The organism is Citrobacter sp. Marseille-Q6884, from assembly GCF_945906775.1.
Taxonomy (GTDB): Bacteria; Pseudomonadota; Gammaproteobacteria; order Enterobacterales; family Enterobacteriaceae; genus Citrobacter.
Genome location: NZ_CAMDRE010000001.1, coordinates 1,441,789 through 1,499,459 on the forward strand (window position 1 = coordinate 1,441,789; position 57,671 = coordinate 1,499,459).

At 54.3% G+C, this 57,671-nt stretch carries 52 protein-coding genes and 2 pseudogenes (2 of these 54 only partly in view); 30 read left to right on the forward strand and 24 right to left on the reverse strand.

All coding sequences use genetic code 11. From position 1 onward, the window contains the following. Positions 1-782, forward strand: the 3' portion of a protein-coding gene (gene ubiA / locus N7268_RS06845; RefSeq protein WP_198907173.1) for a 4-hydroxybenzoate octaprenyltransferase. 91 nt of this gene lie to the left of the window's left edge; only the last 782 of its 873 coding nucleotides appear in the window; the start codon falls outside the window, past its left edge; its stop codon occupies positions 780-782. 60 nt (positions 783-842) lie between these two features. Here the strand turns inward: ubiA and plsB are convergent, their stop codons facing one another. Next, on the reverse strand, positions 843-3,263 hold the full coding sequence (gene plsB / locus N7268_RS06850; protein WP_260862230.1) for a glycerol-3-phosphate 1-O-acyltransferase PlsB: 2,421 nt from the start codon (positions 3,261-3,263) through the stop codon (positions 843-845). Positions 3,264-3,434: 171 nt separating this feature from the next. Here plsB and N7268_RS06855 point away from each other — a divergent pair, with 171 nt between their 5' ends. From N7268_RS06855 to N7268_RS06870, 4 genes are all read left to right on the forward strand, one after another. Further along, the gene (locus N7268_RS06855; RefSeq protein ID WP_045438520.1) at positions 3,435-3,803 is read left to right on the forward strand and encodes a diacylglycerol kinase; all 369 of its coding nucleotides are present in this window, start codon (positions 3,435-3,437) and stop codon (positions 3,801-3,803) included. A 109-nt stretch (positions 3,804-3,912) separates the two neighbouring features. Further along, the gene (gene lexA, locus N7268_RS06860; RefSeq protein ID WP_003031703.1) at positions 3,913-4,521 is read left to right on the forward strand and encodes a transcriptional repressor LexA; all 609 of its coding nucleotides are present in this window, start codon (positions 3,913-3,915) and stop codon (positions 4,519-4,521) included. 164 nt (positions 4,522-4,685) lie between these two features. Then, the gene (gene dinF / locus N7268_RS06865; protein WP_260862233.1) at positions 4,686-6,005 is read left to right on the forward strand and encodes an MATE family efflux transporter DinF; all 1,320 of its coding nucleotides are present in this window, start codon (positions 4,686-4,688) and stop codon (positions 6,003-6,005) included. A gap of 134 nt (positions 6,006-6,139) precedes the next feature. Beyond that, the gene (locus N7268_RS06870; RefSeq protein WP_198907257.1) at positions 6,140-6,349 is read left to right on the forward strand and encodes a CsbD family protein; all 210 of its coding nucleotides are present in this window, start codon (positions 6,140-6,142) and stop codon (positions 6,347-6,349) included. 44 nt (positions 6,350-6,393) lie between these two features. Here N7268_RS06870 and zur read toward each other — a convergent pair whose 3' ends face one another. Continuing rightward, entirely contained in the window at positions 6,394-6,912 is a 519-nt protein-coding gene (zur, locus tag N7268_RS06875; protein WP_198907176.1) for a zinc uptake transcriptional repressor Zur, read from the reverse strand. Positions 6,913-7,027: 115 nt separating this feature from the next. Here zur and N7268_RS06880 point away from each other — a divergent pair. From N7268_RS06880 to pspG, 3 genes and pseudogenes are all read left to right on the forward strand, one after another. Next, positions 7,028-7,515 (forward strand): annotated as a pseudogene (locus tag N7268_RS06880) (cupin domain-containing protein). A 106-nt stretch (positions 7,516-7,621) separates the two neighbouring features. Continuing rightward, a complete protein-coding gene (gene dusA, locus N7268_RS06885; protein ID WP_260862235.1) occupies positions 7,622-8,620 on the forward strand; it encodes a tRNA dihydrouridine(20/20a) synthase DusA in 999 nt (332 codons plus the stop codon). Positions 8,621-8,752: 132 nt separating this feature from the next. Next, positions 8,753-8,995, forward strand: a complete 243-nt coding sequence (gene pspG, locus N7268_RS06890; protein WP_198907179.1) for an envelope stress response protein PspG — start codon at positions 8,753-8,755, stop codon at positions 8,993-8,995. A 236-nt stretch (positions 8,996-9,231) separates the two neighbouring features. Here pspG and N7268_RS06895 read toward each other — a convergent pair whose 3' ends face one another. After that, on the reverse strand, positions 9,232-10,215 hold the full coding sequence (locus tag N7268_RS06895) for a quinone oxidoreductase (RefSeq protein WP_260862236.1): 984 nt from the start codon (positions 10,213-10,215) through the stop codon (positions 9,232-9,234). 81 nt (positions 10,216-10,296) lie between these two features. Here N7268_RS06895 and dnaB point away from each other — a divergent pair, with 81 nt between their 5' ends. From dnaB to N7268_RS06920, 5 genes are all read left to right on the forward strand, one after another. Beyond that, positions 10,297-11,712, forward strand: a complete 1,416-nt coding sequence (dnaB, locus tag N7268_RS06900; protein WP_045438554.1) for a replicative DNA helicase — start codon at positions 10,297-10,299, stop codon at positions 11,710-11,712. A 214-nt stretch (positions 11,713-11,926) separates the two neighbouring features. Next, positions 11,927-13,006, forward strand: coding sequence for an alanine racemase (alr, locus tag N7268_RS06905; protein WP_198907181.1), 1,080 nt, complete (start codon positions 11,927-11,929; stop codon positions 13,004-13,006). A gap of 125 nt (positions 13,007-13,131) precedes the next feature. Continuing rightward, a complete protein-coding gene (tyrB, locus tag N7268_RS06910) occupies positions 13,132-14,325 on the forward strand; it encodes an aromatic amino acid transaminase (RefSeq protein ID WP_260862238.1) in 1,194 nt (397 codons plus the stop codon). A gap of 216 nt (positions 14,326-14,541) precedes the next feature. Next, positions 14,542-15,255 (forward strand): acid phosphatase AphA, encoded by a 714-nt coding sequence (gene aphA / locus N7268_RS06915; RefSeq protein ID WP_260862239.1) that lies wholly within the window; start codon positions 14,542-14,544, stop codon positions 15,253-15,255. A 120-nt stretch (positions 15,256-15,375) separates the two neighbouring features. Next, a complete protein-coding gene (locus N7268_RS06920; protein ID WP_198907184.1) occupies positions 15,376-15,726 on the forward strand; it encodes an MmcQ/YjbR family DNA-binding protein in 351 nt (116 codons plus the stop codon). 44 nt (positions 15,727-15,770) lie between these two features. On the opposite strand, the gene uvrA is transcribed toward N7268_RS06920, so the two are convergent. Then, positions 15,771-18,593, reverse strand: a complete 2,823-nt coding sequence (gene uvrA, locus N7268_RS06925; protein WP_260862241.1) for an excinuclease ABC subunit UvrA — start codon at positions 18,591-18,593, stop codon at positions 15,771-15,773. 251 nt (positions 18,594-18,844) lie between these two features. Between uvrA and ssb1 the strand changes: the two genes are divergently transcribed. Next, entirely contained in the window at positions 18,845-19,378 is a 534-nt protein-coding gene (gene ssb1, locus N7268_RS06930) for a single-stranded DNA-binding protein SSB1 (protein WP_260862242.1), read from the forward strand. 84 nt (positions 19,379-19,462) lie between these two features. On the opposite strand, the gene N7268_RS06935 is transcribed toward ssb1, so the two are convergent. Next, positions 19,463-19,744, reverse strand: coding sequence for a YjcB family protein (locus tag N7268_RS06935; protein ID WP_260862243.1), 282 nt, complete (start codon positions 19,742-19,744; stop codon positions 19,463-19,465). A 547-nt stretch (positions 19,745-20,291) separates the two neighbouring features. Here N7268_RS06935 and N7268_RS06940 point away from each other — a divergent pair. Continuing rightward, positions 20,292-21,878 (forward strand): EAL domain-containing protein, encoded by a 1,587-nt coding sequence (locus N7268_RS06940; RefSeq protein WP_260862244.1) that lies wholly within the window; start codon positions 20,292-20,294, stop codon positions 21,876-21,878. A gap of 1 nt (position 21,879) precedes the next feature. On the opposite strand, the gene soxS is transcribed toward N7268_RS06940, so the two are convergent. Next, complete coding sequence (gene soxS, locus N7268_RS06945; RefSeq protein ID WP_003031731.1) at positions 21,880-22,203, reverse strand: superoxide response transcriptional regulator SoxS; 324 nt, start codon at positions 22,201-22,203, stop codon at positions 21,880-21,882. Between the two features lie 86 nt (positions 22,204-22,289). Here soxS and soxR point away from each other — a divergent pair, with 86 nt between their 5' ends. The 3 genes from soxR to N7268_RS06960 all read left to right on the forward strand — a co-directional run bounded on the left by soxR (position 22,290) and on the right by N7268_RS06960 (position 26,538). Further along, positions 22,290-22,748, forward strand: coding sequence for a redox-sensitive transcriptional activator SoxR (gene soxR, locus N7268_RS06950; protein ID WP_043018085.1), 459 nt, complete (start codon positions 22,290-22,292; stop codon positions 22,746-22,748). A gap of 635 nt (positions 22,749-23,383) precedes the next feature. Further along, complete coding sequence (ghxP, locus tag N7268_RS06955; protein ID WP_198907199.1) at positions 23,384-24,733, forward strand: NCS2 family permease; 1,350 nt, start codon at positions 23,384-23,386, stop codon at positions 24,731-24,733. A 158-nt stretch (positions 24,734-24,891) separates the two neighbouring features. Then, positions 24,892-26,538 carry a Na+/H+ antiporter gene (locus tag N7268_RS06960; protein WP_260862245.1) on the forward strand — a complete coding sequence of 549 codons (1,647 nt, stop codon included), beginning with the start codon at positions 24,892-24,894 and terminating at the stop codon, positions 26,536-26,538. A 55-nt stretch (positions 26,539-26,593) separates the two neighbouring features. Here N7268_RS06960 and N7268_RS06965 read toward each other — a convergent pair whose 3' ends face one another. Beyond that, the gene (locus N7268_RS06965; protein WP_260862246.1) at positions 26,594-27,484 is read right to left on the reverse strand and encodes a LysR family transcriptional regulator; all 891 of its coding nucleotides are present in this window, start codon (positions 27,482-27,484) and stop codon (positions 26,594-26,596) included. 101 nt (positions 27,485-27,585) lie between these two features. Between N7268_RS06965 and N7268_RS06970 the strand changes: the two genes are divergently transcribed. Together N7268_RS06970 and N7268_RS06975 are read left to right on the forward strand one after the other, a co-directional pair. Next, a complete protein-coding gene (locus N7268_RS06970; RefSeq protein WP_045438618.1) occupies positions 27,586-27,996 on the forward strand; it encodes a CidA/LrgA family protein in 411 nt (136 codons plus the stop codon). Next, positions 27,989-28,678 carry an LrgB family protein gene (locus tag N7268_RS06975; RefSeq protein WP_198907202.1) on the forward strand — a complete coding sequence of 230 codons (690 nt, stop codon included), beginning with the start codon at positions 27,989-27,991 and terminating at the stop codon, positions 28,676-28,678. The genes N7268_RS06970 and N7268_RS06975 overlap by 8 nt, the downstream gene beginning before the upstream one ends. 47 nt (positions 28,679-28,725) lie before the next feature. On the opposite strand, the gene actP is transcribed toward N7268_RS06975, so the two are convergent. The 3 genes from actP to acs form a co-directional block, all read right to left on the reverse strand. Then, a complete protein-coding gene (gene actP / locus N7268_RS06980) occupies positions 28,726-30,375 on the reverse strand; it encodes a cation/acetate symporter ActP (protein WP_103015263.1) in 1,650 nt (549 codons plus the stop codon). Further along, positions 30,372-30,686 carry a DUF485 domain-containing protein gene (locus N7268_RS06985; protein WP_260862247.1) on the reverse strand — a complete coding sequence of 105 codons (315 nt, stop codon included), beginning with the start codon at positions 30,684-30,686 and terminating at the stop codon, positions 30,372-30,374. Before N7268_RS06985 ends, actP begins: the two co-directional genes overlap by 4 nt. A gap of 243 nt (positions 30,687-30,929) precedes the next feature. Next, entirely contained in the window at positions 30,930-32,888 is a 1,959-nt protein-coding gene (acs, locus tag N7268_RS06990) for an acetate--CoA ligase (RefSeq protein WP_260862248.1), read from the reverse strand. A gap of 433 nt (positions 32,889-33,321) precedes the next feature. On the opposite strand from acs, the gene nrfA reads away from it, so the two are divergent. The 7 genes and pseudogenes from nrfA (at position 33,322) to gltP (ending at position 41,402) form a co-directional block, all read left to right on the forward strand. After that, positions 33,322-34,758 carry an ammonia-forming nitrite reductase cytochrome c552 subunit gene (gene nrfA, locus N7268_RS06995; RefSeq protein ID WP_260862249.1) on the forward strand — a complete coding sequence of 479 codons (1,437 nt, stop codon included), beginning with the start codon at positions 33,322-33,324 and terminating at the stop codon, positions 34,756-34,758. A 44-nt stretch (positions 34,759-34,802) separates the two neighbouring features. After that, entirely contained in the window at positions 34,803-35,369 is a 567-nt protein-coding gene (gene nrfB, locus N7268_RS07000) for a cytochrome c nitrite reductase pentaheme subunit (RefSeq protein WP_260862250.1), read from the forward strand. Continuing rightward, positions 35,366-36,037, forward strand: coding sequence for a cytochrome c nitrite reductase Fe-S protein (gene nrfC, locus N7268_RS07005; protein ID WP_260862251.1), 672 nt, complete (start codon positions 35,366-35,368; stop codon positions 36,035-36,037). Before nrfB ends, nrfC begins: the two co-directional genes overlap by 4 nt. Beyond that, positions 36,034-36,990 carry a cytochrome c nitrite reductase subunit NrfD gene (gene nrfD, locus N7268_RS07010; protein ID WP_260862252.1) on the forward strand — a complete coding sequence of 319 codons (957 nt, stop codon included), beginning with the start codon at positions 36,034-36,036 and terminating at the stop codon, positions 36,988-36,990. Before nrfC ends, nrfD begins: the two co-directional genes overlap by 4 nt. A gap of 13 nt (positions 36,991-37,003) precedes the next feature. Beyond that, positions 37,004-39,131: pseudogene (gene nrfF / locus N7268_RS07015) on the forward strand (heme lyase NrfEFG subunit NrfF). Beyond that, positions 39,128-39,748 carry a heme lyase NrfEFG subunit NrfG gene (gene nrfG / locus N7268_RS07020; RefSeq protein ID WP_260862253.1) on the forward strand — a complete coding sequence of 207 codons (621 nt, stop codon included), beginning with the start codon at positions 39,128-39,130 and terminating at the stop codon, positions 39,746-39,748. The pseudogene nrfF and the gene nrfG overlap by 4 nt, the downstream one beginning before the upstream one ends. A gap of 343 nt (positions 39,749-40,091) precedes the next feature. Continuing rightward, the gene (gene gltP, locus N7268_RS07025) at positions 40,092-41,402 is read left to right on the forward strand and encodes a glutamate/aspartate:proton symporter GltP (protein ID WP_260862254.1); all 1,311 of its coding nucleotides are present in this window, start codon (positions 40,092-40,094) and stop codon (positions 41,400-41,402) included. A gap of 46 nt (positions 41,403-41,448) precedes the next feature. Here gltP and yjcO read toward each other — a convergent pair whose 3' ends face one another. Both yjcO and fdhF read right to left on the reverse strand, forming a co-directional pair. Beyond that, the gene (gene yjcO / locus N7268_RS07030; protein WP_198907211.1) at positions 41,449-42,132 is read right to left on the reverse strand and encodes a Sel1 family TPR-like repeat protein YjcO; all 684 of its coding nucleotides are present in this window, start codon (positions 42,130-42,132) and stop codon (positions 41,449-41,451) included. Between the two features lie 216 nt (positions 42,133-42,348). Next, entirely contained in the window at positions 42,349-44,496 is a 2,148-nt protein-coding gene (gene fdhF / locus N7268_RS07035; RefSeq protein ID WP_260862257.1) for a formate dehydrogenase subunit alpha, read from the reverse strand. Positions 44,497-44,783: 287 nt separating this feature from the next. Between fdhF and N7268_RS07040 the strand changes: the two genes are divergently transcribed. Then, complete coding sequence (locus tag N7268_RS07040) at positions 44,784-45,515, forward strand: response regulator (RefSeq protein WP_260862259.1); 732 nt, start codon at positions 44,784-44,786, stop codon at positions 45,513-45,515. A 49-nt stretch (positions 45,516-45,564) separates the two neighbouring features. Here N7268_RS07040 and N7268_RS07045 read toward each other — a convergent pair whose 3' ends face one another. From N7268_RS07045 to N7268_RS07070, 6 genes are all read right to left on the reverse strand, one after another. Continuing rightward, positions 45,565-46,569 (reverse strand): carbohydrate kinase family protein, encoded by a 1,005-nt coding sequence (locus N7268_RS07045; protein ID WP_260862260.1) that lies wholly within the window; start codon positions 46,567-46,569, stop codon positions 45,565-45,567. Further along, a complete protein-coding gene (locus N7268_RS07050; RefSeq protein ID WP_260862262.1) occupies positions 46,566-47,426 on the reverse strand; it encodes a ketose 1,6-bisphosphate aldolase in 861 nt (286 codons plus the stop codon). The genes N7268_RS07045 and N7268_RS07050 overlap by 4 nt, the downstream gene beginning before the upstream one ends. Before the next feature lie 14 nt (positions 47,427-47,440). After that, entirely contained in the window at positions 47,441-48,124 is a 684-nt protein-coding gene (locus N7268_RS07055; RefSeq protein ID WP_260862263.1) for a D-lyxose/D-mannose family sugar isomerase, read from the reverse strand. 81 nt (positions 48,125-48,205) lie between these two features. Next, on the reverse strand, positions 48,206-49,147 hold the full coding sequence (locus N7268_RS07060) for an ABC transporter substrate-binding protein (RefSeq protein ID WP_260862264.1): 942 nt from the start codon (positions 49,145-49,147) through the stop codon (positions 48,206-48,208). A 32-nt stretch (positions 49,148-49,179) separates the two neighbouring features. Then, positions 49,180-50,175, reverse strand: coding sequence for an ABC transporter permease subunit (locus N7268_RS07065; protein ID WP_198907218.1), 996 nt, complete (start codon positions 50,173-50,175; stop codon positions 49,180-49,182). After that, positions 50,168-51,691 carry a sugar ABC transporter ATP-binding protein gene (locus tag N7268_RS07070; RefSeq protein WP_260862265.1) on the reverse strand — a complete coding sequence of 508 codons (1,524 nt, stop codon included), beginning with the start codon at positions 51,689-51,691 and terminating at the stop codon, positions 50,168-50,170. Before N7268_RS07070 ends, N7268_RS07065 begins: the two co-directional genes overlap by 8 nt. Positions 51,692-51,805: 114 nt before the next feature. Between N7268_RS07070 and N7268_RS07075 the strand changes: the two genes are divergently transcribed. Next, positions 51,806-54,070 carry a hybrid sensor histidine kinase/response regulator gene (locus tag N7268_RS07075; RefSeq protein ID WP_260862267.1) on the forward strand — a complete coding sequence of 755 codons (2,265 nt, stop codon included), beginning with the start codon at positions 51,806-51,808 and terminating at the stop codon, positions 54,068-54,070. 69 nt (positions 54,071-54,139) lie between these two features. After that, a complete protein-coding gene (gene yjdP, locus N7268_RS07080) occupies positions 54,140-54,469 on the forward strand; it encodes a DDRRRQL repeat protein YjdP (protein ID WP_198907221.1) in 330 nt (109 codons plus the stop codon). Here the strand turns inward: yjdP and N7268_RS07085 are convergent. The 6 genes from N7268_RS07085 to phnM all read right to left on the reverse strand — a co-directional run. Then, positions 54,466-54,753, reverse strand: coding sequence for a type II toxin-antitoxin system RelE family toxin (locus N7268_RS07085; protein ID WP_260862268.1), 288 nt, complete (start codon positions 54,751-54,753; stop codon positions 54,466-54,468). The genes yjdP and N7268_RS07085 overlap by 4 nt on opposite strands. Continuing rightward, positions 54,750-55,001 (reverse strand): type II toxin-antitoxin system Phd/YefM family antitoxin, encoded by a 252-nt coding sequence (locus tag N7268_RS07090; RefSeq protein ID WP_260862269.1) that lies wholly within the window; start codon positions 54,999-55,001, stop codon positions 54,750-54,752. The genes N7268_RS07085 and N7268_RS07090 overlap by 4 nt, the downstream gene beginning before the upstream one ends. Before the next feature lie 82 nt (positions 55,002-55,083). Beyond that, a complete protein-coding gene (phnP, locus tag N7268_RS07095; RefSeq protein ID WP_260862270.1) occupies positions 55,084-55,842 on the reverse strand; it encodes a phosphonate metabolism protein PhnP in 759 nt (252 codons plus the stop codon). Between the two features lie 8 nt (positions 55,843-55,850). Continuing rightward, complete coding sequence (gene phnO / locus N7268_RS07100) at positions 55,851-56,285, reverse strand: aminoalkylphosphonate N-acetyltransferase (RefSeq protein ID WP_260862271.1); 435 nt, start codon at positions 56,283-56,285, stop codon at positions 55,851-55,853. Beyond that, a complete protein-coding gene (gene phnN, locus N7268_RS07105) occupies positions 56,272-56,826 on the reverse strand; it encodes a ribose 1,5-bisphosphokinase (protein ID WP_260862272.1) in 555 nt (184 codons plus the stop codon). Before phnN ends, phnO begins: the two co-directional genes overlap by 14 nt. Positions 56,827-56,828: 2 nt before the next feature. Further along, positions 56,829-57,671, reverse strand: partial view of an alpha-D-ribose 1-methylphosphonate 5-triphosphate diphosphatase gene (gene phnM / locus N7268_RS07110; protein ID WP_260862273.1) — the 3' portion only. 294 nt of this gene lie beyond the right edge of the window; the window shows 843 of its 1,137 coding nt (coding positions 295-1,137); its start codon lies beyond the right edge, outside the window; it ends in the stop codon at positions 56,829-56,831.

Below are 57,671 nucleotides of genomic sequence, written 5' to 3' on the forward strand. Positions count from 1 at the left end.
CGACGCTGTGGGCGCTATGGGTGGCGACCCCTGGCGTGCCACAATTGTGGATCCTGGCTGTATTTGTCGCTGGCGTCTGGTTAATGCGTGCCGCCGGCTGCGTGGTGAATGATTATGCCGATCGCAAATTTGACGGGCATGTCAAACGAACGGCGAACCGCCCGCTGCCCAGCGGTGCGGTCACGGAGAAAGAAGCCCGGACGTTGTTTGTCGTACTGGTGTTGCTGGCTTTCCTGCTGGTGCTGACGCTAAACACGATGACCATTTTGCTGTCGGTTGCTGCTCTGGCGCTGGCGTGGGTATACCCTTTCATGAAGCGCTACACGCATCTGCCGCAGGTGGTGCTGGGCGCGGCGTTTGGTTGGTCTATCCCGATGGCGTTCGCCGCCGTGAGCGAGTCAGTCCCGCTGAGCTGTTGGCTGATGTTCCTCGCCAACATTCTCTGGGCAGTGGCCTATGACACGCAGTATGCGATGGTAGACCGCGATGATGATCTGAAGATTGGTATTAAATCAACCGCGATTCTGTTCGGTCGGTACGACAAACTGATTATCGGTATTCTGCAGGTTGGCGTACTGGCGCTGATGGCGCTGATTGGCTGGCTGAACGGGCTGGGCTTCGGTTATTACTGGTCTCTGCTGGTGGCGGGCGCACTGTTTGTGTATCAGCAGAAATTGATTGTTGACCGTGAACGGGATGCCTGTTTTAAAGCATTTATGAACAATAACTATGTTGGTCTGGTTCTGTTTTTAGGACTGGCGATGAGCTACTGGCACCTTTGACGTAGTGCCCTCTGGCAACTCACCCTGACAAAAAAGCCGGTCTTTCGACCGGCTTTTTGATTACTCGCTCTGCGTTGCGCTCTCAATGGTTAAACGCACATCCGATGTCACCAGATCGGCCAGCATCTGATAGATCTTCATCGTTTCTGCTGGCTCCGCATCACCCGTATCGCTGATGTATCCCTCGTCGCGCAGGGTCAGCACCAGAGAACTGAACACCGCCTTATCGAAGAATTCCGGCGCGTTAATACCGTGCAGGACAGAAAGACGCTGAGCCACAGTGCGGCTCTCTTTCTCCAGCGTGCCACGGTTGATGGACGGGTTCGCACTCAGCAGCCAGAAGGTAATGGCGTAGCGCTGCAGCGTTTCGCGAGCACCAGCCGCCAGCAGTTGCAGCGTACGGGAGTGCGCTGGATTGATATGCAGCTCGTCGTTCTGCAGGGTGATCAGGCCCTGGCGCAGCATTTCATTCGCCAGTTCGTCAATTACCCCTGCAAGCTCATCACGCTCCCAGCGCAGGAACAGCTCTGCTTTCAGCATCGGGTACAGCGCTTCAATATGCTGCTGCAATGCAGCACGTGAAATACGACGGTGCTGCGTCACAATCGCCGCCATCAGTGAAGGCAGCACCAGCATGTGCGCAATATTGTTGCGGTAGTAAGTCATCAGTACCGCTTGTTCACGCGGCAGAATGATGATGTCACCGATGGTGTCTTTCTCGACCTCAAACTTGTTCATCTGCAAAGCGTGGTCGATCAATTCACTGGCGCTCTGTGCAGGAACAGTCGCATCCGCTGCGTAAGGTACGTTGCGCAGCAGGCTCAGGTAGCAATCGAGCTGTTCGGTTAATTGCTCGCGGGTCAGAGAACGCTGACGGGAAGCCAGCAGCGCGGTACAACACAGGTTCATGGCGTTGGCCGCGCCCGCGTTGTTAATACGCACCATCAGATCGGCAGCGATGTTGTTTACCGTCGGCGTCAGCCAGGCCGGGCGAATGGATTCGATCGGATCGATAGATTCGCGCCATTCCGGGACATGTTGATTCAGGTAAGTCATCAATGGCATCGGCTCGCCAAAGTTGACGTAGCCCTGACCCAGATTACGCAGCTTGCTTAAGCCACGCAGCATTTGCGGCAGGCTCTCTTTTTCTTTCGTCGCGCCACGCAGCTCTTTCGCGTACGTACCCACTTCCATCACGTGCTCGTAGCCAATGTAGATGGGCACCAGCGTGATTGGGCGTGTACCGCCGCGCAGCATCGCCTGAATGGTCATCGACAATGTGCCGGTTTTCGGGTCGAGCAGGCGACCGGTACGTGAACGTCCGCCTTCAACAAAGTACTCAACCGAGTAGCCGCGGCTGAACAACTCGCCCAGATATTCGCGGAAGACGGTGGAGTAGAGCTTATTGCCCTTGAAGGTACGGCGAATAAAGAACGCACCCAGACGACGGAAGATGGGACCCGCTGGCCAGAAGTTCAGGTTAATCCCTGCGGCGATGTGCGGCGGAACCAGCCCCTGGTGATACAACACATACGACAGCAGCATATAGTCCATATGGCTGCGGTGGCACGGTACGTAGACGATTTCATGGCCGTCATGCGCCAGCTGGCGAACACGTTCTGCATTGTGAACGTTAATGCCCTGATACAGTCGGTTCCAGGTGAAACCCAGAATACGGTCTGTCAGACGGATCATCTCATAGGAGAAGTTCGCGGCAATTTCTTCCATCAGCGCGATAGCATTTTGCTGCGCTTTATCGTGGGAGATTTTTTTACTGCGCGCTTCATCTTCTACCGCACGCGCGATCGCTTTTGAAGCCAACAGCTTATTAAACAGATCCTGACGGGCAGGAAGACGCGGACCCACAGCGGCTAAACGCTGGCGGGCAAAGTGCATACGCGCCACACGCGCCAGTTTCTGCGCAATAATTTTATCCGTGCCGTGCTCGTCTGCCATGCGGCGCAAGGAGACTGAAGGGGAGAAGCGGACAAAACTGTCGCGACCCAGCCAGGAGACAGCAAAGAATTTTTGGACGCCGTTTAACATGCGCAGTGGCGGATTCACCTCGCCTTTCTCGCGTCCGGGAGCGCGGCCAAACATCACCGATACCGGCACCATCTGCACATCCAGATCAGGATTGCTGCGATGAAGGTCGAGATAGTTGTGGAACAGCTTGATGGACTCTTCTTTTGGCGTGTAATAGGTGAAGACACGCGGGCCGCCGTGGATGAACACGTAGCGCGGCAACAGAGTCCCGTCGATTTCCAACGGTTCCAGGGGATCAGGAAGATCATGCGCCAGGCATTGGGCGCGTAGCGTGAGCAAGTCCGCTTTTGAGTTGTACGGTAAGACGTACATAATGGGACGAGAGGTGTCGAGCCCCAATTCCGGAGCGGGATCCGCCGGAATAGACTTGCTTTTTACCAGTACGCTTAATGGTAAATTCAGTAATTTGTAGTAAATTCTTGGCCAGCCGGACATAAACGATGTAAAGCCTCTGGTTAATAATGCAAATGCGCTGCAAGGATATCAGAAAGTTTAGTGAATTTCTGGTGTATCCCGTCATACTTCGCGCTGCGTTGTATCCACCCTGAAATAAAAAGGCAAACGGTACAACGACATTGACGCTAATAATGTAAAAAGGTTCTTTTGATGGCTAATAATACCACTGGATTCACTCGAATTATCAAAGCAGCGGGCTATTCCTGGAAAGGTTTTCGCGCCGCCTGGATCAATGAAGCCGCGTTTCGCCAGGAAAGCGTTGCCGTCCTGCTGGGCGTTGCAATCGCCTGCTGGCTGGATGTTGACGCCATTACCCGCGTGCTGCTGATTGGTTCGGTGATGCTGGTGATGATCGTTGAAATTCTGAATAGCGCTATCGAAGCGGTGGTTGACCGTATTGGCTCTGAATACCATGAGCTTTCTGGTCGGGCGAAAGATATGGGGTCGGCAGCGGTGCTGCTGTCTATTTTTGTCGCCCTGATCACCTGGGGCATCCTGTTGTGGTCACATTTTCGATAAGGATTCCAAAACTTCACAAATCTCCTGTTTTTTGTGCAGTTTGCGGTTCCAAAATCACCTTTAGCTGTATATACTCACAGCATAACTGTATATACACCCAGGGGGCGGAATGAAAGCGTTAACGGCCAGGCAGCAAGAGGTGTTTGATCTCATTCGGGATCACATCAGCCAGACAGGTATGCCACCGACGCGTGCGGAGATCGCGCAGCGTTTGGGGTTCCGTTCCCCAAATGCGGCTGAAGAACATCTTAAAGCGCTGGCGCGTAAAGGTGTGTTGGAAATCGTTTCTGGTGCATCGCGTGGTATTCGCCTGCTGCAGGAAGAAGAAGAGGGATTACCGCTTGTCGGTCGTGTTGCGGCGGGTGAACCGCTTCTGGCACAGCAGCACATCGAAGGCCATTACCAGGTTGATCCTTCACTGTTCAAACCGAACGCCGATTTTCTGCTGCGCGTCAGTGGGATGTCGATGAAAGATATCGGGATTATGGATGGCGATTTACTGGCTGTGCATAAAACCCAGGATGTGCGTAATGGCCAGGTGGTTGTCGCGCGTATTGACGATGAAGTGACGGTTAAGCGGCTGAAAAAGCAAGGCAATAAAGTTGAATTACTGCCTGAAAATAGCGAGTTCAAACCTATCGTCGTTGACCTGCGCGAGCAAAGCTTCACCATTGAAGGGCTGGCGGTTGGCGTTATTCGTAACGGTGAATGGTTGTAATTTTCTGCAGGCCGGATCGGGCGTTTACGCCGCTATCCGGCAACATGCCCGATGACGCGACGCTTATCGGGCCTGTGAAACATGAAAAACGCCGGGATAGGGCATTTACGCCGTCATCTGGCAATCTCACGTCTTTTTTCTAACTCCTTCTCAGGCTTTCCCGCATGCCTTTCTTTACCTCTTCCGACAAAGCTCTCTGGCGCCTCGCCTTACCGATGATTTTCTCCAACATCACCGTTCCCCTGCTGGGGCTGGTGGACACTGCGGTGATTGGTCATCTGGAGAGTTCTGTCTATCTTGGCGGTGTCGCCGTCGGTGCGACTGCGACCAGTTTTCTCTTTATGCTGCTGCTCTTTTTACGCATGAGTACCACCGGGCTAACCGCCCAGGCGTTCGGCGCGAAAAATCCGCAGGCGCTGGCGCGAGCATTGGTACAACCGCTCATTTTGGCGTTGGGCGCCGGGGCGGCGATCGCGCTGTTTCGTACGCCAATTATCGATCTGGCGCTGCACATCGTTGGTGGTAGCGAGGCCGTTCTGGAACAGGCTCGCCGCTTCCTGGAAATCCGTTGGCTCAGTGCGCCCGCCTCGCTGGCAAATCTGGTGCTACTCGGTTGGTTACTGGGCGTCCAGTACGCACGTGCGCCGGTTATCCTGCTGATTGTCGGTAATATTCTCAACATTGTACTCGATGTATGGCTGGTGATGGGTCTGCACATGAACGTCCAGGGCGCTGCGCTGGCGACGGTGATTGCCGAATATGCCACGTTGCTGATTGGCCTGCTGATGGTGCGTAAGGTACTCCACCTCCGTGGCGTCTCGCTGGCGATGTTGAAGCTTGCCTGGCGCGGCAACTTTCGCCGTCTGCTGGCGCTTAACCGCGACATCATGCTGCGCTCGTTGCTACTGCAACTCTGCTTTGGTGCCATCACGGTGCTGGGCGCGCGTCTTGGTGGCGAGATTATTGCGGTCAATGCCGTGCTGATGACACTGCTGACGTTCACCGCCTATGCGCTGGACGGGTTTGCCTATGCAGTGGAAGCACACTCCGGTCAGGCTTATGGCGCGCGAGATGGCAGTCAGTTACTGGATGTCTGGCGGGCGGCCTGTCGTCAGTCGGGGATTGTGGCAATACTGTTTTCGTTGATGTATGCCCTGTTCGGCGAACACATTATCGCGCTATTGACCTCACTGCCTCAGATTCAGCTACTGGCCGATCGCTATCTTATCTGGCAGGTTATTTTACCGCTGGTGGGCGTCTGGTGTTATCTGCTGGACGGTATGTTTATTGGTGCAACGCGAGCAGCCGAAATGCGTAACAGCATGGCTGTTGCAGCGGCGGGGTTTGCCTTAACGTTACTGGCGTTACCGTTACTGGGAAACCACGGTTTATGGCTTGCACTGGCCGTATTCCTGGCGCTGCGTGGACTTTCACTGGCTTTCATCTGGCGGCGTCACTGGCGTAATGGCACCTGGTTTGCCTGACGGGACGGTTAAAAATTCTGAATAGTAAATAATTCCCGGAATCACCGACTACACTTATTCTCACGCTCAGCAAAACATCATGTGTCTGGGCTTAGCACTCTCGCTATTCACAACCTAACGATGAGGACTTGATGATGAATAAAGACGAAGTCGGTGGTAACTGGAAACAGTTGAAAGGTAAAGTGAAAGAGCAATGGGGCAAACTGACCGATGATGATATGACGGTCATTGAAGGTAAACGCGACCAACTGGTAGGTAAAATCCAGGAACGTTATGGATATGCGAAAGATCAGGCGGAGAAAGAGGTCGATAGCTGGGAAAAACGCAACGATTACCGCTGGTAATTAATCCCTCCCGTCTGAGAGTACAAGGATGTACGCTCCCCCGCTTAACGCCCGACTTTCTTCTTCACCTGAATAGAGTGGTCATGCTGGCATTCGCCCGGGTGGCGACATGATTCTACTTCCACACAAACCGGACAGAGCCCATGTGCTTCAATGACGTTATGACGCAGGGCAAATCCCATTTTGGCTGCCAGCGTATGCATAATGTCTTCCACGCCTTCGGCACACTCTTCTTTTACTACGCCACAACGGTCGCAAATGAACATGGCTGAGCTGTGGGTCGGCTGATCGAACAAATGGCAAAGGACATAACTGTTGGTGGATTCCACCTTGTGCACGAAACCTTGTTCCAGTAAGAAATCGAGCGCACGATAAACCGTAGGCGGTTTGGCCTGCGGCTCGGTTTCCCGCAGCAGATCAAGCAGATCATAAGCGCTGATAGCACCTTCCTGGAGACTCATCAGACGCAGCACTTCGAGGCGTTGCGGTGTGAGCCGCACATTACGTTGCGCACAGAGTTTTTCAGCCTGGGCTAATAGCTCTTGCGTGGTGGTTTTGTCCATTTGACGCCTCGATTTACATGGAAGGGTGATTCATTACTTTATCATATTCTGCTTAAAACGCCGAGATCCCCCGCCGTGTGCTATACCTGACGCATCGCAATACTGGAAAATAAAAATGAAAAGACCTATTGTATTCGCCACTGGCGTGACGTGGAGGGGGCCGATGACTCTACGTATCCCGATAGCAATGAGCTTTTTTCGATTGGCGCGCCGCTTGCCCGCAAGCTGGGGTTAAGACGACTCGGTATTCACCACGAACGATTGCCGCCCGGTCGCCGCACTTCGTATCCGCATGCTGAAAGCGATGAAGAAGAGTTTATCTACGTGCTGGAAGGTTATCCTGAGGCCTGGATTAACGGTTATTTATGGAAGCTGGAGCCCGGAGACAGCGTGGGTTTTCCGGCAGGAACCGGCGTGTGCCACACGTTTATCAACAATACCAGTGAAGAGGTGCGCCTGCTGGTCGTCGGTGAAGCGAACAAAAAAGACAATCGTATCTACTACCCGCTGAATCCGGTCTATGCGGCGACACGTGAGGATCGTTGGGTTGACCATCCGCCGCAGTTTTTTGGCTCGCATGACGGTAAACCGGGGCGGAAGTAGCGTTTTCTGGAGGAGGTAGTGGGTATCCGCGACGAGGTGACGCACTATCGTCACGGTCTGTGCTATAGTAGCGCCCCTTTTTTAACCGGATGCTTGATTATTCGCCATGCTGCCTGAATCTCAGTCTACCGCTTTTCCTGCTCATCGTTTTTCAATCGCGCCGATGCTCGACTGGACGGACAGACATTGCCGCTACTTCTTGCGCTTACTCTCCAGCCAAACGTTGCTCTACACCGAAATGGTGACCACCGGGGCAATTATTCATGGCAAAGGCGATTATCTGGCGTACAGCGAAGAGGAGCATCCGGTCGCACTTCAGTTAGGCGGTAGCGATCCCGCTGCGCTGGCACAATGTGCGAAGCTGGCCGAAGCGCGTGGCTATGATGAGATCAACCTCAATGTGGGCTGCCCTTCGGACCGCGTACAGAATGGTATGTTCGGCGCCTGCCTGATGGGCAATGCGCAACTGGTCGCTGACTGCGTCAAAGCGATGCGTGATGTGGTGTCGATCCCGGTCACCGTCAAAACCCGTATTGGTATCGATGATCAGGACAGCTACGAATTTTTGTGTGATTTCATCAATACGGTCTCCGGAAAAGGGGAGTGTGAGATGTTTATCATCCATGCTCGTAAGGCCTGGCTTTCCGGGCTAAGCCCGAAAGAAAACCGCGAGATCCCGCCGCTGGATTATGCCCGTGTGTATCAGTTGAAACGCGATTTCCCGCATCTGACGATGTCGATCAACGGCGGCATTAAATCGTTGGAAGAAGCGAAAATTCATCTGCAACATATGGATGGCGTAATGGTAGGGCGTGAAGCCTATCAAAACCCCGGCATTCTGGCGTCTGTGGACCGCGAAATTTTTGCGGCAGCGACTGCCGATGCCGATCCTGTTGCCGTGGTGCGTGCCATGTATCCGTATATTGAGCGTGAACTGAGCCAGGGTGCGTATCTGGGGCACATTACCCGCCATATGCTTGGACTGTTTCAGGGGATCCCTGGGGCTCGTCAGTGGCGTCGTTACCTGAGCGAAAATGCGCATAAAGCCGGGGCTGATATTAACGTGCTGGAACATGCACTGAAGCTCGTTGCAGATAAGCGTTAATTTCTCACTAAAAGTTAGTCAATTTCACCACGCTCTGCGCACTGTCGCGGAGCGTTTTGTTTATAAATCAATGAATTAATTTTGGCATGGTTTTTGTAATGATGTGAGCAGCATTCATTATGGGAGAGCATCATGCTGGAACTACTTTTTGTCATTGGTTTTTTTATCATGCTGATGGTCACCGGCGTATCACTGTTGGGGGTACTGGCCGCATTAATGGTGGCCACCGCAGTGATGTTTTTAGGCGGACTGTTTGCGTTAATGATTAAGTTATTACCCTGGCTGCTCCTGGCCGTGGCGGTGGTGTGGGTAATCAAGGCGATAAAATCGCCAAAAGTCCCACAGTATCAGCGCAATAACCGCCGGTTTTACTAAGGTATTGAGCGGTTCGTCACAACATGCAACTTTGCCTTTAGAACCAAATAGGAATTGATTATCAAATCTGTCACTATTGCGCCGTTAACGAATTCATCGAGCTGTACCCTACATACAGCCGAACTAAAAAAAGAAAGGGCTTCCTGCGGGAAGCCCTAATTCTTTCTCCCCCGCCATCATTCACACCGCAGGTGCACTGGCTGCTTGAATGCGTTTGGGGACGTCGGCGCTGTGAATCACGGGATCAGCAAACTCGACCCCTGCGTTGCACGACTCTCCAGTACTTCATGCGCCCGCTGCGCGTCTTTCAGCGCAAACGTCTGTCCTTGCGCCACATCGACTTTAATCACGCCGCTGGCAATCAGTGAGAACAGCTCGTTACTGGCTTCTGCCAATTCGTTGCGATTGGTGATGTAACCCTGAAGAGAAGGACGCGTCACATACAGCGAACCTTTCTGGTTCAGAATACCTAAGTTTACGCCGGCCACGGGCCCGGAAGCGTTGCCGAAACTGACCATCAGCCCCCGGCGTTGCAGACAATCCAGCGAGGCCTCCCAGGTGTCTTTGCCCACGGAGTCATAAACCACCCGCACTTTTTTACCGCCGGTAATCTCTTTCACTCGCTCAACAATGTTCTCTTCCCGGTAGTTAATCACTTGCCAGGCCCCGGCCTGTAAAGCAATTTGCGCCTTTTGTGCATTGCCGACGGTACCAATCAACTTTGCCCCCAGCGCTTTTGCCCACTGGCAGGCAATCAAACCGACACCGCCCGCCGCCGCGTGGAACAAGAACGGTTCACCCGGTTGGATCTCATAGGTTTTGCGTAACAGATAAAATACGGTTAACCCTTTCAGGAAGGAGGCGGCGGCTTGTTCGAACGAAATGGCATTGGGCAGGATGGCCGCTTTTTCGGCAGGAACGTTATGCACTGAACTGTAAGCGCCGAGAGCAGACTGTGCATAGACCACGCGATCGCCGACGTTAATGTGCGTGACGCCGCTGCCGACTTTGCTGACGACGCCAGCCGCTTCGGTGCCCAGACCACTGGGTAAAGCAGGCGGCGGATACAGCCCGCTACGGATGTAGGTGTCGATATAATTGATGCCGATCGCTTTGTTCTCGACCTGGATTTCATGCTCTGCCGGGTCAATCGGCGTAAATTCAACCGTCTTTAGTACGTCAGGGCCGCCGTGCTTGTGAAATTCAATTCGTGTTGCCATGCATCCTCCAGAACGTATCGTAAGGGTCTACTTATATGGTAATCTTTCGACCCATTCTTTATCTCGGTAACTCCATTCACTATGGCAGGAAATAAACCCTTCAACAAACAACAGACTGATGCTCGTGACCGCGATCCGCAGGTTGCCGGGCTGAAAGTGCCGCCGCACTCGATTGAAGCGGAACAGTCGGTGTTGGGCGGTTTAATGCTGGATAACGAACGCTGGGACGATGTGGCTGAGCGCGTTGTGGCGGAAGATTTTTATACCCGCCCGCACCGTCACATTTTTACCGAAATGCACCGTTTGCAGGAGATGGGAAAGCCCATCGACCTGATTACGCTCGCAGAGTCGCTGGAGGTTCAGGGGCAACTGGACAGCGTCGGCGGTTTTGCTTACCTGGCGGAGTTATCTAAAAATACGCCAAGTGCGGCGAACATAAGCGCTTATGCTGATATCGTGCGCGAACGTGCTGTCGTCCGCGATATGATTTCTGTTGCCCATGAAATTGCCGATGCGGGTTTTGATCCGCAGGGACGTTCCAGCGAGGATTTGCTCGATCTGGCAGAATCCCGCGTCTTTAAAATCGCAGAAAGTCGCGCCAATAAGGACGAAGGTCCGAAAAACATCGCCGACGTGCTGGATGCCACCGTCGCGCGTATCGAACAACTGTTCCAGCAGCCGCACGATGGCGTCACCGGAGTTAATACCGGTTATGACGATCTCAATAAGAAGACGGCGGGTTTGCAGCCTTCCGATCTGATTATCGTCGCGGCGCGTCCGTCGATGGGTAAAACGACATTTGCAATGAACCTCGTCGAAAATGCGGCGATGTTGCAGGATAAACCGGTATTGATATTCTCTCTTGAGATGCCCTCAGAGCAGATTATGATGCGTTCTCTGGCCTCGCTTTCGCGTGTTGATCAGACCAAAATTCGTACCGGCCAACTGGATGATGAAGATTGGGCGCGGATCTCCGGCACCATGGGTATTTTGCTTGAGAAGCGCAACATTTATATTGATGACTCCTCCGGCCTGACGCCGACGGAAGTGCGCTCCCGCGCGCGACGTATCGCCCGCGAGCATGGCGGTATCGGACTTATCATGATTGACTACCTCCAACTGATGCGCGTACCGTCGCTTTCCGACAACCGTACGCTGGAGATCGCCGAAATCTCCCGCTCGCTGAAAGCACTGGCGAAAGAGCTTCATGTTCCTGTTGTGGCGCTGTCACAGCTTAACCGTTCACTGGAACAACGTGCTGATAAACGTCCGGTTAACTCCGATTTGCGTGAATCTGGCTCCATCGAGCAGGATGCGGATTTGATCATGTTTATCTATCGTGACGAGGTTTATCACGAGAACAGCGACCTCAAAGGTATCGCAGAAATTATTATTGGTAAGCAGCGTAACGGCCCCATCGGTACGGTACGCCTGACATTTAACGGCCAGTGGTCACGCTTTGATAACTATGCTGGCCCACAATACGACGACGAATAAATCTCCGTCATCCTTCATGCTGCAGATGCGTTGACTACGCCCGTTAACCCCGGTCACTTAGTTTACTAAGCTCCCGGGGATTCTCAGGCTTGTCGCGTAACTCGGACTGCGTCCTCGCCCCTTCGGGGCCAGCGCAGGCGCTGTTCAAAAACGTCAGAGCGTTTTTGTCCTGCAACACGAATGATTTAGGCGATTCTTTTATTAAGGAATACAAATGCAAGCGGCAACAGTAGTCATTAACCGCCGCGCTCTGCGACACAACCTGCAACGTCTGCGTGAACTGGCGCCCGCCAGCAAACTGGTTGCGGTCGTGAAAGCGAACGCTTACGGACACGGTCTGTTAGAGACCGCGCGGACGCTCCCCGATGCCGACGCCTTTGGCGTCGCGCGTCTGGAAGAGGCCCTGCGACTGCGAGCGGGTGGGATCACGCAACCCATACTGCTACTTGAAGGCTTTTTTGATGCCGCCGATCTGCCGACGATCTCCGCGCAGCGCCTGCATACTGCTGTACATAATCAGGAGCAACTTGCGGCTCTGGAATCCGCTGATTTGGCTGAACCTGTCACCGTATGGATGAAGCTCGACACCGGCATGCATCGTCTGGGCGTTCGCCCGGAGCAGGCTGAGGCGTTTTATCAACGTTTAACGCAGTGTGAAAATGTGCGCCAGCCGGTCAATATTGTCAGCCATTTTGCCCGCGCAGACGAACCGGAGAGCGGAGCAACAGAAAAGCAGCTCGATATCTTCAATCGTTTTTGTGAAGGTAAGCCGGGTCAGCGTTCTATTGCTGCGTCTGGCGGTATCCTGTTGTGGCCGCAGTCTCACTTCGACTGGGCGCGCCCTGGTCTGATTCTTTATGGCGTGTCGCCGCTGGAAAACCATTCTACGGCAGCAGATTTTGGCTGCCAGCCGGTGATGTCACTCACCTCCAGCCTGATCGCGGTGCGCGAGCATAAAGCGGGCGAACCGGTGGGTTACGGTGGTACATGGTTAAGCGAGCGTGATACGCGCCTCGGCGTGGTGGCGATGGGCTATGGTGACGGTTACCCGCGTGCTGCGCCTTCCGGTACGCCAGTGCTGGTGAATGGCCGGGAAGTCCCGATCGTTGGCCGCGTCGCGATGGACATGATTTGCGTTGATTTAGGTCCTGAAGCGCAGGATAAAGCCGGGGATCCTGTGATCCTGTGGGGCGAGGGGCTGCCCGTTGAACGCATTGCGGAAATAACAGAAGTAAGTGCTTACGAACTTATTACGCGCCTGACGTCAAGGGTGGCGATGAAGTACGTCGATTAAGTCTGTATCGTGCCGGATAAGCGCCAGCGCTTTCCGGCAATATTCCTCTCAACATCCTCTCGATCTTCTCTCGCTTCCGGTTTATTGTGTCTTATCCCCTGTCTGTAAACCTGGAGAACCACCGCGTGTTTCAAAAAGTTGGCGCCTACGCAGGCGACCCGATTTTATCGCTCATGGAGCGCTTCAAAGAAGATTCACGTAGCGACAAAGTGAACCTCAGTATCGGTCTGTATTACAACGAAGACGGGATTATTCCTCAGCTTAAGGCCGTTGCCGAAGCGGAAGCCCGACTGAATGCGAAGCCGCACGGGGCTTCACTGTATCTGCCGATGGAAGGCCTCAACAGCTATCGCCATACTATTGCACCTCTGCTGTTTGGTGCTGATCATCCGGTTCTCCAGCAGCACCGCGTTGCGACGATTCAGACGCTGGGGGGCTCCGGTGCGCTAAAAGTGGGCGCCGATTTCCTGAAACGCTATTTTCCTGACTCGGGTGTCTGGGTCAGCGATCCGACGTGGGAAAACCATATCGCGATTTTTGAAGGCGCCGGATTCGAAGTGAGTACTTACCCTTGGTATGACAACACCACCAATGGCGTCCGTTTTGATGATTTGCTGGCAACGCTGAATACGTTACCGGCGCGCAGTATCGTGTTACTGCATCCGTGCTGTCATAACCCGACCGGGGCGGATTTAACGCATACTCAGTGGGATGCTGTGATTGAGATACTGAAAGCACGCGATCTCATCCCGTTCCTCGACATCGCCTATCAGGGCTTCGGCGCGGGGATGGAAGACGATGCGTATGCTATTCGCGCCATCGCCAGCGCCGGATTACCTGCGCTGGTCAGCAACTCGTTTTCTAAAATTTTCTCCCTGTACGGTGAGCGCGTGGGCGGGCTATCCGTCGTGTGTGAAGACGCCGATGCAGCAGGCCGTGTGCTGGGACAGTTGAAAGCCACCGTTCGCCGTAACTACTCCAGTCCGCCGAACTTTGGTGCGCAGGTGGTTGCTGCAGTGTTGGGTGATGATACGCTCAAATCCCGCTGGCTGGCGGAGGTGGAAGCGATGCGCACCCGCATCCTGGCGATGCGTGAGGAGCTGGTTAAGGTTCTCAATACTGAGATCCCGGGGCGCAACTTTGATTATCTGCTGCAGCAGCGCGGTATGTTCAGCTATACCGGACTGAGCTCTGCTCAGGTTGATCGTCTGCGTGATGAATTTGGCGTTTACCTGATTGCCAGCGGTCGCATGTGCGTCGCCGGTCTGAATCAAGATAATGTTCAGCGCGTCGCGAAGGCGTTTGCGGCTGTCATGTAAGGCGTTCTTTTATCCTACCTCACAGGCCGGATGGCGGTGTAAACACCTTATCCGGCCGACTATTTTCAGACCCATTTCCAGTGTGATCGTCCTCTTTTTCTGTAACAAAACGAGAGAAAACCCTTCCTTTCGCCCCCCTCAGGGGGTAAGGTCAGATAGCTTTTTGACCAGTTGTTAATAAAAAAATGATAACTAACTGACGAATTAGGGAAAAATATGCGCAAGGTTACTTTGGCACTGAGTGCCGTTTGCTTATTGTTCACGTTAAATCATTCCGCCCAGGCTCTTGTTTCTTCTCCCTCTCAGCTCAATCCAGGCACAAATGTAGCGAAACTGGCAGAGCAGGTTCCGGTTCATTGGGTTTCTGTTGCCCAGATTGAAAACAGCCTGACCGGGCGCCCGCCGATGGCGGTGGGGTTCGATATCGATGACACCGTTTTGTTCTCCAGCCCAGGCTTCTGGCGTGGCAAAAAAACGTATTCCCCGGATAGCGAGGATTACCTGAAGAATCCGGCCTTCTGGGAGAAAATGAACAATGGTTGGGATGAGTTCAGTATTCCAAAAGAAGTGGCGCGTCAGCTTATTGATATGCACGTACGCCGCGGCGACAGCATCTTCTTTGTGACGGGGCGTAGCCAGACAAAAACCGAAACCGTTTCTAAAACGCTCTCCGATAACTTCCACATCCCGCCCGCGAACATGAACCCGGTTATTTTTGCCGGTGACAAGCCAGGACAGAACACCAAAACACAGTGGTTGCAGGATAAAAACATCCGTATGTTCTACGGCGACTCCGACAATGACATCACCGCGGCCCGCGATATCGGGATTCGTGGTATTCGCATTTTACGTGCCTCTAACTCCACCTATAAACCGTTGCCGCAGGCTGGAGCGTATGGTGAAGAGGTTATCGTGAACTCCGAGTACTAAGGGAGCGAATTGCTGTTTTTTTAAACAAATTTGCGTTACTGGCTTTTACCTTTCGCTGACATGCTGCACACTGAGTAAAAGATGTTCTCATCAGGCGAGATGCGGGTAAGGGGAATAAAAATGACGAATTCGGAGTTGCTGCAATACTGCATGGCGAAAACCGGTGCGGAGCAAAGTGTGCACAGTGACTGGAAAGCGACACAAATTAAAGTCAAAGATGTGCTTTTTGCCATGGTAAAAGAGGTGGAAGGTCGCCCGGCGGTCTCTCTGAAAACCAGCCCTGAACTTGCCGAGTTATTGCGTCAGCAACATAGCGATGTACGGCCAAGTCGGCACCTGAATAAAGCGCACTGGAGTACAGTGTATCTGGATGGCTCGCTGCCTGATTCACAAATCTATTATCTGGTCGATGCCTCGTGGCAACAGGCCGTCAACACGCTGCCTGAAGATAAGCGCAAGCTGCTGGCGTAATTATTTGCCGCTCCCTGATGGCTCAGGAAGCGGCATTTGCACGATTACAGCATCGGTTTGAGGAAACGCGCTGTGTGTGACGCTTCACACTCGGCAACGGTTTCCGGCGTACCGGAGACCAGAATTTCCCCACCGCCGCTGCCGCCTTCCGGGCCAAGATCGACAATCCAGTCCGCAGTCTTAATCACGTCCAGGTTGTGCTCAATGACGACGATAGTGTTGCCCTGATCCCTGAGCTGGTGCAGCACGTCCAGCAACTGCTGAATATCCGCAAAATGCAGGCCCGTCGTCGGCTCATCGAGAATGTACAGCGTTTGTCCGGTTCCGCGTTTTGACAGTTCTCGCGCCAGCTTCACGCGCTGGGCTTCCCCACCGGAAAGCGTCGTGGCTGACTGACCAAGACGAATGTAGGTTAGACCAACATCCATCAGGGTTTGCAGCTTACGCGCCAGCGCCGGAACGGCATCGAAGAACTCACGCGCCTCTTCAATCGTCATATCCAGCACTTCGTGGATCGTCTTGCCCTTGTACTTAATTTCCAGCGTTTCGCGGTTATAGCGTTTGCCTTTGCACTGATCGCACGGCACGTAGATGTCCGGCAGGAAGTGCATTTCGACTTTAATCACACCATCGCCCTGGCAGGCTTCACAGCGTCCGCCACGCACGTTAAAACTGAAACGGCCCGGTGTATAGCCACGCGCACGGGATTCCGGCACACCGGCAAACAGTTCGCGAACGGGGGTAAACACACCCGTGTAGGTGGCCGGGTTAGAACGCGGCGTACGGCCAATCGGGCTTTGGTCAATGTCGATCACTTTATCGAAGTGCTCCAGCCCCTGGATATCGCGATACGGCGCAGGTTCAGCCAGCGTCGCGCCGTTGAGCTGGGTCTGGGCAATCGGGAACAGCGTGTCATTAATCAGCGTGGATTTACCCGAACCGGATACACCGGTAATACAGGTAAACAGGCCAACCGGCAGCGTCAGGGTGACATCTTTCAGGTTGTTGCCGCGTGCGCCAGTCAGTTTCAGCACTTTTTCCGGGTTAGCCGGTACGCGCTGTTTCGGGACGTCAATCTTCCGCTTGCCGCTCATGTACTGGCCGGTCAGTGATTCCGGCACCGCCATAATGTCATCCAGCGTCCCTTCTGCGACGACCTGCCCACCGTGAACACCCGCGCCAGGGCCAATATCAATCACGTGATCGGCGGCGCGAATCGCATCTTCATCATGCTCCACCACAATCACGGTATTACCCAGGTTACGCAGATGGATAAGCGTGCCCAACAGGCGCTCGTTATCGCGCTGATGCAGACCGATGGACGGTTCATCCAGCACGTACATGACACCCACCAGACCTGCGCCAATCTGGCTCGCCAGACGGATACGCTGCGCTTCGCCGCCGGAAAGCGTTTCGGCTGAACGGGACAGCGTCAGATAATTAAGGCCGACGTTAACCAGGAACTTAAGGCGATCACCGATCTCTTTGAGGATTTTTTCCGCGATTTTTGCGCGTTGGCCAGCAAGTTTCAGGTTGCTGAAGAAATCCATCGCATGGCCGATGCTCATGTCGGAAATCGCCGGTAGCGGCGTGTTTTCGACAAAGACGTGGCGTGCTTCACGGCGCAGACGTGTACCTTCACAGCTGGCGCATGGTCGGTTGCTGATGAATTTCGCTAACTCTTCACGTACCGCACTGGATTCAGTCTCTTTATAACGACGTTCCATATTGTGCAATACGCCTTCAAACGGGTGACGGCGTACCGAAGTATCGCCGCGATCGTTCATATACTTGAATTCAATATTCTCTTTACCGGAACCGTACAGTACCACTTTGTGAACGTTAGGGCTCAGGCTGGCCCACGGGGCTTCCACATCAAACTTATAGTGTTCTGCCAGCGATTTAAGCATCTGGAAGTAGTAGAAGTTACGACGATCCCAGCCGCGAATCGCGCCACCCGCCAGCGACAATTCAGGGTTCTGGATCACGCGATCGGGATCGAAATACTGCTGAACGCCGAGGCCATCACAGGTCGGACACGCGCCCGCCGGGTTGTTGAACGAGAACAGGCGTGGTTCCAGCTCGCGCATGCTATAGCCGCAAATCGGGCAAGCGAAGTTCGCGGAGAAGAGCAACTCTTCTGCTTTGGGATCGTCCATGTCGGCAACCACTGCGGTGCCGCCGGAAAGCTCCAGCGCAGTTTCAAACGATTCTGCCAGGCGCTGAGAGAGATCATCGCGGACTTTGAAACGGTCGATGACCACTTCGATAGTGTGTTTCTTTTGCAGCTCAAGCTTAGGCGGATCGGAAAGGTCGCACACTTCACCATCAATACGGGCGCGGATATAGCCCTGGCCTGCCAGGTTTTCCAGCGTTTTGGTGTGTTCGCCTTTACGCTCTTTAATGACCGGCGCCAGCAGCATCAGACGCTTGCCTTCCGGCTGCGACAGGACGTTATCCACCATCTGGCTAACGGTCTGCGCCGCCAGCGGGACGTCATGGTCCGGGCAGCGAGGCTCGCCGACGCGGGCAAACAGCAGACGCAGATAGTCGTGAATTTCGGTGATGGTACCCACCGTGGATCGCGGGTTGTGGGATGTCGATTTTTGCTCAATTGAGATGGCTGGCGACAGCCCCTCAATATGATCGACATCCGGCTTTTCCATCAGCGAAAGAAACTGACGCGCGTACGCGGAAAGGGATTCAACGTAACGACGCTGTCCTTCGGCATATAAGGTGTCGAAAGCGAGCGAGGATTTGCCTGAGCCCGAAAGCCCGGTGACGACAATCAGCTTGTCGCGCGGGATGACGAGGTTGATGTTTTTGAGATTATGGGTGCGGGCGCCCCGAACTTCGATCTTATCCATTCATCTTTCCCGGATTAAACGCTTTTTTGCCTGGCTGCAGGGTGCTACCGGCGATCACGAACGGTTAATTATGACACAACCTGACCTGAATGGATATACAGTATTGGAATGCAAAACGCAGGTGTCTGTGCAACAATGTCTGACTGAGGTTGTTTACTGGAATCGACCTCGCAACGTAGTAAAAGCGCTATTGGTAATGCTACAATCCCGCGCTTACACTTATTAAGAAACGTTTTTCAGGAGACACGATCATGGCCAGCAGAGGCGTAAACAAGGTGATTCTCGTCGGTAATCTGGGCCAGGACCCGGAAGTACGCTATATGCCGAATGGTGGCGCAGTTGCCAACATTACGCTGGCTACTTCCGAATCCTGGCGTGATAAAGCGACCGGTGAAATGAAAGAGCAGACTGAATGGCACCGCGTTGTGCTGTTTGGCAAACTGGCTGAAGTCGCCAGCGAATATCTGCGTAAAGGTTCCCAGGTCTACATTGAAGGTCAGCTGCGTACCCGCAAATGGACCGATCAGTCTGGCGTAGAAAAGTACACCACCGAAGTGGTTGTCAACGTTGGCGGCACCATGCAAATGCTGGGTGGTCGTCAGGGTGGTGGCGCACCGGCGGGTGGTAATGCGGGTGGTGGTCAACAGGGTGGTTGGGGTCAGCCTCAACAGCCGCAGGGTGGCAATCAGTTCAGCGGCGGCGCACAGTCTCGTCCGCAACAGTCTTCTCCGGCAGCGCCGTCTAACGAACCGCCGATGGACTTCGACGACGATATTCCGTTCTGATCCCTCTGTACGTTCAGTTGAATATGGTTACCCCGATATCAGGGTAACCATCTGCCTTCTTGTTATCAGGCTAATACACTCTTATCAGGTCAACACCATCGGCCAGTCTGGTGGGGTATGACTCATTACGTCCATCATGACCGATCCGATGTTATTCCAGATCGTGGATATATCCACCATGCTGATGCCGAGCAATCCGGTCACAAACCAGCAGGCAAAAACCAGCCCTAACCCGCTGCTAATAACCGCCAGGCCAATATAATCTGATTTACGAAAACGAATATTGAGTGTACTGGCTAGAAACATCAGTACCGCGCTGAGCAGCTGCCACCGCAGTAGAACCACGCCAGTTGTTATTGTTGCCATGAAAAATGTCCTCAGAAGCTCTTAATGCCAGGACAGCGCGGGGTGTTCACAGAAGGTGTGGTTCTCTGGCTATCGACGGGCATTTACATGAATGAAACAATGTTTCTCTTACATGATTTTTTGTGAACTATATCACATGTGCTCGTTTGTTCACCAGTCTTGAACGCTATTTTTGGCGGCAAATAACCATATAATATGTATGGATATATGGACGTGAATGAATAATAAATAATTCTTCACTGAAGGTGTATTTATGTTGCCTGTTATCTTTATCTGGAATTAATCGTTAAAAAATTTAATGTATTTTTTATACAGAGCAAGTATAACGCTTATAAAGCATTACGACTTCTGGATAATGATGTTTCCAAAAAAGTTTAACTTTAAGTTTGCCTTATGGAAAAATAATATCATCATCCACAATATCGGACTTTTACATACAGAAGTCTGTTGCTAATGTTGATAGATTCATGCAACTTAATCAAATGGTGGTTATAGCATCCTGCCTTGATGGGTACTGGCATATACGATACAGGGAAATAGGGCTGACATGAATCACAGTGCGCGACGTAAGATGCTAAGGCTCCTCGGAACGTTCATGGTGGTATTGCTCCCCGTGGTACTGGCGTTATGGTTTGCTCACTTCCGGGCGATGTCCGAAACCCGAAATCAACTCCGTTCTTTTGCTCACCTGGTGTTAAATAAAACAGAATTGGTCATCCAGCAAGCTGATTTAGCGCGTGATATGGCACAACTGTATGAGGGGGAGATGTGTACTCCTGCTCACCAGAAAAGCATGCTGAATATTATTCGCGGTCGCTTATATATCAGCGAGCTAATTTATGCACAGGCTGATCGTTTTTTGTGCTCCGCCTCGCTGGCACCCTCTGCTCCGTATATTATGCCGCGCGCTGACTATAAACGTTCACCAAACATCTCTATCTATTACTACCGCGATACCCCGTTTTTTCCTGGCTATAAAATGACGTATATGCAAAGAGGAAACTACGTCGTCGTTATCAACCCATTATCTTACAGTGAGGTCATGTCAGATGACCCGAACCTGGCCTGGGGTGTCTATGACACGGTAACGGATACCTTCTTCTCTGCCAGCGATCAGACTGTCGTTGCGCAATTCTTACCGCTGGTGCGTACTGAAACCGCGACGTTTCAGAGGGGCGATCGCTTCTATACTATCGTTCATTCAGAAAAGCGCCCGATTGCGATTATTGTTTCAACCTCTGGCGATCGCGTGAATCAGATTTTCTATCACGAAGCGGCATTAACCGTTCCTTTCGGGATAATATGCAGCATCCTGATACTGCTTATGTGGTGGCGCACACGCCAGGAATACTCATCTCCGCGTAGTTTGTTAAAACGCGCGATCGCCAAACGTCAGCTTTGCCTGCATTATCAGCCGATCATTGATATCAAAAATGGCAAGTGTGTCGGAGCCGAAGCTCTGTTGCGCTGGCCTGGCTGCAAAGGTGAGGTGATGAGTCCAACGGAATTCATTCCACTGGCTGAAAAAGAGGGGATGATCGAGAAGATTACCGATTACGTTGTCGAAGAAGTGTTCAATGATCTGGGTTATTTTCTTTCGGCGCACCCTCAGCTCTATATCTCAATTAATCTCTCCGCGTCTGATTTCCATTCCTCCCGGTTGATCGCCTTAATAGCAGAAAAATCCCGAGAATATTCGGTGCTTGCCCAGCAAATTAAAGTGGAAGTGACGGAGCGTGGATTTATTGATGTGCAGAAAATGACGCCAATCATCCAGGCGTTTCGTCAGGCGGGTTACGAAGTTGCGTTTGATGATTTTGGGACGGGATATTCCAATCTCCATAATCTCTCGGCATTGAATGTCGATATCCTGAAAATCGATAAATCGTTTATCAACACGCTGGCGACCAATAGCACCAGTCAACTGATTGCTGAACATATCATTGAAATGGCGCAAGGCTTGCATCTGAAGACGATTGCGGAAGGGGTGGAAACGTCGGAGCAAATAGACTGGCTGCTTGAGCGCGGCGTACAGTACTGTCAGGGATGGTACTTTGCGAAAGCGCTACCGCCGCAGGAGTTTATGCATTGGATCCAGCGCTCGCCCGCCATATTGACGCAAGGCGGGCAATAACTTACAGGCGATGACGGTAGTCGCTGGGAGTACGATCAAACTCGCGGCGGAACACGCGAGAGAATGTCTGTTGCGACACATAACCGAGATCCATTGCGATATCAAAAATCGGACGTTCGGTCGTCCTGAGTTCAACGGCGGCTAACAGAAGACGGCGTTGACGGATATAGTCGCCCAATGTCTGGCGCGTCACCGTGCGGAACATCCTCTGTAAATACCACTTCGAGTAACCTGATTTTTTCGCGACCGCCTCAATGTTCAGCGGTTGATCGATATGCTCATCAATCCATTCAATAAGGGTCTGAATTATCTGCTGATGGGACATAGGTCTGCCTCTTTCTCAGTATTCGATTCGTCGTTTTGTCTGTGGGCGAGTATAATTCCTCAAGTTAACTTGAGGTAAAGCGATTTATGGAAAAGAAATTACCCCGGATTAAAGCCCTGCTTACGCCCGGTGAAGTTGCCCGGCGTAGCGGCGTGGCGGTATCGACGCTGCATTTCTATGAAAGCAAAGGGTTAATCAGCAGCATGCGCAACAGCGGCAATCAGCGGCGATACAAACGTGATGTGTTGCGCTACGTGGCCATTATCAAAATTGCCCAACGTATAGGTATTCCGCTGGCGACCATTGGTGACGCGTTAGGCGTATTGCCGGAGGGGCACTCGCTCAGTGCGAAAGAGTGGAAACAGCTCTCTTCCCAGTGGCGAGAAGAGCTGGACCGACGGATTCATACCCTGGTGGCGCTACGTGATGAACTGGATGGATGCATCGGCTGCGGGTGCTTGTCGCGCAGTGATTGCCCGTTGCGTAACCCGGGCGATCAGCTTGGCGAGCAGGGGACGGGCGCGCGCTTGCTGGAAGATGACTGATGGGTTTGAAATATGTGACGGGTATACACCCTAAATAATTCGCGTTGCGGGAAGGCGGGCATAAAACTAAAGCGCCACAGAGGGCGCTTTAGTTTGGTTCCGGTCTTCGTCTTTCACTCTATCCCGCTGGTTCACGGGAGGGTTTCCCCCGACATCAACACCCCTCAGTCGAGCACGTAGTGGAGGTTCCGGTTTGTGTCGATAAAGTAAGTGTAAGCCACCGCCGTCCATTTGCCAGAAAATCGTCTGTTTTTTAGCCGAAAAATTTCCTATGACTTCACCCATTTTTTTTGCGTAAGTGACGGTGAAAAACATTCCGATTGTTGCGACAACTCAGCGGAATTTGTTATCAGATTGCGCATTGACGATAACGTTTGCGCATCGGCTGCCTATTTATTGTGCGTTATAAGAAGAAATGAGTAAAAACCGGCAAAGTTCAGTTGAAAACCGTCGTATGATCGCTGGATAATCGTTTGCTTTTTTTTACCACCCGTTTTTTATGCGCGGAGCTAAACGTTTGCTTTTTTGCGACACCCCTATTGACGCAAACCAGGCACATGGAGAAAACGTTTAGCAGGCAGTGGATTGTCCATCACGCATAATGACGAAAAATAAACTCTCAGGGGATGTTTTCTATGTCTACGCCTTCAGCGCGTACCGGCGGTTCACTCGACGCCTGGTTTAAAATTTCGCACCGTGGCAGTACCGTCCGTCAGGAAGTCGTTGCCGGATTAACGACCTTCCTGGCGATGGTCTATTCCGTGATCGTGGTTCCAGGAATGCTGGGTAAAGCCGGGTTCCCGCCTGCTGCTGTCTTTGTGGCGACCTGCCTGGTGGCCGGGGTAGGTTCTATTGTGATGGGCCTGTGGGCAAACCTGCCGCTGGCCATTGGTTGTGCTATTTCGTTGACGGCGTTTACCGCCTTTAGTCTGGTGCTGGGGCAGCATATCAGCGTACCTGTTGCACTGGGCGCGGTGTTCCTGATGGGTGTTCTGTTTACCATCATTTCCGCGACCGGTATTCGTAGCTGGATCCTGCGTAACCTGCCGCAGGGCGTAGCCCACGGCACGGGGATCGGTATTGGTCTGTTCCTGCTGCTGATTGCGGCAAACGGTGTTGGCCTGGTCATTAAGAACCCGTTGGATGGCCTGCCGGTTGCCCTGGGTGACTTCGATACCTTCCCGGTTATCATGTCGCTGATTGGTCTGGCGGTGATTATTGGTCTCGAAAAACTGAAAGTGCCTGGCGGCATCCTGCTGACCATTATCGGTATTTCCGTCGTCGGTCTGATTTTCGACCCGGCCGTACATTTTTCCGGTATTTTTGCCATGCCTTCTCTGAGCGATGCCGAAGGGAATTCGCTGATTGGCAGCCTGGATATTATGGGGGCGCTGAACCCAATCGTCCTGCCGAGCGTACTGGCGCTGGTCATGACTGCAGTCTTCGATGCGACGGGGACTATCCGTGCTGTTGCCGGGCAGGCGAACCTGCTGGACAAAGACGGTCAGATTATTGATGGCGGTAAAGCGTTAACCACCGACTCCCTGAGCAGCGTGTTCTCTGGTTTAGTGGGTGCGGCACCGGCCGCGGTTTACATTGAATCTGCAGCGGGTACGGCGGCTGGCGGTAAAACCGGTCTGACGGCGATCACGGTAGGTGTGCTGTTCCTGCTGATCCTGTTCCTCTCTCCGCTCTCCTATCTCGTTCCGGCTTACGCAACGGCTCCGGCGCTGATGTATGTTGGCCTGCTGATGCTGAGCAACGTGGCGAAAATCGATTTCGCTGACTTCGTGGATGCGATGGCGGGTCTGGTGACAGCAGTGTTCATCGTGCTGACCTGTAACATTGTTACCGGCATTATGATCGGCTTTGCCACGCTGGTGATTGGTCGCATTGTTTCGGGTGAGTGGCGCAAACTCAACATCGGTACCGTGGTGATTGCCGTGGCATTGGTGGCCTTCTATGCAGGCGGCTGGGCTATCTGATCGTGTGACAATGATTGTCCTGAAAACGGGTGGCTTTTGCCGCCCGTTTTTATTTTCAGAACACATCACGTTGTCTTTTGCGTTACTCTGAAGAAGATAGAATTGAAGCACGACGCTTCTCAGCACGTATCATAAGAAACATCGCAAACAGGGAACGCATGGAAATCTTCTTCACCATACTTATCATGACCTTTGTGGTCTCGCTGTCGGGGGTCTTTACTCGCGTATTACCCTTCCAACTCCCTCTACCCCTCATGCAGATCGCCATCGGCGCCTTGCTGGCGTGGCCGACATTTGGTTTGCATGTGGAATTCGATCCTGAACTGTTTCTGGTTCTGTTCATCCCGCCGCTGCTGTTTGCCGACGGCTGGAAGACGCCAACCCGTGAATTTCTCGAACATGGGCGAGAGATCTTCGGCCTTGCGCTGGCGCTCGTGCTGGTCACGGTGGTTGGGATTGGCTTTATGATTTACTGGCTGGTGCCCGGTATCCCGCTGATCCCGGCTTTGGCGCTGGCCGCTGTTTTGTCGCCAACCGACGCCGTTGCGCTTTCCGGTATTGTCGGCGAAGGACGCATACCGAAGAAAATTATGGGCATTCTGCAGGGCGAAGCGTTAATGAATGACGCGTCCGGCCTGGTGTCGCTGAAATTTGCTGTCGCCGTAGCGATGGGCACGATGGTGTTTACCGTCGGCGGTGCGACAATTGAATTCTTTAAGGTGGCGTTTGGCGGCATCCTGGCCGGTTTTGTCGTCAGCTGGTTATACGGACGCTCCCTGCGCTTTCTCAGCCGCTGGGGCGGTGATGAGCCGGCAACGCAAATCGTCCTGCTGTTCCTGCTGCCGTTTGCGTCTTATTTGATTGCAGAACATATCGGTGTCTCCGGGATTCTGGCGGCAGTGGCGGCCGGGATGACGATTACCCGCTCCGGCGTAATGCGTCGCGCACCGCTGGCGATGCGTTTGCGTGCCAACAGCACCTGGGCAATGCTGGAGTTTGTCTTTAACGGCATGGTTTTCCTGCTGTTAGGGCTGCAGCTGCCGGGGATTCTGGAGTCTTCACTGGTGGCCGCAGAAGCCGACCCGAATGTTGAAATCTGGATGCTGTTTACCGATATCGTGCTGATTTACGCGGCGCTGATGTTGGTACGTTTTGGCTGGCTGTGGACCATGAAAAAATTCAGCCTGCGCTTCCTGAAGAAAAAACCAATGGAGTTTGGTTCCTGGACGACGCGTGAAATCCTGATCGCCTCCTTTGCTGGGGTGCGTGGGGCCATTACGCTGGCAGGTGTGCTCTCCATTCCTCTGTTGTTGCCGGACGGTAGCGGCTTCCCGGCGCGTTATGAGCTGATTTTCCTCGCCGCAGGCGTGATCCTGTTCTCGCTGTTTGTGGGCGTTGTGATGCTGCCCATTCTGCTGCAACATCTGGAAGTGGCGGATCACTCACAGCAGCAAAAAGAGGAGCGTATCGCCCGCGCGGCCACGGCGGAAGTGGCCATTGTCGCCATCCAAAAAATGGAAGAGCGCCTGGCAGCGGATACCGAAGAGAATATTGATAATCAGCTGCTGACCGAAGTCAGTTCCCGCGTGATTGGTAATCTGCGTCGTCGTGCCGATGGGCGAAACGATGAAGAAAGCTCGATGCTGGAAGAGAACCTGGAGCGGCGCTTCCGTCTGGCGGCACTGCGCTCGGAACGCGCGGAGCTTTACCATTTGCGCGCCACGCGTGAAATCAGCAATGAAACGTTGCAAAAGCTGCTGCACGATCTGGATTTGCTGGAAGCGCTGCTGATTGAAAATCAGTAACGACCCCATTAACAACCGTAAGCCGGATCAGGCGGTGATACCGCCATCCGGCACACTACGACTCTTGCGTTAACCAAAACCCTTCACAACATTTCAGCCACGCCTGGGCGCTGTGCGACAGATAAACGCCCTCGCGCCAGATCATGCCCAACTGCCAACGCAAATCACTCTCCAGTGGTATCCAGCGTAGCGTCTGCTTATCCAGCCGCTGGCAAATGGGCTCTGGCAGAATGGCAATTCCGACACCGGCTTGCACCATCGCCGCCAGAAAATCCCATTGCCCGCTGCGTACAGCGATGCGTGGCTTGACGTTGTGCTGATTAAACAGCTCCAGTAGCTGACGACTCAGCGCAAAATCTTCGTTGTAGATCAGTAACGGATGCTCCGCTAATGCTTCAGGTGAGATGGTCTCGCACGTTGTCCATTGACCGGAGCGGGGGACCAGCACACACAGCGGGTGGCTGAAAAGCGGCAATGTCGCCAGTCCACTCTCTTCCTCCACTGGCAGCGCCGTCATCGCCACGTCCAGTTCGCCATTTATCACTGCCTGCTGGACGGTTAACCCGCCAAATTCAGACACTTTCAGCTCCACGCCGGGATAGCGCTGGCGAAACAGACTGATTGGCCCTGCCATCAACATCCCGACCATCGGGGGGATGCCGAGCCGCAGAATGCCTTTATTGAGATGGTTAATGTCGCTAAGTTCGGCTTCAAGCTGCCGAAATTCGGCCAGAATGGCCAGACCGCGTTCAAAAACGACCTGTCCGGTATCGGTCAGCAACAAGCGACGCCCGTCGCGGATCAACAGCGTACAGTTAAGCTCGTCTTCAAGGTTCTTTAACATTTTGCTGATGGTCGGTTGGGTGACAAAAAGCTTCTCCGCTGCGCGGGTAAAACTCTGCTGCCGTACCACCTCAACAAAATATCGTAGCGTTCTGATATCCATGATTATTCCTTAAGACTATGCCTGCAATGAGTTTAATTCATTTCAGTCCTGGATGGAGTCTCTCTATACTTGCGCTCTCTCTTTTTTAAGGACATATCCTCATGGCTGTGGCGATAAGCCGCGTGACGCCTGCTGTTATTCACCGACTGCAGATACCTGTTCAGGTACTGTTGTATGCAGGTTTATTCGTTTTTGCTCAATACCTTGTTTCCTGGCTCCACCTGCCGCTTCCCGCCAATCTGGTCGGAATGATTTTGATGTTGGCGCTGATCGTCTGTCGGGTAATCCCGCTTAACTGGATCCGCGCAGGCGCTCGCTGGTTACTGGCTGAAATGCTGCTGTTTTTTGTTCCTGCGGTGGTGGCCGTCGTGAACTATACGCAACTGCTGCTGGTTGATGGCTGGCGTATTTTTGCCGTTATTGCGATCAGTACGCTGATGGTACTCGGTGCAACGGCTTGGGTCGTGGACAAAGTGTATCGCTATGAAATGAGCAGGTTAAACCGTGAGTAATTTCCAGTTAAGCGTGCTGTGTCTGGTGATCACCCTGGTTATCTATTTTGCCAACAAGCGTCTGTACCGTCGTTTTCGTAAATTACCGCTGATGCCATTGGTACTAACGCCGGCGCTGCTGGTGTTGATGCTGGTTTTTGGTCATATCTCCTGGCAAAACTATATTGGAGAATCGCACTGGCTGCTGTGGTTGTTAGGTCCGGCGACCATCGCGTTTGCGGTGCCGGTATACGATAACCTCGCTGTCATTAAGCGTCACTGGATGTCGCTCACGGCGGGAGTCGTAACGGCAACGCTGGTGGCGGTGACCAGCTCTATATGGCTGGCGCGTTTGTTTATGTTGCCCGATGAGATCCAACGTAGTCTGGCCGTACGCTCCGTCACCACGCCATTTGCGCTGGCGGCGGCAGAGCCGCTGGGCGGGCAGCCGGATCTGGTGGCGCTCTTCGTCGTGGTGACCGGTGTATTCGGTATGGCGGTGGGCGATGTGCTGTTTTTGCGGCTCTCCATTCGCGAAGGCATGGCGAAAGGCGCGGGATTTGGCGCTGCGTCCCACGGTGCAGGTACGGCGCGTTCTTATGAGCTTGGGCCGCAGGAAGGTGTGGTTGCCAGTCTGGTGATGATGCTTTCGGGTGTGGTGATGGTGCTGGTGGCGCCGCTCGTAGCGATGCTGATGTTCTGAGGAACGATGACCTCCCCCGACCCCAGGCCGGAGGAGGTGAGACGTGTTTAGTGCGCGCGACCTTGCTCGACGCCGTAACCGGTCTGGGAACGGATGAACTGAGCACGGAACTGCTCACGTTCACGGTTACCTTCTTCGGAGTTATCGGTGGCAGAGAAGAACCAGATCCCCAGGAACGCCACGCTGATAGAGAACAGCGCCGGGTATTCATACGGGAAAATGGCTTTTTCGTGGCCGAGGATTTGTACCCAAATTGTCGGGCCAAGCACCATCAGCACGACCGCGGTCAGCAGACCTAACCAACCGCCCATCATCGCGCCACGCGTGGTCAGTCTTGACCAGTACATGGAGAGCAGAATGATAGGGAAGTTGCAGCTGGCTGCGATGGCAAATGCCAGACCGACCATGAAGGCGATGTTCTGGTTTTCAAACAGCACACCCAGCAGGATGGCGATCACACCCAGTACCAGTACGGTGATTTTCGAGACTTTCAGCTCTTCACGCTCTGTTGCGCCTTTACGGAACACGTTAGCGTACAGGTCGTGAGACACCGCCGATGCGCCTGCCAGCGTCAGACCCGCGACCACCGCCAGAATGGTGGCAAAGGCGACCGCGGAGATGAAGCCGAGGAACAGGTTACCGCCGACCGCGTTTGCCAGATGCACCGCCGCCATGTTATTACCGCCAATCAGCGCGCCAGCCGCATCTTTGTACGCCGGATTCGCACCCACCAGCATGATCGCGCCAAAGCCGATGATAAAGGTCAGAATGTAGAAGTAACCCATAAAACCGGTGGCATAGAACACGCTCTTACGCGCTTCGCGGGCATCGCTGACCGTGAAGAAACGCATCAGAATATGCGGTAAACCTGCCGTACCGAACATCAACCCGAGACCTAGCGACAGCGCGGAGATCGGATCTTTCACCAACCCGCCAGGACTCATAATGGCTGACCCTTTCGGGTGTACCGCCATCGCTTCGGTGAACAAATTGTTGAAGCTAAAGCCGACGTGTTTCATCACCATGAACGCCATAAAGCTGGCGCCGAACAGCAGCAGTACGGCTTTGATGATCTGTACCCAGGTGGTTGCCAGCATGCCGCCAAACAACACATACATCATCATCAGTACGCCGACCAGCACCACGGCGATGTGATAGTTCAGACCAAACAGCAGTTCAATCAGTTTACCGGCACCCACCATCTGAGCGATCAGATACAGCGCCACCACCACCAGCGAACCGCAGGCTGACAGAATACGGATCGGCCCTTGCTTCAGGCGATAAGAGGCGACGTCAGCAAAGGTATAGCGACCGAGGTTACGCAGACGTTCGGCAATCAGGAACAGAATGATCGGCCAGCCTACCAGGAAGCCGAGCGAGTAAATCAGCCCGTCATAGCCAGAAGTAAAGACCAGCGCGGAAATCCCGAGGAACGAGGCTGCCGACATATAGTCGCCCGCGATCGCTAACCCGTTCTGGAAGCCGGTGATATTGCCACCCGCCGTGTAATAGTCATTACGCGAACGTACGCGCTTAGACGCCCAGTAGGTAATGCCAAGAGTGAAAATGACGAAAATCAGGAACATGATAATCGCCTGCCAGTTCGTTGGCTGGCGTTGGACTGCACCGCTAATAGCATCCGCCGCGTTTGCAGCGAAGGGCAGCGTGGCGGCAAGCGCCGTCAGGACTCTCTTCATGATGCTTTAACCTCGTGCAGAACCGCGTTATTAAGACGGTCGAATTCACCGTTTGCCCGCCAGATATAGATTCCGGTCAGGATGAAGGAGATAAGGATCACGCCGACCCCAATCGGTATACCTCGGGTAACGCTGGTGCCCGCATGCAGCGGTGTACCCAGCCAGCCCGGCGCAAAGGCAATCAATAAAATAAAACTGATATAAACTGCCAGCATGATGATGGACAGAATGGTGGCAAACCGTTGCCGTTTTTCAACTAACTCCCTGAAACGCGCACTGTCTTCTATCCGCTGATAAATAGTGTCATTCATCACAGAGCTCTCCAGAGGTCCCCCTGCGTCTTTCGCGCTACAGGTGCGTTGGCCGCACTCGCCCACCCCAGTCACATAGTGAACTATGCTCCTGGGGATGTGCTCGCTTGCCGCCTTCCTGCAACGCGAAATCCTTTGGGGGAGGGTTTTTATATTTCCCTCCCGGATGAAGAGAGGGTAGGGTCAGATTTGTAGGCCGGATAAGACGCTTTCGCGTCACCATCCGGCATTTTCAGGACTTTGTTATGAAGGCATCGCGATGGCCTGCTTCTCTTCGAGCAGTTTCTCTACCACGCCCGGATCGGCGAGGGTCGAGGTATCGCCCAGATTGCTGGTATCGCCCGCCGCGATTTTGCGCAGAATGCGACGCATGATCTTGCCGGAGCGGGTTTTCGGCAGTGAGTCAGTCCAGTGCAGCACATCGGGCGTTGCCAACGGACCAATTTCTTTACGTACCCAGTTGCGAACTTCAGCGTACAGCTCAGGTGACGGCTCTTCGCCATGGTTGAGCGTGACGTAGGCGTAGATCGCCTGGCCTTTAATATTATGTGGAATCCCCACCACGGCCGCTTCGGCGATTTTCGGATGCGACACCAGCGCCGACTCGATTTCCGCGGTTCCCAGACGGTGACCAGACACGTTCAGCACATCGTCCACACGCCCGGTGATCCAGTAGTAACCGTCTTCGTCGCGGCGTGCGCCGTCGCCACTGAAGTACATATTTTTGAAGGTTGAGAAGTAGGTCTGCTCAAAGCGTTCGTGATCGCCAAACAGCGTTCTCGCCTGACCCGGCCAGGAGTCGGTAATCACCAGGTTACCTTCGGTCGCGCCTTCCAGCGGATGACCTTCGTTATCGACGATTGCCGGTTGTACGCCAAAGAACGGACGTGTTGCGGAACCCGCTTTCAGTTCGGTCGCGCCCGGCAGTGGGGTGATCATGAAACCACCGGTCTCAGTCTGCCACCAGGTATCGACGACCGGGCATTTTTCGTTGCCAATTTTCTTCCAGTACCACTCCCAGGCTTCCGGGTTGATCGGTTCGCCGACGGAACCCAGAATCCGCAGCGATGAGCGGTCAGTGCCTTCAATCGCCTTATCGCCTTCCGCCATCAGGGCGCGGATCGCGGTCGGTGCGGTATAGAGAATGTTGACCTGATGCTTATCCACCACCTGCGACATACGTGCTGGCGTCGGCCAGTTTGGTACGCCTTCAAACATCAGCGTGGTGGCGCCGCAGGCCAGCGGGCCATACAGCAGATAGCTGTGTCCGGTGACCCAACCTACGTCAGCCGTGCACCAGTAAATATCACCCTGATGATAATCAAAGACATACTTAAAGGTGGTCGCCGCGTAGACCAGGTATCCGCCGGTGGTGTGCAGTACGCCTTTCGGCTTGCCGGTGGAGCCAGAGGTATACAGGATAAACAGCGGATCTTCCGCGTTCATTTCTGCCGGTTGATGGTCAGGGCTCGCTTTCTCAATAAGATCGGACCACCACAGGTCGCGGCCTTCCTGCCAGTCGGTTTTCCCGCCGGTACGTTTGAGCACGACCACATGTTCAACGGTTTTCACGTTCGGGTTTTTCAGCGCATCATCGACGTTCTTTTTCAGCGGAATGCTGCGCCCGGCGCGTACCCCTTCATCTGCAGTAATGACCAGACGTGAGTTGGAGTCAATAATGCGTCCGGCGACGGCTTCCGGCGAGAAACCACCGAAGATAACCGAATGCACAGCGCCAATGCGGGCGCAGGCCAGCATTGCCACAGCGGCTTCCGGGACCATTGGCATATAGATAGCAACGACGTCGCCTTTTTTAATGCCTAAATCCAGCAACGTATTGGAGAAACGACAAACATCGCGATGCAGTTCGCGATAAGTAATATGTTTGCTTTGGGTGGCATCATCGCCTTCCCAAATGATGGCGGTACGATCGCCATTTTCCTGCAAATGGCGGTCAAGGCAGTTTGCCGCCAGATTCAGCGTACCGTCTTCATACCATTTGATGGAGACATTGCCCGGTGCGAATGAGGTGTTCTTCACCTGGCTGTACGGTTTGATCCAATCAAGAATTTTTCCCTGCTCGCCCCAAAATGTGTCGGGATCGGTAATGGATTGCTGGTATTTCGCTTCGTACTGCTCCGGATTTATCAGGCAACGATCCGCAATATTTGCGGGAATAGCGTGTTTATGTATTTGGCTCATGGCTTTTGTTCTCCTTGTAGGATGTTAATAATATGTCTCATAAACGTTAAATGTAGGGGCTTTGGAAGTTTTGTTTAGTATTTGCGCGGCAGATCACGCAAAAACGAGATTGTGCAAATTAGCGGCAAACTGATTTTTGAAGGGAACTAGCAAAAATTGATTAACTCTCGCGATAACATGCAGTTATCTGCAAATTGTTGAAAATGCGATCTGTATCGAAAATAGACAAAAGAGGGAGGGGGTAGAGGGGTGTAATAACTCTAAAGTGGTATTTTACATGCACTTACAATTGATTAAAAACAACATTTTCCGTGTGGTTTCTTGTTACAAATAGGGTAGAGCAATGTCATGACAGTATTCGTGTGGTTGCTGTTATGGAAAACAATAAAAGAATCGCCATTGCAAATAATGGCGTCATCTGGATGAGACCCCTATGGCAAGGATAAAATCACGCGTACGCCGTTTCTTCAGCCTGTTATTACCTTTACTTTTTATTTCTGCCGTTCACGCTGAGCAAACCCCCGTACCCGCAAAGAATGTTACCGTTGAAGCGAAGAATGAAACCTTCGCCCCTCAGCATCCCGATCAATACCTCTCCTGGAAAGCGACCTCTGAACAGTCAGCGCGTGAAGATGCCCTGGCGGAAGATCCACGCCTGGTGATCCTGTGGGCGGGATACCCTTTCTCCCGCGATTACAACAAACCGCGCGGACACGCCTATGCCGTTACCGATGTGCGTGAAACATTGCGTACCGGTGCGCCAAAAACGGCTGAAGATGGTCCGCTGCCAATGGCCTGCTGGAGCTGTAAAAGCCCGGATGTGGCGCGTCTGATCCAGAAAGACGGCGAAGATGGCTACTTTCATGGTAAATGGGCGCGCGGCGGCCCGGAAATTGTCAACAACCTGGGCTGTGCAGATTGCCACAACACCGCCTCGCCAGATTTCGCCAAAGGGAAGCCAGAACTGACGCTGTCGCGCCCGTATGCAGAGCGTGCGATGGAAACCATCGGCAAACCGTTTGAGAAAGCCGGTCGTTTTGACCAGCAATCCATGGTCTGCGGCCAGTGCCACGTGGAGTACTACTTCGACGGCAAAAATAAAGCCGTTAAGTTCCCGTGGGATGAAGGCATGAAAGTCGAGAACATGGAGAAATACTACGACGCTATCGCGTTCTCTGACTGGACAAACTCACTGTCTAAAACGCCGATGCTTAAAGCACAGCACCCGGAATATGAAACCTGGAGCGCAGGTATTCACGGTAAGAACAACGTGACCTGTATCGACTGTCATATGCCGAAAGTGCAGAACGCGGAAGGCAAACTCTACACCGACCATAAGATTGGCAACCCGTTCGATAACTTCCCGCAGACCTGCGCTAACTGCCACACCCAGGACAAAGCGTCCCTGCAAAAAGTGGTTGCTGAGCGTAAACAAGCGATCCACGACCTGAAAATCAAAGTGGAAGATCAGCTGGTGCATGCGCACTTCGAAGCCAAAGCCGCATGGGATGCGGGCGCGACGGAAGCGGAAATGAAGCCGATTCTGGAAGATATCCGCCACGCGCAATGGCGCTGGGATCTGTCAATTGCGTCGCACGGTATCCACATGCACGCACCGGAAGAAGGTCTGCGCATGTTGGGTAGCGCGATGGACAAAGCCGCGGATGCCCGTACCAAACTGGCACGTCTGCTGGCAACCAAAGGCATCACGCATGAAATTCCGTTGCCGGATATCTCCACCAAAGAGAAAGCTCAGCAGGCGATTGGCCTGAACATGCAGCAAATCAATGCTGAGAAGCAGGACTTCATCAAAACGGTGATTCCACAATGGGAAGACCAGGCGCGTAAAAACGGTCTGTTAAGCCAATAACCCCCTTCCGCCCCGCAAGGGGCGGATAACTCAACGGAGTGAATATGAGCGTACTACGTTCGTTATTAACTGCTGGGGTGCTGGCGTCAGGCCTGTTCTGGAGCCTGTGCGGGATAACCGCCACGCCAACGCAGCAGGCTTCGGATCAACGCTGGACGGTCACCCAACAGCGTAACCCGGATGCCGCTTGTCTGGATTGTCACAAGCCGGATACCGAAGGCATGCATGGTAAACATGCACAAGTCATCAACCCGAATAACAAACTGCCGGTCACCTGCACCAACTGTCACGGCCAGCCGTCGCCGAATCACCGTGAAGGGGTGAAGGATGTGATGCGCTTTAACGAGCCGATGTACAACGTGGAGCAGCAGAACAGCGTCTGCATGTCCTGTCACCTGCCTGAGCAGTTGCAAAAAGCGTTCTGGCCGCACGATGTCCACGTAACGAAAGTGGCGTGTGCCAGTTGTCACTCACTGCATCCGAAGCAAGACACGATGCAGACGCTAAACGAGAAAGGGCGCGTTAAAATTTGCGTGGATTGCCACAGCGATCAACGTACTAACCCGCACTTTAATCCGGCGTCGGTTCCCTTGCTTAAGGAGAAACCATGAGTTGTTCTCGTCGCCAGTTTATCACCGGCGTCGGCGCGCTGGTGGCAGTGAGCGGGACGGCGGGACGCGTCGTGGCGAAGACGTTGAACATCAACGGCGTACGCTACGGCATGGTACATGATGAGTCATTATGCATCGGCTGCACGGCCTGTATGGACGCCTGTCGGGAAGTGAACAGTGTGCCGGAAGGCGTATCGCGTTTGACGATCATTCGTAGCGAGCCGCTGGAGACGTTTCCTGATGTGAAGTACCGCTTCTTCCGCCACTCGTGCCAGCACTGCGATCATGCGCCGTGTGTTGACGTCTGCCCGACGGGGGCGTCATATCGTGATGCCGCCAGCGGGATTGTGGATGTGAACCCGGATCTGTGCGTCGGCTGCCAGTATTGCATCGCCGCCTGTCCGTACCGTGTGCGCTTTATCCACCCGGTCAACAAGACTGCGGATAAATGCGATTTCTGTCGGAAAACCAACCTGAAAGCGGGCAAGCAGCCCGCCTGTGTTGAGTCATGCCCGACGAAAGCGCTGACGTTTGGCAATCTGGATGATCCCAATAGCGAGATCTCGCGTTTGTTGCACCAGAAAACGACCTACCGTTACAAGCTGGCGCTGGGTACCAAACCGAAAGTCTACCGCGTTCCCTTTAAACATGGGGAGGTGAGCCAATGACGCCCGCTTCTGCTTTTCATTTTGAATCACTGGTGTGGGATTGGCCCATCGCCATCTATCTGTTCCTGATCGGTATTTCAGCCGGGCTGGTCACGCTGTCGGTCTTGTTACGACGACTGCACCCGGAATCCGGCGGTTCAGACAGCACGCTGCTGCGCACGACGTTAGTACTGGGACCGGGGACGATTATTTTGGGTCTGCTGATTCTGGTCTTTCACCTGACACGGCCGTGGACCTTCTGGAAACTGATGTTCCATTACAGCTTCACTTCGGTGATGTCGATGGGCGTCTTACTGTTCCAGGTGTATATGGTGGTGCTTGTTCTGTGGCTGGCAAAAATCTTTGAAAAAGAGGTGATTGCCCTGCAACAACGCTGGCTGCCGCGGTTGACCCTGGTGCAGAAGGTACTGACGCTGATTACGCCGTTCCACCGTCTGCTTGAAACGGTGATGTTGGTGCTGGCGGTGCTGTTAGGGGCATATACCGGCTTCCTGCTGTCGGCGCTGAAATCCTACCCGTTCCTGAATAACCCTATTTTGCCGGTGCTGTTCCTGTTCTCCGGGATCTCATCCGGCGCGGCGGTCGCGTTGATTGCCATGGCATTGCAGCATCGCGGCAATCCGCATACGACGGAGGCGCATTTTGTTCACCGCATGGAAACCCCGGTGGTGTGGCTGGAGATCTTCCTGCTGGCGGCGTTCTTTGTCGGACTGGCATTAGGCGATGACGGCAAAATGCGCGCACTGGCGGCGGCGTTGGGTGGCGGCTTCTGGACATGGTGGTTCTGGCTTGGCGTGGCAGGACTTGGGTTGATCGTACCGATGTTGCTAAAACCCTGGGCCAATCGCAGCCCGACGTTTCACGGCGTGCTGGCGGTGTGCGGTGCGAGCCTGACCGGCGTGTTGCTGCTGCGCTTCTTTATTCTGTACGCAGGCCAACTTACCGTTGCATAGGATAGGGTGATCTCTGGACGTATTCCTGCCTGAAGCCGGGTTTCTGGCACTGTTGTTGAGTCTCGGGGTCAATGTGTTGACCCCGCTTGCCGCGCTGGCGGGCATCCGCGGGCGCTGGCAGGGGGTAATGCGTCTGGCGAGTACCGGTGCGTGGGCGCAATTTACGCTGCTGCTGCTGGCCTTTGCCATTCTGATTTTCTGTTTTCTCACCAGCGACTTCTCTGTTGTCTACGTTGCTCAGCATAGTTACAGCCTGCTGCCGTGGGGATTAAAACTGGCGGCGGTCTGGGGCGGTCATGAAGGCTCGCTTCTGCTGTGGGTCCTGTTTCTTTCCGGCTGGAGCGCATTGTTTGCCTGGCGCTATCGACGTGAGCAGGACACGTTGTTTCCGTTGGCCCTCAGCGTGCTGTCTATCATGTTGGCCTTATTACTGCTGTTTGTGGTGGTCTGGTCCGATCCGTTTGTACGCATCTTCCCGCCAGCGATTGAAGGACGCGACCTGAACCCGATGCTGCAGCATCTGGGGCTTATCCTCCATCCACCGCTGCTCTATCTTGGCTACGGTGGCCTGATGGTGGCGGCTGGCGTCGCGTTAGCTTCACTGTTGCGTGGAGGCTTTAGCGCCGCCACCGCCTGGGTTTGCTGGCGCTGGGCGCTGCCCGGCTGGTGTGCCCTGACGCTGGGGATAATCCTCGGCTCCTGGTGGGCGTATTGTGAGTTGGGTTGGGGCGGCTGGTGGTTCTGGGACCCGGTAGAAAACGCGTCCTTATTACCCTGGCTTTCCGCCAGCGCGTTGCTGCATAGCCTGTCTGTCTCGCGTCAGCGCGGGATCTTCCTCCACTGGTCACTGCTGCTGGCGATTGTCACGCTGATTTTATCGCTACTGGGCACGCTGATAGTGCGATCCGGCATCCTGGTGTCTGTGCATGCCTTCGCGCTGGATAACGTCCGCGCTGCGCCGCTGTTTGCCTTGTTTGCGTTACTCAGCCTGGCGTCGCTCGGTTTGTATGCCTGGCGCGCGCAGGATCTTCGCCAGAGCGCGCGATTCGGCGGCTGGTCGCGTGAAATGATGATTCTGATCGCGCTACTGCTCTTTTGCGCGGTGCTACTGATTGTGCTGATTGGCACGCTCTACCCGATGATTTACGGTCTTTTGGGCTGGGGACGCCTCTCTGTAGGCGCGCCGTACTTTAACCGCGCCACCTTGCCATTTGGTCTGCTGATGCTGGTGGTCATCATGATTGCGACCATCAGAACCCGGAAAGTGTCGTTGGGGAGCCAGCTTCCGGCGCTAGTGGCGCATACGGGGGTGCTGGTTTTCGCGGCGGGGATTGTCTTTTCCAGCGGAAGTCGTCAGGAAATTAGCCTGAACCTGAGTCCGGGACAGCAGGTCGAACTGGCGGGGTACATTTTCCGTTTTGAGCGTCTGGATTTGGAAGCAAAAGGAAACTACACCAGCGAAAAAGCGCTGATTACGTTGTGGCAGGATGAGAAACCGATCGGCAGTCTGCAACCGGAAAGGCGCTTCTATGCCGCGCGTCGCCAGCAAATGATGGAGCCAGGTATCCGTTGGAACCTGCTGCATGACTGGTATGCGGTGATCGGCGAAAAGACCGGTCAGGACCGCTACGCGATGCGCTTATATGTGCAAAGCGGCGTACGCTGGATTTGGGGTGGCGGGCTGCTGATGGTGTTCGGCGCGTTGCTGAGCGGGTGGCGAGGGAGAAAGCGTGATGCGTAGGATCTTCGGTTTCATCCTCCTGTTTTTCATGACGTTCGCGACATATGCCCAGGTTGTGGACACCTGGCGCTTTGAAAACCCGCAACAGCAGGAAAAAGCCCTGTTTATTGCCAGCCAGCTGCGCTGCCCGCAGTGTCAGAACCAAAACTTGCTGGAATCCAATGCGCCCGTGGCGGTCAGTATGCGTCATCAGGTTTACAGCATGGTAGCTGAAGGGAAAAGTGAAGCGGAGATCACGGCCTGGATGACCGAACGTTACGGTGATTTCGTCCGTTACGATCCGCCGCTGAATGCGCAAACGTTGTTGCTGTGGGCGCTGCCGTGTCTTCTGTTGCTGCTGATCGGTGTGGTTGTCTGGCGGGTGAGAAGACGGCAACGCACAGAGGAGGGCGCGCCATGAGTCGGTCCGAACATGCCGCAGCACCGTTGCGGCCGATGCCGGTGAAACGTCTGGCCGCGGCGGTTGTGGTGATGGTGATTGCCTGCGTCGGTGGCTATCTGATGACGCCAAAATGGCAGGCCGTTCGTCAGGAACAGGCTCGCCTGGCAGACCCGCTACATGCTTTCTCTGATGAAAATATTCAGGAAAAACAGCTGCTTTCTCTGCAATCAAACATTCGCGCCAACCCGCAGGACAGCGTGCTGTGGGCGCAACTGGGCGAGTATTACCTTTGGCAAAACGCGTACCACAATGCGCTGTTGGCCTATGAACAGGCGCTGCGCTTACGCGGTGAAAATGCCGAAATATACTCGGCGCTGGCGACAGTACTGTATTACCAGGCCGGACAACATATGACGCCGCAATCCCGTGAAATGATTGATAAAGCCCTGGCGCTGGACGCGACGGAGGTGACGGCGCTGATGCTACTGGCTTCCGATGCATTTATGCAGGCTGATTATGCTCAGGCTATTTTTCAGTGGCAAAAAGTACTGGATTTGAACTCACCGAGGGTGAACCGCGCACAGTTGATCGACTCTATTAATATGGCGAAGTTGTTGCAGAATCGGCAGAAATAATTTTGTTTTTTTGTGATTTACATCGTTTTTGGTGTTTAAAAAACAGGCAATCGAACGCGCGGGCAAAAAAAACTCACCGATTAACTTCTTCATTTTTGATCAAATTAAAATTCTTTTATAACAAAAAGTTATTCAAGATTAACGATATAAACTCGCGTTTTTATGCAGAATTTCAGCTAAACCCCCTGTTCTTAAAGGGTTGCGCAAGATGGCATGCAAATGATAATGATATTGCGCGTTAAAAAACTCCATAAACGAACGCAACACATATCATACCCTTTCAGTATGTACTGTTCTCACATTTTGCATGTGGAATAGCGCTCCATCGAGGAAGTCCGTTGTTATGAAAAATTTGAAAGTCAGCCTGGCCTGGCAGATTTTGATCGCCATGGTGCTGGGCATTTTGCTAGGGAGTTATCTGCATTACCACAGTGACAGCCGGGAATGGTTGGTTGTCAATCTGCTCTCTCCTGCGGGAGATATCTTTATCCACCTGATCAAAATGATCGTCGTTCCGATTGTGATTTCAACGCTGGTGGTTGGGATTGCCGGGGTGGGTGATGCAAAACAGTTGGGCCGTATCGGCGCAAAAACCATTATCTATTTCGAAGTGATCACCACCGTGGCGATTATTCTCGGTATCACGCTGGCTAACGTGTTCCAGCCTGGCACCGGGGTTGATATGTCGCAACTGGCAACCGTGGATATTTCGAAATATCAAAGCACGACTGCAGAAGTGCAGAGCCACGCGCATGGTCTGATGGGGACGATTTTGTCTCTGGTGCCGACCAACATTATCGCGTCGATGGCGAAAGGCGACATGCTGCCGATTATCTTCTTCTCGGTACTGTTCGGCTTAGGCCTCTCCTCCCTGCCAGCAACGCACCGTGAACCGCTGGTAACCGTGTTCCGCTCCATCTCCGAAACCATGTTCAAAGTGACTCACATGGTCATGCGCTATGCGCCGGTCGGTGTTTTTGCGCTGATTGCCGTCACCGTGGCGAACTTTGGTTTTGCGTCCCTGTGGCCGCTGGCGAAGCTGGTGCTGCTGGTGCATTTCGCGATTCTGTTCTTCGCACTGGTGGTGCTGGGCATTGTGGCGCGCATCTGCGGGCTGAGTATCTGGATCCTGATTCGTATTCTGAAAGACGAACTGATTCTGGCTTACTCTACCGCCAGTTCTGAGAGCGTGCTGCCGCGCATTATTGAGAAGATGGAAGCTTATGGCGCACCTGCCTCCATTACCAGCTTCGTGGTGCCGACCGGGTACTCATTCAACCTGGATGGCTCGACGCTGTATCAGAGTATCGCGGCGATCTTTATCGCTCAGCTCTACGGGATCGACCTGTCGCTGTGGCAGGAGATAGTCCTGGTGCTGACGCTGATGGTGACCTCGAAAGGGATTGCGGGCGTGCCAGGCGTATCGTTTGTCGTCCTGCTGGCGACACTGGGCAGCGTGGGCATTCCGCTGGAAGGTCTGGCGTTTATCGCGGGCGTTGACCGTATTCTCGATATGGCGCGTACTGCGCTGAACGTTGTGGGGAATGCGCTGGCGGTGCTGGTTATCGCCAAGTGGGAACACAAATTTGACCGCAAGAAAGCGCTGGCGTATGAGCGTGAAGTGCTGGGTAAATTTGAGAAAACCGCTCAGTAACGGTTAATGGATTGCCGGATGGCGCTGCGCCATCCGGCAATAAATATCAGCCGTTGGTTAACTTATCAAACTCTTCGCAGCCGGTATCAAACCCTTCCGTACAGCTCAGATTCAGCCAGTGCAGCGCCTTCTGTTTATTCTTCTCAATAAAACCCTGCTCCCCGTTTAAGAACATCATCCCGGCCCAGTATTCGGAATAACCGGTACGAGAAATCGCGGAGCTACGTTTGAAATACCAGGTCGCTTTCTCATCGTCTGCGGGAATACCCACGCCGTTGGCGTAAATCAGCCCAAGCAGCATTTGCGCATCGACGGCGGAGTCGCTTTCCAGGTTTTCAGAGGCGTTTTGGAGCAACGTAATGGCTTTGGGATAATCGGGTCGTCCCGCCTGGGTGTTCACCAGAATTCGGGCCAGCGTAATTTCCCCGGCCTTACTGCCCGCCTGCGTGGCTTTTTCGGCCAGTGTTTTGGCTTCCGGGTAATCCATGCTGACCGGATTGGTGATCTTAATTTGCGCCAGTAAAGCCAGGGCATCCGCATCACCATTGTCGGCTGCTTTTTGTGCCCAGTACTCGGCTTTGCTCAAATCACCTGAACTAAACCAAGTGTCGGCGAGAAAGTATTGCGCGCGTCGGTCTCCTGATTCAGCGGCTTTCAGAAACTGACTGCCTGGCTCATCGGCGTGAGCAAAGCAGGTTATTAACACCATCAAGGCGAAAAGTCGTTTCATCTTATATTTAGATTTAGTGTAGGGAATGAACAGTATATACCCGTCATACTTCAAGTTGCATGTGCGTTGGCTGCGCTCGTTCACCCGAATCACTTCCCCGAGTAAGCTCATCGGGATTCACTTCCTTGCCGCCTTCCTGCAACGCGAATTATTTAGGGTATAGAGAGATGATTGGCATAAAAAAACGGCCTCCAGGAGGAGGCCGTTGGGACGGGCTTAGCCCATTGCGCTTTCGCGCAGACTGGCTTTCAGCTTGGTGTATTCATCAATGACATACTGTTCGGCAGCACGTTGATCGGCAATGCGTTCAACGTTGACGGCACAGTACTTGTACTCCGGCGTTTTGGTAATCGGGCTTAAGTTCTCGGTTACCAGCTCATTACATGCCCCAATCCACCACTGGTAGGTCATGTAAATTGCGCCTTTGTTCGGACGATCGCTCACTGCCGCACGGGTGATGACTCTACCTTTGCGAGAGTTAACCCACACCAGATCTTCATCCTGAATACCCAGACGTTCGGCATCAGCGGTGTTGATCTGAGCGTAGCCCGGTTCATCCGCCAGAGCAGCCAGAGCCGCACAGTTGCCGGTCATGGAACGGCAAGAGTAGTGGCCGACTTCACGCACCGTAGAGAGGACCATCGGGAACTCGTCGGTGAGTTTGTCGATTGGCGCTACCCAGTCGCAGGTGAAGAACTGCGCCAGGCCGTTCGGGGTGTCGAACTTCTCTTTGAAGAGGTAAGACGTACCCTGGTCGGCATCTGAGGTATCGCGGCACGGCCACTGGATATAACCCAGTTCGCCCATCTTCTCGTAAGTGGCACCGTAGAAATCCGGGCACAGATTGCGCAACTCGTCCCAGATTTCCTGGGTGTTGTTGTAGTGCATCGGATAACCCATACGGGTGGCGATTTCACTGATAATCTGCCAGTCCGTTTTCAGGTCCCACTTCGGCTCAACGGCTTTAAAGAAGCGCTGGAAGCCACGGTCAGCCGCAGAGAAGACGCCTTCATGCTCACCCCATGACGTAGACGGTAAAATAACGTCTGCGGCAGCGGCGGTTTTAGTCATGAAGATATCCTGCACGATGACCAGTTCCAGATCTTCGAAGCCTTTACGCACTGCGGAAAGTTCAGCATCAGTCTGTAATGGATCTTCACCCATAATGTACGCTGCACGAACTTCACCATGCGCCGCACGGTGCGGCAGTTCGCTGATGCGATAGCCGGTATGTGCAGGCAGACTTTCTACGCCCCAGGCTTTAGCGAATTTCTCGCGGTTTTCCGGGAACTTAACGTACTGATAGCCCGGATAGGTATCCGGCAGCGCACCCATGTCACATGCGCCCTGAACGTTGTTCTGGCCACGAACCGGGTTAACGCCCACGCTTGGCTTACCGAGGTTACCGGTCAGCATGGCGAGGCTGGTCAGTGAACGCACGGTTTCCACACCCTGATAGAACTGGGTAACACCCATGCCCCACAGGATCGCCGCGCTTTTCGCCGATGCGTACATACGTGCAGCCTGACGAATTTCCTGTGCGCTAACGCCAGTAATCTCTTCGACGGACTCCGGCGTATAGCCTTCGACAATTTTGCTGTACTCTTCGAAGCCTTCCGTACGGGAGGCGACAAACGCCTGGTCGTACAGTTTTTCTTCGATAATGACATGACCCATGGCGTTGAGCAGCGCGATGTTCGAGCCGTTTTTCAACGCGATGTGCATGTCGGCAATACGCGCGGTTTCAATTTTGCGCGGATCGCAGACGATAATTTTCGCCCCGTTGCGTTTAGCGTTAATCACGTGATTCGCCACGATAGGGTGGGAATCCGCCGGGTTGTACCCGAAGATGAACACTAAATCTGTGTTATCAATTTCATTGATAGCATTACTCATTGCGCCGTTACCGACCGATTGGTGCAGACCTGCAACCGAAGGGCCGTGTCAGACGCGAGCGCAGCAGTCAACGTTATTGGTACCAATAACGGCGCGTGCGAATTTTTGCATTACATAGTTGGTTTCATTCCCGGTACCACGAGATGAACCGGTCGTCTGAATCGCGTCCGGGCCATATTTCGCTTTGATGGCGCTCAGGCGATCAGCGACGTAGTTTAGCGCTTCATCCCAGGAAACAGATTCCAGTTTGCCGCCACGCTGGCGACGGATCATTGGGGTTTTCAGACGAGGGGTCAGGATCTGGGTATCGTTGATAAAATCCCAGCCATAGTAGCCCTTCAGACACAGGGTACCCTGGTTGGTTTTCCCCTGCGCCGCCTCAGCCCGGACGATTTTGCCGTTATCGACCACCAGGTTGATTTTGCAACCTGATGCGCAATATGGGCAAACCGTGACGACTTTTTTCATCGGTCTCGCTCCAGTTAATCAAATCGCGCTTACGCGCTGTCGCTTTAGTTATGCATCTTTTATGCCATGTTTTTATCAGGGGCATTTACCGATAATACGCGCAAATTTTGCGCAAAATGCTGACGAAAAACAGGCTGTCGTCATATTTGACGTGACGAATTCCAAATGTGTGACAGCCTGGCAGTGTGACCGAGATTATGTTTCCCGCATGTCCTTGTGCCTTATCGCTGTCACTCTGTGCAGAATCAATCACACTCATTTAAGTTGGCAAGAAATGGGGAAGCACAATGAAGCCAGCCATACTGGTTGTGGATGATGACGTGGCGATCTGCACACTGTTACATGATGTGCTGAGCGAACACGTCTTTACAGTGACCGCTTGCCATACCGGGCAGGAGGCACTGCGCCGCATTGATACTCAGCCAGATATCGCGCTGGTCTTGCTGGATATGATGTTGCCCGATATCAATGGCCTGATGGTGCTGCAACAGGTGCAAAAGATGAGGCCGGGATTGCCAGTGGTGATGCTGACCGGGCTTGGCAGTGAGTCGGATGTGGTGGTGGGGCTGGAAATGGGCGCTGACGACTACATTGGCAAACCGTTTAATGCGCGCGTGCTGGTGGCGCGGGTGAAGGCGGTGCTCAGACGCGTTGGCGTGTTGAGTGGAGAAAGCGCAGGCTCGCAAACCACGGGGCTCTCCTTTAATGGCTGGCATCTGGATACCGCAGGCTGCCAGTTACGTAATCCTCAGCAATTGAAAGTGGATCTGACGCAGGGCGAATACAGCCTGTTACTGGCGCTGGCGCAAAACGCCCGCCGGGTGTTGAGCCGTGAACAACTGCTGGAACTGACGCGCAGCGACAGCGTTGAGGTGTTTGACCGCACCATTGACGTGTTGATCATGCGGCTACGGCGAAAAATCGAAAACAACCCGCACCAGCCGATGCTGATTAAAACCCTCCGAGGCCTGGGGTATGTGTTCGCCGCCGACGTCCAGCATCACGATAAGGCGGCATAATGTTGCCCGGTTGCCCGTGGCCATTCCAGACCTGATAAACCCAGTGTGATCAGCTATCAGCCATTCCGGCTTTTAACGCCTCCAGCGTTTTTGCGCCGTCGATAGCGTTAGCACACAGCAAGCTTGCCCGTGCGCAGGCGTGCGCCAGCTTGATGCTTTCGGCCAGCGACCAGTGCTCATGGCAGCCGTAGAGAAACCCTGCGCAGAACGCATCTCCCGCGCCGACGCTGCCGACTATTTCCTCCTGCGCCAGGCGCTGCGAGGGTATCCAGGCGCCAGCCTGATCCGGCGTTTCACCCCAGGCGCCCTCCGGGCAGTGGATCACCACCCGTTGGCGAACGCCAGCGTCCAGCAGTTGACGCGCGGCGGTGGCGATATGTGGGATATGTAGCTCACCGTCGGGCTGGCGGATCTCCAGCCCGCTGAATTCGCCCGCTTCCAGCTCGTTGATCACCAGATAATCCAGATGACGCAGCGCGGGCATGACCAACGGCTGATAGCGTGGATCGCCCTTGCGCGACACCAAATCCAGCGATGTTTCAAAGCCGTTCTCACGCATTTGCGCCAGCAACCGTGCGCTGCGCGTGCCGAACTCAGCATCCGGCATGTCCAGGCTGTCGAGCAGCAGCAGATAGCCCAGATGGAAAATTTTCATCGAGGTATCCAGTTGCTCAAAGGCAGGCAGGTCCAGCAGACGGTTGGCGCCGGGCGAGTGAAAAAAGGTGCGCTGGCCATTGAGTTCGGTCATCACTTGCGACATTGAGGTCGGGGCTGACGTGGTGCGTTGGACATGCTGGCGATTCACGTGATACTGCTCCAGCATGGCCATAATGTAGTCGCCATCGCTATCCTGGCCGATCAATCCCACCGCCTGCAGCGGCAAACCGGTATGCATTTTTGCCAGCGTCAACAGTACGTTCAGCGGCGCGCCGCCCGTTGCGCGTTCGCTATGGGTGATCTCAGCCAGCCAGCCGCGCTCCGGCCACTGCACAATCTGATGCACATGATCGACCAGCATGTTGCCGGCCGCGATGATCCCCCTGCGCTCCATCACACTTGCCCCGCGCTGCCAAAAATGCGCATCTGTTCTGAAACGGTATCGGTAATGGCCTCTTCAATGCCTAACAACAGCTCGGCGAACTCATCGTACAGGGGCTGACGCTGTGTCATGCGAGATTCCACCGCAGCCAGCGCCGCCTGTGACATCCCGGTGTAGAAGTTGATTTTGTGGATCCCCAGTTCGATGGCGCGACGGAAGTCCTCGTCACTGATGCCGGAACCGCCGTGTAGCACCAGTGGGATCGCCGCCTGCTGACGAATCGCGTCCAGACGCGGGAAGTCCAGCTGCGGTTCGCCTTTGTACTTGCCGTGTGCATTGCCAATGGCGACCGCCAGCGCGTCAATCCCGGTTCTGTCAACGAAATCCCGTGCCAGCATCGGGTCGGTAAACAGCGACTCATCGGCGTGCCCGTACAGCGCACCGCCTTCGTCGCCGCCCACTGCACCCAGCTCGGCTTCAACCGACACGCCAACGGCGTGGCACATCTTCACTACCTCGCGGGTCTGGCGGATATTTTCTTCATACTCCAGCGTGGAGCCATCGAACATCACCGAACTGAATCCTAAGCGTAGCGCCCGCACCACCGACTCAAAATGCAGGCCGTGGTCAAGATTGAGTACCACCGGAATATCATGGCGGGCGGCTTCAAATTTCACGGCCTCAACCAGCGAATCCAGCGAAATATACTTAAAATGCACTTCGGCGATGTTGATGATAAACGGTGAGCGTTCCTGTTTCGCGGCGGCAAACAGCGCGCGCAGAAAGTGCGAATCCAGTACATTAAACGCCCCTAAGGCGTAGCGGTGCTCGCGCGCATGGGCGAGGCCATCGGCAAGAGAAATCAACGGCATAATACGCTCCTTGGTTAGCGGAACAGGCGATACTCGTTACACAGCACCAGTTGCGCCGGTTCATCTTCTTCAATGTCGTTATAGCGGGCGATGGGTTGCAGGAAATGGTTATCGTGGTCGTCATCATTGACGGAAGAGACCTCGCCGACCAGCACGTCGCCAAAACCTTCCTCAGCCCAGAAGCTGTGATACAGGCCGGGAGTCAGGCAGATGCTTTCGCCGGGTGCCAGGCGCAGACGGCTGCCCGCCGCATGGGTTTGCCGACAGCCATCAATCACAACGCTGATGTCGCTATTCTCCGTTTGTTCCCGGATGTCGGCGTTCCACAGTTCAACAATCAAATTACCGCCGCCGCGATTGATAATGTCTTCGCGCTTGCGCCAGTGAAAATGCATTGGCGTGACCTGCGCATCGCGGACATGCATGATTTTTTCCGCGTAACATTTCTCATAAGGCATGCCTTTCGGCGAACCATTACGCAGCGTGAAGAGCGTTAAGCCCTGAGCGGCGAAGTTGTTGCCGCCGAAGGCGGTGACATCCCAGCCGAGTTTGAGGTCAAAGACTTCGCTCCAGGCCGAGGCATCGAGTTTGCGCCACTGGGTTGGCGGAAAACTGGCAAAAGGGGGGAGGTGCACATCGTGCTGGGAAAAGAACTGGCGCGTATGGCCAAGAATTTCGTTTATTGCGGAGCGCTTCATGGGCAGAATTCTCCTTGTGTGGCGTCGCCAGGCAGGCCTGATAGCACAGCGCTTATCAGGCCTGCACAGAGGCGGCTTCCGTTATTTCACTGTCCAACCCTTATAACTGCCGACGTTGTTTTTATCGATCATCGTCACCGGGATCAGCACAGGCTCTTTCGGGGCGGGTTTCCCCTGTAATATGTCATAGCCGATTTCGACCGCTTTGGCTGCCATGACTTGCGGATCTTGTGCTGGCGTCGCCACAAACAGTGAGTTTTCACGCTTCAGTGCCTCTTCTCCATCTGGCGAACCATCCACGCCCACGATAAAGAATTCGCTACGTTGAGCCTGTTTTGCCGCCAGATCGGCACCGATCGCGGTGGGATCGTTAATCGCAAACACGCCGTCGATCTTCGGATTGGCCGCCAGTAATGCGGTCATGATCTCCAGACCGCCTTCGCGGCTGCCTTTGGCGTTCTGATTATGTGAAAGCACCTTAATATCCGGGTGGCGTTTAAATTCGGTCTGGCAGCCTTCCACACGGTTTTGTACGGCAGAAACTGGCGGCCCGTTGATGATCACTACGTTACCTTTGCCTTTCAGGCGGTCAGTGATGTACTTACAGGCCATTTCCCCTGCCTGGGTGTTATCGGAGGTGATGGTGGCGTCCGCGCCTTCCGCCGCCACGTCAACGGCGACCACGACAATGCCCGCATCTTTCGCGCGTTTGACCGCCGGGCCGATCCCTTTGGAGTCCGCCGCGTTAAGAATGATCATGTCCACTTTGGCGGCGATAAAGTTGTCGATCTGCGAGACCTGCTGTCCCAGATCGTAACCGCTGGAAACCAGCGTGACTTTAACGCTATCGCCTGCCAGCTTGCGTGCTTCCAGCTCCGCGCCTTTGGTGATCTGCACGAAGAACGGATTGGCAAGATCGCCCACCGTGACGCCGATTGATTTCAGTTCTTTTGCCTGCACATAGGGCGTCGCGGCAAGCAGTGCGCCAGCACAGAGCGCGGTAACTAATGGCTTCAAACGCATGTTGTCTTCCTCGTAGCTGTAGGGTTTTGTTGTTATGCACTTTGATGATGCCGGGTACGGTATTTGTCGATCAGCACCGCTATGATGATCACCGCCCCTTTGATCACCAGCTGCCAGAAATAAGAAACGCCCATCAGCGTCATGCCGTTATTGAGCGTGGCGATAATCAGCGCACCCACCAGCGTGCCGGTAATGGTGCCGATCCCGCCGACAAAACTGGTGCCGCCGAGGATCACCGCCGCGATGGCATCCAGCTCGTAGCCCATCCCTAAGTTGCCGTTGGCGCTGTACAGTCGCGAGGCGCTCATGACGCCGCCGAGCCCCGAGAGCAGGCCGCTCATGCCGTAGACGAACAGCAGCACCAGCCACACTTTGATGCCGGTTAACCGCGCCGCCTGCATATTGCCGCCGACCGCGTAGATATGAACGCCCAGCGTCGTGCGCCGCAGAATGAACCAGCACACCACGACCACCGCCAGCGCGATAACCACCAGCCACGGCACCGGCCCGAGATAGTTGTTGCCGATCCACTCAAAGTTGATATTGGAATTGATCACCGTCGTGCCGTCCGCCAGCAGATAGGCCGCGCCACGCAGCGCGGTGTAAGTGCCGAGCGTAACGATAAAGGGCGGTAATCCGGCAAAGGCAACCAACGCGCCGTTAAACAGTCCCAATAGCAGACCGAGCATCAGCGCCGCCGGAATCGACAACATGGCAAGTTCAGGCGTTAGCGAAACCACCATCGCCGCGACGGCTGTCGTACCGAGAATCGACCCCACGGAGAGGTCGATCCCGCCGGTCAGAATGATAAATGTCATTCCGGCGGCCAGAACGATGTTAATCGACGCCTGGCGGGTAATATTCAGCAGGTTGCTCTCGGTAAAAAAATTGGGTGCGATAAAACCAAATACCGCCACAATCAGGATCAGAATCGGCAAAATACCGACCGTTTGCATCAGATCGCTCATCAGCATCTTTTTTGCGGAGGCCGATTTCGCCACCTGCTGGGGAGTGGTTGGATTATTCATGGGGCACCGCCTGATGATGGGAGTCGTTCACGCCGGTTGCCAGCGTCATAATGTTTTCCTGGGTGATGCTTTGCCCGTTCAGCTCGCCGGCAATACTGCCTTCGCGCATGACGTATACCCGATCGCTCATGCCGACGACTTCCGGCAATTCGCTGGAGATCATCAGGATCGCCACGCCTTTACGCGCCATGTCGTTCATGATCCGGTAGATCTCGCTTTTTGCCCCCACGTCCACGCCGCGCGTGGGCTCGTCGAGGATCAAAATACGCGGGCCGATCGCCACCCAGCGTGAGATCAGTAATTTCTGCTGATTGCCGCCGGACAGGCCGCCTGCGCGAACCTGGGCATGCGGTACGCGGATGTTGAGCAACCGGATGGCGTCATCGGAAATGGTCTGCGCTTTTTTGCGATCCAGCATGCCCCAGTTGGCGTCACGCTCGAGTGTCGCCATGGTGATGTTCTCTGCCGCTGCCAGTTCTAAAAACAGCCCCTGTTCTTTGCGGTTTTCCGTCAGAAAGCCGATGCCGTGGTCAATGGCTTCCCGTGGGGAGTGGATCACCACCGGCTCGCCGTCCACTTCAATCATGCCGCTGATGGCTTTACGTACGCCAAAAATCAGCTGCGCCAGTTCGGAACGTCCGGCGCCGACCAGTCCAGCCAGGCCGACAATCTCCCCGGAACGCACCAGTAAACTGCATGGCTGGACTTTGCTGCCGTCGGTCAGGTGATGCACGTTCAGACGCGCTTTACCTAAGGGGATATCGCGATCTTTGTTGAACAGATCGCTTAACGGGCGTCCCACCATCATGCGCACCAGTTCGGAGGCGTTGAGTTTGTCGCGAGTCAGGCTGCCAACGTACTGCCCGTCGCGTAATACGCTGACGCGATCCGAGAGTTCATACACCTCCGCCATGCGGTGGCTGATATAGATAATCGCCATGCCTTCATCGCGCAGACGCATAATCAGTTCAAAGAGGCGATGGGTTTCACGTGAGGAGAGGGCGGCGGTGGGTTCATCCATGACCAGAATGCGACTGTTACGGTGCAGGGCGCGGGCAATTTCCACCTGTTGCTGTTCGGCGATGGTGAGCGTCATCACCCGATCGCTGGCTTTAAACTGCGCGCCAAGCCGGTCGATGACCTTCTGCGCCTGCATCACCATCTCTTTACGCTGGACCAGGCCTGCGCGTGACAGTTCGCTGCCGAGAAAGATGTTTTCGGCCACCGTCAGATTCGGTGCGAGCTGCATCTCCTGATAAATCAGCGTAATACCCGCACTCAGCGCATCTTTGGGTCCACGAATATGAAACGGCTGGCCGTCGATCAGGATGTCACCGCTGGTGGCGGTGTAGGCACCGGCGAGGATTTTCATCAGGGTACTTTTCCCCGCGCCGTTTTCGCCCATCAGAGCGTGGATCTCACCGGGCCAGACCGTCAAATCGACCCCTTTCAGCGCGTAAAATTTGCCAAACGCTTTGGCAATGTTGCGCATCTCCAGAACGGGTGTCCTGCTCATGGCGGATCTCCTGTGGGGTGGCCGATATCAGCAGTCCATCACAGGAATGTAAATGCAAAATGTCAGAAGCCGTTCATATTTGTCATATTGCGATTTTTCTTCATGGAGCGTGATATGCCGCAACCCGGACGTCGCTTTTTCGCCAGTGCGCGCGGGCGATTGCTGTTTTTCAATCTGCTGGTGGTGGCGGTCACGCTGATGGTGAGCGGCGTGGCTGTGCTGGGATTTCAGCACGCCAGCCAGATCCAGGAGCAGGTGCAGCAGCAAACGGTTGACGACATGACCGGTAGCATGAATCTGGCGCGCGACACGGCAAACGTGGCGACGGCGGCGGTGCGGCTTTCACAGGTGGTGGGGGCGCTGGAATACAAAGGCGAAGCGGAACGATTACAGGAGACCCAGCGCGCGCTTAAGCATTCGCTGGAGCAACTGGCCGCCGCCCCGCTGGCGCAACAGGAACCGGGGCTCGTCGGACGTATTATTCAGCGTAGCAACGAACTACAAAGTAGCGTGGAAGGCATGTTGCAGCGCGGGCAGCGGCGGCATCTGGAGCGTAACGCGCTGCTCAGCTCGCTGTATCAGAATCAAAGTTATTTACGCCATCTGCAACAACTGACTCATGCGCAGGATGACGTACTGCTGGGGCAGATGGATCGCTTAATCGTCGCCGCCATTGAAACGCCAACGCCGCGTTCAGTGATTAAACAACTGGACAGCGTGATGCCTGGACTACCTGCGAACAATAGCAGTCTGCTGATTAACGGCATTCTCAGCGACTTCATTCAGGAACTGCAGAAGCTGGAGCCGCTGTCGTCAGCGCTGGAGCAGAGCGATCTGGCGATCAACTGGTATATGTTTCATATCAAAGCGTTGGTCGCGATCCTCAACAATGACATCAATCAGTATGCCTCACAGGTGGCGTTAATCTCTGAACAGCGGGTGGCGCAAAGCCATCAGGAACTGCAGTCCGGGGCGCTGTTTATTATGATTTTTGCGCTGCTGGCGGTGGTCATTACCGCTTTCGCCGGCTGGTATATCTACCGCAATCTTGGCTCCAACCTGACGGCTATTTCCGCGGCGATGACCCGGCTGGCGCATGGCGAATCGGACGTCAGCGTTCCGGCACTGCAACGGCGCGATGAACTGGGAGAGCTGGCGCGCGCCTTCAGCGTTTTTGCCCGTAACACGGCTTCGCTGGAACACACCACCCGGTTGCTGAAAGAAAAAACCACCCAGATGGAAATCGACCGAACCGAGCGTCAGGGGCTGGAAGAAGCGCTGCTGCACAGCCAAAAACTCAAGGCGGTAGGGCAACTGACCGGCGGGTTAGCGCATGACTTCAATAACCTGCTGGCTGTAATTATCGGTAGCCTGGATCTCGTGAATCCCGATTCCCCCGATGCGCCGCGTATCAACCGGGCGCTCAAAGCCGCCGAGCGTGGGGCGATGCTGACCCAGCGGCTGCTCGCCTTTTCGCGTAAACAGTCTTTACATCCGCATGCGGTGGAGTTGAAAACCTTGCTGGAAAACCTGGGCGAGCTGATGCGCCACTCGCTCCCGAACACGCTGACGCTGGAGATCGAGGCCCAGTCGCCCGCCTGGCCGGCGTGGATCGACGTCAGCCAACTGGAAAATGCCATTATTAATCTGGTGATGAACGCCCGTGATGCGATGGACGGGCAGGTGGGCACGATTAAAATTCGCACCTGGAATCAGCGCGTCACGCGCAGCGACGGACGCAAGCAGGATATGGTTATGCTGGAAGTGGCTGACCAGGGAAGCGGTATGTCACAGGAGGTGAAAGCGCAGGTCTTCGAACCGTTTTTCACCACCAAACAAACGGGGAGTGGCAGTGGACTGGGGCTGTCGATGGTGTACGGGTTTGTGCGCCAGTCCGGAGGGCGTGTGGAAATTGAGAGCGCGCCGGGACAAGGCACTACCGTCAGGTTACAGCTTCCTCGCGCCATTGTGCCTGTGCAGGCTCAGGCAGAACCGCTGCCGGAGCAGGTTTCTGTTAGCACCGATAAGCTGGTGCTGGTCCTGGAAGATGAAGCCGACGTACGTCAGACGTTGTGTGAACAATTGCACCTGCTGGGCTATCTGACCTTAGAAGCGGCCAACGGCGAGCAGGCGATGCAAATGCTGGCAGCGTCAGCCGAGATTGATATTTTTATCAGTGACTTAATGCTACCGGGCAGTTTAAGCGGTGTGGACGTCGTGAACCACGCGTTGAAGCATTATCCACAGCTGTCCATTCTGCTGATCAGCGGCCAGGATTTACGCCCGGCGCATAACCCGGCGCTACCGGAGGTGGCGTTATTGCGTAAACCTTTTACCCGGGGAGAGCTGGCACAAGCGCTACGCCATCCGCGCAATTGAGATTCCTCCGCTACTCGCGTGAAAGCGCTTTGATTACCGTGAGATGAGTTTCTTTTCGAGGCGGGTTTTATGAAATGTTCCCCGACATTCTTTGTATTCAGTTTGCTGATGCTGAGTAGCGTTTCGGTACAGGCGGATATTATTGATGACGCCATCGGTAATATTCAACGTGCCGTCAGCGACGCCTATAAACCGGATAACAATCGCGATTACGACGATTCACGCGATGAAAGCTGGCAGCGCCAGATGAGTGACGATCGCCGCAGGCAGTACGATAATCGTCGCCGTCAGTTTGAAGACCGCCGTCGTCAGTTAGATGACCGCCAGCGTCAGCTCGATCAGGAACGGCGTCAGCTTGAAGATGAAGAGCGCAGAATGGAAGAGGATTACGATCGTTAGCGCAGCCTTTCGCTGGCGAGATGATAAACTTCGCTGCGTTCGCGTTTACCTACCGCAACGACAGCGATGATCAGGGTGTCGTCAATGACTTGATAAACAAGACGAAACCCTGAGGTTCGTAGCTTGATTTTATAGCAATCTTTTACTCCCCTAAGCTTTGCAGAGGGGATATGGGGATTTTCACAACATTTCTTAAGTTTCTTAGCAAATTGCTGTTGAATGGTTTTATCCAGTTTTTGCCATTCTTTCAGCGCGTCTTCCCTGAACTTTACCGTATAACTCATAAATAGCTGTCCAGATCCACGTCCACCAGTGGCTGTTGACTACGTTCATTGACTAACTTAACCAGTTGCTGATCGTCCAGGGCATCAAGCATTTTTTCGTAAAGCGCTGCGGGAACGCAATAAAAGGCGGGTTGATTACGGTTCAGTATTGCGACCGGAAATCCATCCCCGGCGCTGACAGTCGCCATCGGGTTCTTTTTCAGTTCACTCACGCTGGCGGTGGTATCGCTTAAGATGATATGCGGCATAGTTCCTCCTAAAGACCTTTTAACTGGTCTTAGAATAGGATGTCAGAGACCGGTTAACAAGTCTTATTGTGCGGTGTAAAGCCTAACCCAACGTAATCTCCATTCCGTCGTATCCGGCTTCAATCCCTGCGGGTAAAGGGTTTTCCATCATCCACAGATCGAACTGATGGCTGATATGCGTCAGGATCACCCTCGGGCAGCGGATTGCCTCATTAAGCGTGATGATGGTCGTTAAATCACTGTGATTACGCGGTGGTTCGGGGCGTGGAGCATGGCTGCAGTCGATGACTATCACCTGTGGCGGATTGTTGATCAGAAACTTCAGCGTCTTGTCGGGCAGTCCGGCGGTATCCGTGAGCCACGCCACGCGGCTGTGCGCGGTTTCCAGCAGGTAACCAAACGTGAGTTTTGAGTGGTTGAGGGGTAACGGCGTCACCCGTAACCCCTGCAGTTCAAACACCACAAACGGCTCGACGGTACGGCTAAAATCCAGAATACCGGGATGTTTAAACAGATCGTCGCAGCCCTGCTCATCCGGCGGGCCGTACACCGGAATCGTCGCTCCCACACCCCAACGCAGCGGAAACAGCCCCTGCACATGATCCATATGGTAGTGGGTTAACAGAAATTGTCGGAAGCTGCCCGCCGGCCAGTCGTCCATCAGATGGGGGATACCCGCGTCGAGTAGCGTTACCGCCTCGTTAAACCTGACCACCCCGCTGCAGGGGCGACGGCGGTATTGCGTGTGCAAACGCGCCCGCTGGCAGGCTGCGCAGTCACAGCCAAAAACCGGTACCAGCTGCGCGCCGCCCGTTCCTGAAAGCGTGAGTGTCAGACTCATCCTTCCCCCTACAACGGTTTAGTGAAGCGGTAGTGGCTCTGCGTATAGCCTTCGCGCTGATAAAAACGATGGGCGTCGTGGCGTTGAATACTGGTAGAAAGCTCGGTCATCTCTGCACCCGCCTCGCGTGCTGTCGCTTCAGCCCAGGCCAGAAGCTGGCTGCCCACTTTTAGCCCACGCGCCTGTGGCATGACCACCAGTTCCTGAATCTCGCCAATCCAGTTGGCGTGGTGCAGATGAAACTGTAAATGCAGGCCTATCATCCCAACAATCTGTCCATCCAGCAGTGCCAGTTGGTAATACATATTGGGATCCTGCAGATTTGACGCATACCCGGTGCTGAAGGCCTGGTGGTCGAATTTTCCCTGTTTCAGTTCACAAATCAGCGCGTAAACGGCATCGACATCGTACAGCGTGGCACGACGTAATTCACAGACAGACATGTTTCTTCTCCTTGCGTCCCATCAGTGTGAGTAACGTATCGACAGACTGTAGCAAACTTCCATCATTGTTGAGGATATGACAATCAAACGGTGCGTAGCGGGCAGCGCGTTCGAGACGGGCGGCGATTTCCGTTTCGCTCTCCCGTCCACGTGTCTGCAGGCGCTGGCGTAAAATGGCAGGCGAAACCTGTAAGCAGATGGGCAGCAAAGCGGAGCCATAGCGGGTCTGCGCCTGCGGCAGATGCGCGCGCGAGCCGTTGACGATCACATCAAACCCGGCATGTAACCAGAGATCAATCTCCACGCCTATGCCGTAGTAAAAACCGTTGGCGTGCCAGCTTAACGCCAGCAGATTCTGTCCGGCGCGGGTAAAAAATTCTTGTTCACTGAGGGCGATGTGGTTTTCATTGCCGGCGTTTGCGGCTCGGGTGATGTAGCGATGCGCCACCAGCAGCTGTGCCTGTTCCTGCTGGCGGAGCGCCGCCAGCAAACTGTCTTTACCGGAGCCTGATGGCCCCATCAGCCAGATCAGTTTTCCCATAGTCAGAATACCCTTTTTCCCTGACGCCAGACGTGGTCGATATGGACGTTGCCGCTTTTACGGTGCGCCAGCACCAGATCCGCTCGTTTACCTTCAGCGATGATGCCGCGATCGTTAAGATTCAGCGCCCGCGCCGGGTTGTGCGTGACCAGTTGAATCGCCTGCGGCAGCGTAAAGCTGTTGGCCTCGTCATCGGCGACGCGAAAGGCTGCGTCGAGCAGGCTGGCGGGGTAGTAATCGGAAGAGAGAATGTCCAGCAGGCCTAATTCTGCCAGCTTATGCGCCGCGACGTTGCCTGAGTGGGAGCCGCCGCGCACGATGTTTGGCGCGCCCATCAGCACATTCATGCCATGCTGACGCGAAGCCTCTGCCGCTTCAAACGTGGTGGGAAATTCGGCGATCACGCTGCCAAGCTGGTGCGATTCCAGCACATGTCCCTGAGTGGCGTCATCGTGGCTCGCCAGCGCAATGTGACGGTCACGGCACATCTGCGCAATCGCGGCGCGGTTCGGCTGTGACCAGCGCGCGGCCAGGGCCAGCTGTTCTTCTTCATAACGGGCCATCTGCTCATCCGTGAGCGAATATTTGCCCTGATAGTACTCACGATACTTCTCGCGGTTGGCGAACTGACGCTGACCCGGCGAGTGATCCATCAGCGAAACCAGCGTCACCGGCTCGCGACCGACCAGTTTTTCGAACAGCGGCAGGGTGGTGTGGTGCGGCAGTTCACAGCGCAGGTGCAAACGATGCTCGGCACGGTTAACGCCGCGTTTTTGTGTCTCTTCGACGGCATTGATCATCTTCTCCAGATTTTCCAGGCGGTCGCCGCCGTCACGCACATCGCC

Excerpts from the sequence above, each read along its gene's own strand:
- acs (WP_260862248.1), bottom strand. The coding sequence starts at position 32,888 with ATGAGCCAAATACATAAACACGCTATTCCCGCAAATATTGCGGATCGT.
- gltP (WP_260862254.1), top strand. The coding sequence starts at position 40,092 with ATGAAAAATTTGAAAGTCAGCCTGGCCTGGCAGATTTTGATCGCCATG.
- zur (WP_198907176.1), bottom strand. The coding sequence starts at position 6,912 with ATGGACAAAACCACCACGCAAGAGCTATTAGCCCAGGCTGAAAAACTC.
- plsB (WP_260862230.1), bottom strand. The coding sequence starts at position 3,263 with ATGTCCGGCTGGCCAAGAATTTACTACAAATTACTGAATTTACCATTA.
- yjdP (WP_198907221.1), top strand. The coding sequence starts at position 54,140 with ATGAAATGTTCCCCGACATTCTTTGTATTCAGTTTGCTGATGCTGAGT.
- uvrA (WP_260862241.1), bottom strand. The coding sequence starts at position 18,593 with ATGGATAAGATCGAAGTTCGGGGCGCCCGCACCCATAATCTCAAAAAC.
- N7268_RS06940 (WP_260862244.1), top strand. The coding sequence starts at position 20,292 with ATGAATCACAGTGCGCGACGTAAGATGCTAAGGCTCCTCGGAACGTTC.
- N7268_RS06920 (WP_198907184.1), top strand. The coding sequence starts at position 15,376 with ATGACGAATTCGGAGTTGCTGCAATACTGCATGGCGAAAACCGGTGCG.
- N7268_RS06935 (WP_260862243.1), bottom strand. The coding sequence starts at position 19,744 with ATGGCAACAATAACAACTGGCGTGGTTCTACTGCGGTGGCAGCTGCTC.
- ssb1 (WP_260862242.1), top strand. The coding sequence starts at position 18,845 with ATGGCCAGCAGAGGCGTAAACAAGGTGATTCTCGTCGGTAATCTGGGC.
- N7268_RS07070 (WP_260862265.1), bottom strand. The coding sequence starts at position 51,691 with ATGAGCAGGACACCCGTTCTGGAGATGCGCAACATTGCCAAAGCGTTT.
- lexA (WP_003031703.1), top strand. The coding sequence starts at position 3,913 with ATGAAAGCGTTAACGGCCAGGCAGCAAGAGGTGTTTGATCTCATTCGG.
- nrfD (WP_260862252.1), top strand. The coding sequence starts at position 36,034 with ATGACGCCCGCTTCTGCTTTTCATTTTGAATCACTGGTGTGGGATTGG.
- N7268_RS06965 (WP_260862246.1), bottom strand. The coding sequence starts at position 27,484 with ATGGATATCAGAACGCTACGATATTTTGTTGAGGTGGTACGGCAGCAG.
- soxS (WP_003031731.1), bottom strand. The coding sequence starts at position 22,203 with ATGTCCCATCAGCAGATAATTCAGACCCTTATTGAATGGATTGATGAG.
- soxR (WP_043018085.1), top strand. The coding sequence starts at position 22,290 with ATGGAAAAGAAATTACCCCGGATTAAAGCCCTGCTTACGCCCGGTGAA.
- nrfA (WP_260862249.1), top strand. The coding sequence starts at position 33,322 with ATGGCAAGGATAAAATCACGCGTACGCCGTTTCTTCAGCCTGTTATTA.
- nrfG (WP_260862253.1), top strand. The coding sequence starts at position 39,128 with ATGAGTCGGTCCGAACATGCCGCAGCACCGTTGCGGCCGATGCCGGTG.
- nrfB (WP_260862250.1), top strand. The coding sequence starts at position 34,803 with ATGAGCGTACTACGTTCGTTATTAACTGCTGGGGTGCTGGCGTCAGGC.
- phnO (WP_260862271.1), bottom strand. The coding sequence starts at position 56,285 with ATGTCTGTCTGTGAATTACGTCGTGCCACGCTGTACGATGTCGATGCC.
- dnaB (WP_045438554.1), top strand. The coding sequence starts at position 10,297 with ATGGCAGGAAATAAACCCTTCAACAAACAACAGACTGATGCTCGTGAC.
- dusA (WP_260862235.1), top strand. The coding sequence starts at position 7,622 with ATGCTGCCTGAATCTCAGTCTACCGCTTTTCCTGCTCATCGTTTTTCA.
- N7268_RS07040 (WP_260862259.1), top strand. The coding sequence starts at position 44,784 with ATGAAGCCAGCCATACTGGTTGTGGATGATGACGTGGCGATCTGCACA.
- N7268_RS07060 (WP_260862264.1), bottom strand. The coding sequence starts at position 49,147 with ATGCGTTTGAAGCCATTAGTTACCGCGCTCTGTGCTGGCGCACTGCTT.
- yjcO (WP_198907211.1), bottom strand. The coding sequence starts at position 42,132 with ATGAAACGACTTTTCGCCTTGATGGTGTTAATAACCTGCTTTGCTCAC.
- actP (WP_103015263.1), bottom strand. The coding sequence starts at position 30,375 with ATGAAGAGAGTCCTGACGGCGCTTGCCGCCACGCTGCCCTTCGCTGCA.
- N7268_RS06870 (WP_198907257.1), top strand. The coding sequence starts at position 6,140 with ATGAATAAAGACGAAGTCGGTGGTAACTGGAAACAGTTGAAAGGTAAA.
- N7268_RS07065 (WP_198907218.1), bottom strand. The coding sequence starts at position 50,175 with ATGAATAATCCAACCACTCCCCAGCAGGTGGCGAAATCGGCCTCCGCA.
- N7268_RS06985 (WP_260862247.1), bottom strand. The coding sequence starts at position 30,686 with ATGAATGACACTATTTATCAGCGGATAGAAGACAGTGCGCGTTTCAGG.
- N7268_RS07055 (WP_260862263.1), bottom strand. The coding sequence starts at position 48,124 with ATGAAGCGCTCCGCAATAAACGAAATTCTTGGCCATACGCGCCAGTTC.
- N7268_RS06960 (WP_260862245.1), top strand. The coding sequence starts at position 24,892 with ATGGAAATCTTCTTCACCATACTTATCATGACCTTTGTGGTCTCGCTG.
- dinF (WP_260862233.1), top strand. The coding sequence starts at position 4,686 with ATGCCTTTCTTTACCTCTTCCGACAAAGCTCTCTGGCGCCTCGCCTTA.
- N7268_RS07075 (WP_260862267.1), top strand. The coding sequence starts at position 51,806 with ATGCCGCAACCCGGACGTCGCTTTTTCGCCAGTGCGCGCGGGCGATTG.
- N7268_RS07085 (WP_260862268.1), bottom strand. The coding sequence starts at position 54,753 with ATGAGTTATACGGTAAAGTTCAGGGAAGACGCGCTGAAAGAATGGCAA.
- N7268_RS06855 (WP_045438520.1), top strand. The coding sequence starts at position 3,435 with ATGGCTAATAATACCACTGGATTCACTCGAATTATCAAAGCAGCGGGC.
- alr (WP_198907181.1), top strand. The coding sequence starts at position 11,927 with ATGCAAGCGGCAACAGTAGTCATTAACCGCCGCGCTCTGCGACACAAC.
- phnN (WP_260862272.1), bottom strand. The coding sequence starts at position 56,826 with ATGGGAAAACTGATCTGGCTGATGGGGCCATCAGGCTCCGGTAAAGAC.
- pspG (WP_198907179.1), top strand. The coding sequence starts at position 8,753 with ATGCTGGAACTACTTTTTGTCATTGGTTTTTTTATCATGCTGATGGTC.
- phnP (WP_260862270.1), bottom strand. The coding sequence starts at position 55,842 with ATGAGTCTGACACTCACGCTTTCAGGAACGGGCGGCGCGCAGCTGGTA.
- N7268_RS07090 (WP_260862269.1), bottom strand. The coding sequence starts at position 55,001 with ATGCCGCATATCATCTTAAGCGATACCACCGCCAGCGTGAGTGAACTG.
- aphA (WP_260862239.1), top strand. The coding sequence starts at position 14,542 with ATGCGCAAGGTTACTTTGGCACTGAGTGCCGTTTGCTTATTGTTCACG.
- N7268_RS06970 (WP_045438618.1), top strand. The coding sequence starts at position 27,586 with ATGGCTGTGGCGATAAGCCGCGTGACGCCTGCTGTTATTCACCGACTG.
- N7268_RS07050 (WP_260862262.1), bottom strand. The coding sequence starts at position 47,426 with ATGCCGTTGATTTCTCTTGCCGATGGCCTCGCCCATGCGCGCGAGCAC.
- ghxP (WP_198907199.1), top strand. The coding sequence starts at position 23,384 with ATGTCTACGCCTTCAGCGCGTACCGGCGGTTCACTCGACGCCTGGTTT.
- nrfC (WP_260862251.1), top strand. The coding sequence starts at position 35,366 with ATGAGTTGTTCTCGTCGCCAGTTTATCACCGGCGTCGGCGCGCTGGTG.
- N7268_RS06895 (WP_260862236.1), bottom strand. The coding sequence starts at position 10,215 with ATGGCAACACGAATTGAATTTCACAAGCACGGCGGCCCTGACGTACTA.